This is a genomic window from Fibrobacter sp. UWCM, from assembly GCF_900129735.1.
Classification (GTDB): domain Bacteria; phylum Fibrobacterota; class Fibrobacteria; order Fibrobacterales; family Fibrobacteraceae; genus Fibrobacter.
Genome location: NZ_FQWR01000007.1, coordinates 1 through 57,671, shown reverse-complemented (window position 1 = coordinate 57,671; position 57,671 = coordinate 1). Strand labels below are relative to the sequence as shown.

The following is a 57,671-nucleotide window of genomic DNA, read 5'->3' as shown; positions in this document are numbered from 1 at the left end:
ATGATGATCGAGTACGACTGCCCGGCAGAACTCCTGCAGAAGGCATGCGAACTCACGCCCGGGCTCGACGCCCCGACCGTGACCAAGCTGCACGGCCGCGAGTGGTACTCCGTGAAGGCGATGGTCCCGCAAGAAGAGGCGAACTCCATCATGGACAAGCTCTGGGACGCTGGCGCCCGCAGCATTCTCCTGTTCGGTATCAAGAGCGCACGAATCTAGTATGCATTCTCTTGCCTACCTAGCACGCCAGCCCATCCTCGACCGGGACGGGAAGATTTTCGCCTACGAACTTCTGTTCCGCGACTCGCCCACGAGCGATACCGCCGTTATCGCGAGCGACATGCTTGCGACTGCGCAGGTCCTCGAGAACGTGCTCAACAACATCGGCCTCCCGAAGCTCATCGGCGACCACAAGGCTTTTGTGAACTGCAGCCGCGACATGCTGCTCGACAACCTGTTCGGGCTCTTGAACCCGCGCTGCTTTGTGCTCGAGGTTCTCGAAGACGTGGAAGTCGACGACGCCCTCGTGAAGGCCGTCGCGCACTACCACGCCCGCGGGTTCGAAATCGCGCTCGACGACTTCATCTTCAATGACGAGTTTCTCAAGCGCTGCGCCCCGCTCTACCCGTTCATCTCGTACGTGAAGATGGACCTGGTGGAAAACAGCGACGACGACATGGCGCGAGCCGCCGCGTTCTTCAAGGCGAAGAACATCAAGATTCTCGCCGAGAAGGTGGAGACGAAGGCGAGCTTCAAGAAGTGCCTCGCCGCAGGGTACGACTACTTCCAGGGGTTCTTCTTCGCGAAGCCCGAACTCGTGACCGGAAAGAAGATTGACGCGACCTCCGCGGCAATTCTCCGTATATTGCTCCTGCTGCGCACGCACCCGAGCCTCGACGAACTGTGCGAGTGCCTCTCGGAATACGGCGACGTGGCCGCAAACCTGCTCCGCTTCGTGAACTCCGACGCGCAGTTCAGGAGCCAGAACATCGCGAACGTGCGCGACGCCATCGTGTGGATCGGCATGCGAAACATCCAGGAATGGCTGATGCTCATGCTGTACGCCCGCCCCGAGATGGGCATGACGCCACAGAGTTCTCCGCTGTTCCAGAACGCAAGCCACCGCGCGAAGTTCCTCGAGATACTGGCCCGCGTGGTGAGCGGCACCGACAACGACCTGCCCGCAAAGGCATTCATGGTCGGGCTCATCAGCCGCATGGACGCACTCGTCGGAGCCCCGCTCGAAAGCATCCTTACCGAATCCGGCGCAGACGAGGACATCCGCGAGGCGCTGCTCCAGCGTTCCGGCCGCCTGGGTAAACTGCTCCAGCTTGCCGACGCCGTCGAGCAGGACGACCAGCAGAAGATTCTCGTACTCCTGAAGGACTTGAAAATTTCTTCCACCTTGTTGAACCGTTGTGTGAACGACGCGTATACGTGGGCCCATGAGCGTTGAACCGGAAAGCCTCGAGGCATTGATCGCAGAGTTTTCGAACCTGCCGGGTATCGGGCACAAGACCGCCCGCCGCCTCGCCTATCACGTGCTTTCCAAACCGAAGGCCGACGTGGAGCGCTTTGCCACGAGCCTCACCAACGCGGCCGACAGGGTGCACCCCTGCCCCAAGTGCCACGCGTTCACCGACCTTGACACGTGCTCCACCTGCACATCGCGCGCAGGAGCCAAGTCGCTCTGCGTGGTGGAAAAAAGTTCAGACATCATGCCGTTCGAACGTTCGGGCGTATTCAAGGGCCTGTACTTCGTGCTCGGCGGCGTGATTTCCCCGCTGGATGGAATCGGGCCCGAAAGCCTGCACCTGCCCCAGCTGGTAGCGCGCATCAAGGACGAGGGCATCGAGGAACTGGTACTTGCCCTCGGGTCTAGCCCGGAGGCCGACAGCACGTCGCTCATGATAGACCGCATGCTCGCCGGCACAAACGTCAAGCGTACGCGCCTTGCCCGCGGTATCCCGATGGGCAGCGACCTCGAGTTCGTGGACGAGGTAACCATGCTCCGCGCCTTCGAAGGGAGGGTAAGCCTGTGAACCCGGTAAAGTTCGGCGATTTCACCGTCACCTCCGCAGAATTCGTGAAGGCGGCAGTCAGCCTCAAGGGCCTCCCCGAAGAACGGCTCCCGATGGTAGCCTTCCTCGGGCGCTCCAACGTGGGCAAGTCATCGCTCATGAACGCCCTCATGGGGCAAAAAAAGCTGGTCAAGGTCAGTTCTACCCCCGGAAAGACCCGCGAAATCAATTTCTTCAAAGTCAACAACCAGTTTTTTCTTGTAGATTTACCTGGTGTAGGCTTTGCCAAGGTGAGCAACGCGAAGCGCGACCAGATGTCCGAATTTATCCGCGAATACGTGGAAAAGTGCAAGGACCTGCGCGGACTTGTATACCTGGTGGACATACGCCACGGAGGCACCCCCACCGACATCGAGACGGTGGAATGCATCCGTAATACGGGCTGCCCGGTGCTGGTGATTGCCAGCAAGCGGGACAAGGTAAACCAGTCGGAACTGGCTAAAGGGCTGAGGCAGATTCAGGAACGCCTTTCCCTACCCGAGAAGCCCCTCTGCGTAAGTGCCGTCAAGGGACACGGGATTGCAACGCTCTGGCAAGACATACTGAGTGCGATAAACGGGACGAACATTGTAGATGGAAGTACAGACGAACGATAAGAAGCTTACCCTCGTGGGACAAAAGTTCCACGCCTTGGGTTTGTTCCTGCTCCGCAGACCCGTGGGGCAAGAAATCGCGCTGTTTGTCCGTGCCATCATGTCGCTGTTCAACAAGAGCCGTAGTTTCAAGACCGACTCGCGCAACATCATATTGCAGACGTTCTTTACCGGTGTCGAAATTTTCCCGATTCTTTTTGTGGTGGCCACCCTCTTCGGCACGGTCGTCATCATCGAAGTCATTACCATGATGGGCAAGATGGGGTTCGACGACGTGGTCGGCGGGCTCATGGTGGTTGTCATCATCCGCGAGCTGGGACCAATCCTCACGGCATTCCTCATCGCAGGCCGCAGTGGTTCATCGCTCACCACCTACATCGGCGGCATGGTCATCAATTCCGAAGTGGACGCGCTTGCCACGATGGGCGTGGACCCCGTGCGCTACCTCGTGATGCCGGGGCTCATCGGAGGCGCCATCGCCACATTCATCATGAACATCGTGTTCAGCACGAGTGCCATCTGTGCGGGTTACCTCATGACGAAAATCGCCATAGCCCTTACCGGAAACGCGCTCAACCTCCAGCTCACCTGGGACTACCTTTCTACCGAAATCCTGAAAGCCCTGACATTCACGGACTTTATCTTCATCGTCGTCAAGCCAATCGTGTTCGGCTGCATCATTACCACGAACGCCTGCTACCAGGCCATGAATATCCCGCGCGACATTCGCCAGGTGCCGAAGGCTACCGGCAGGTCCGTCATCAAGTCCTTCTTCTACATTGTCTGTGCCGACGTGTTCCTGTCACTGTTCTACTTCATCGATTACTTTAACGAAATCTCGAAGATCATCTAATGTATAACGAAGCCCTCAGACTCGAAGACCTGCACCTTTCCTACCGGGGATTGGTCGGCACCTCGATCTCGAAACCGAGACCGCTGGGGTTCTTCGAATCGGGCATACAGCCGGGCGAGCAGGAACTTATCTCGGGCGCAAACCTTGTCGTGCAGAAGGGAGAAACCATCTGCATCGGCGGCGGTTCGGGCCAGGGCAAGAGCGCACTGCTCCGCGTGATTTCTGGGCTTGCACGCCCCAATGCCGGCAAGATGTATATCTTCGGCGAATACATTCCGCCCGAAAGGCTTACCGCACTGAACATCGCCAAGCGCCAGGTGGGGCTCGTGTTCCAGAACGGGGCACTCATCTCGAACCTGCGCGTGCGCGACAACATCGCGCTCCCGCTGCGCTACCACAAGGTCGGTACCGCCACCGAGATCGAGGACAAGGTCCGCATGGCAATGGACCTGATGCGCGTGCGCGACTATGCCGACTTTTTCCCGCACATGCTGAGCGTGGGCATGCAGAAACGTGTGGCGATTGCCCGCAGCTGGGCGATGGGCCCGCAGTTACTGCTGATGGACGAACCGACCGCAGGTCTCGACAACTACAACCGCCGCAACCTGCTCCCGCTTATCGACAACATGCGTACGCTGTTCAAGACGACCATCATCATCGTGACGCACGACCTCATGGTGGCCAAGGAACTGAACTGCAAGATAACCTTCCTCACGCACAAGCAGTTGACCGAACCGCGTTACTTTGACGAGTGGCTACACAGCGATACGGCTATTTCGAAGGAACTCTTCCGCGACTTGCGGACCAGCGGGTAAAGCCGCTACGCGGCAATGTGGAGTGTGGAATGACAAATGAATAATTAGCCATCACACATTACACACTACACATTACACATTTTACAAAAGGATTTCAAAATGTTTCTCCCCCTTCCCGACGATTTTCATGCACACCTGCGCCAGGGCGAACTCATGCCCGGATATGTGCGAGACTTAGCGAGCCAGTTTGGCCGTGCCATCATTATGCCGAACACCGTACCCGCGATGACCAGCGCGAAGGCGATAAGCGAGTACAAGAAACAAATTCTAGAAGCGGCAAAGGACGTGCGGCCCGATTTTGAACCGCTGATGACCTTCAAGCTGAACCCGAACTACACGGAGCAGGATTTGAAGGACATGATGGCGGTAGGCGTCGTCGCTGGAAAATACTACCCTGCAGGCGTCACCACGAACAGCGCAGACGGCATCAGCGACTTCGAGGCGGTATTCCCGGTAGTCGCGATGATGGAAAAACTCGGGCTCGTGCTATGCGTACACGGCGAGGAACCCGGTGAATTCTGCCTGGACCGCGAGCCCGCATTCATCAAGCGCGTAGAGACGCTTGCGACAAAGTTCCCGAAATTGAAAATCGTCTTTGAGCACCTGAGTTCCGCAAAGTCGGTCGAGGCGGTGAAGCGGCTGCCCGCAAACGTGGCGGCGACGTTCACAGTTCACCACCTGATGATGACTCTCGATGACATCGTAGGCGACGCCCTCAGGCCGCACCACTTCTGCAAGCCGCTCCCGAAGCGGCCTGAAGACCGTGCCGCCATCCGCGAGGCCGCCTTCAGCGGCAACCCGAAGTTTTTCCTCGGCACGGACTCCGCCCCGCACCAGCAGGGCAAAAAGGAATGCCCGTGCGGGGCGGCGGGCGTCTACAGCGCCCCGGTGGCCCTCCCCCTGCTGGTCCAAGAATTTGACCGGGCCGGCCACCTCGACAAACTGCCCGATTTTATCGCCGGTTTCGGAGCCGATTTCTACGGACTCCCACGGACCACCAAGCAAGTCGAAGTCGTGCAGGAAAAGTGGACCGTCCCGACCCTCGTGAACGGCGTCGTCCCCCTCGCCGCCGGCCAGACATTAGACTGGAAGATAAAGATTTAATTTAAGGTTTAATTTAATGTCAACGTGAACTTGACGCCCACGGCATACGCGGACATCTCGCCGATATCGTCCTTGTCGTCGGCACTGCCGTAGGTAAGCGTCCCCAAGGCGCCCATTCCCCATTCGTCGCCGGCCCACCATTCCTTGCCGACTCCGACCTGGAAACCGATACCCGCTTCGGAGGCTCCACCCGCTCTAGAGTTGCCCACCTCTTCGATGGTAAACACAGACAAGCCGAAACTTCCGGTAACGAACATGTTGTCCAAGAAGTAGTAGGTAGCACCGAAACCGAACAAGATGAGACTTTCGCTCTGGTTCGTAGTCGCAACGGTCCGTTCGTACTCATCCTTGAGTTCCAGATCAGAAAAGTTCTGTACTTGCGTAATAGTCAGGTGCAAGGCAAGGTTAGGAGCCACGCAGCCAACGCGAGAATGAACTTTTTCATATTTTCTCCTTATTAAAAAGAATGTAGGCGAAAATTAGCATTTTCCGTTCCCCTTCCGGTCTAAAAAATATACATTATGAGCAGAAATACAACACGGATTGGTTTATGCGCGCAATACTTGCAACCCTATACTACCTCGTCGTCTTTGTCGGCATGATTATCCTCGGCGTACCCTACATTATATACAAAGGATACATCTGCGGACACAAGGAAGAAATCACGAACGTCTGCCAGTTCTTCTTCAAGAACATCGCTTTTAAGTTGTTCCGAATCAAGATAAAGATAGAAGGCGAAGAGAATATCCCGAAAGGCCGCAAGGGTTTTGTCATCGTGGCGAACCACCAGAGTTTCCTCGACATCAACGTCATCTGGCCCGCGATAGGCAACGCGGCCTTCATGGCGAAGGCAAGCCTCTGGAAGGCACCCGTTTTCGGCTGGGTCATCAGCACCATCGGCTGCATTCCCGTGCACAAGAACCCGCGCATGAATGCCGGCATGGGAAAGCTTGTCTCGGAACGCATCGCGAAGGGCTACAACTTCGCCGTGTTCCCCGAAGGTCACCGCACCGAAGACGGCCACATGCTCAAGTTCCAGAACGGAATCTTCCGCATGGCGAAGGACCAGAACTTCGACATCTTGCCCATCACGCTCGTGAACACCGGGGAAATTCTCCCGAAGGTCAAGTGGTCCATCCGTGGTGGCGAGGTCAGGATGGTTGTACACCCGATGGTAAAGGCCAGCGACTATGCGGACAAGAGCATGGCAGAACTGCGCGACGAACTGCACGATTTGGTGGAGTCGGCGATGCCCTACAAGCAAGCGGAACTTGCACAAGCGAAATTAGATGCCGAAAGCGGCACAAAGGAGGCCTGATATGGCACAGCGTTTACCCAGTGAAGAACAGATTATTGCAATTTTGCGCGACGAGCCGATGGTCGGAAGCCAGCTGCGCGGAGCACTCGGGCTCCCCAAGAAGCAGAAGATGGCGTTCAAGCAGATGCTTGCCGACATGGTGGAACGCGGGCTGTTGAAGCGCACGAGCCACAAGGAATACCAGCTCGGCGACGGCGAGAGCCTCGAAGAAAAGCGCGAGAAGCGATTCAAGAAGATTGCGGAACAGGGCGCAGAAGACAACCGCAGGCCCGCCGCCCGCAGCCGCAGGCAAAACGACAAGGAAAACGAGACCCGCGTAAAGCGCGGCATACTGCACCAGATTGGTGACGAGCAGTGGGAAGTTCACGAACTCGAGACCGGCAAGGTGTACGAGATGTGCCACCGCAGGCAGGCGCCGGGCAAAGAAGGCGAGACCATCAGCTTTACGCTTTACCCGCACCCGAAACTCAAGCACAGCTACCTCGCGAAGGTGGACCGCAGCGCCGAAGCGTTGAACGTGAGCTGGGACGAGGTCAAGACGAAGTTCATGGAAGAGAACAACCTGCCCAAGGACTTCTCGCCCGCCATCAAGAAGTTCGTGGAAGGCATCAAGGAACCGGGTCCGAAGGATTTCAAGGGCCGCGTCGACTACCGCAAGCTCGACGTGCTCTGCATCGACCCCGAAGGCGCCATGGACCACGACGACGCCATCAGCGTGGAACGCACCGAGAACGGATACAGGCTCGGCGTGCATATCGCCGACGTGAGCTACTATGTACCCGAAGGGAGCGACCTCGACGAGGAAGCGCTTGAACGCAGCTACACGCAGTACCTGCCGTGGACGGCGGTGCCCATGCTCCCCGAAAAGCTTTCGAGTGGCGTGTGCAGCCTGCACCAGGGCGTAGACCGCTGCGCATTCACCTGCATGATGGAACTCGACAAGCAGGCGAACGTGCTCAGCTGGGATTTCCACAGGAGTATCGTGAACGTATCGAAGGGCATTACCTACCAGGAAGCGGTGAAGATGATGGAGGCGGGCGACGATTCCATCAAGGCGCTCGCCGAAGTGACCGCGTTGCTCAAGAAGAACCGCACCAAGGAAGGCCTGCTCGAATTCAAGAGCACCGAATACGGTTGCAAGTTCAACGAGGCAGGCGAACCCGTGCAGATCGTGCCGCGCGAGACCGACGAGAGTAACTCGTGGGTCGAGGAATGCATGCTCATCGCGAACAACTGCTGCGCGAAGGAACTTTCCAAGCGCAAGCTGCAGGGCATCTACCGTATCCACGAGGCGCCCGATACCAAGGACATCATGGAACTGTACTACATGTACCCCGACCTGTTCAAGGATGCACCCGTGATGCTGCGCGACCTGGGCAAGCCCCGCAGTGGCGATACCAACCTGAACCCGGTCGCCTTCAAGCTGTACCAGCACCTGGTGAAGCGCGCCGGCGACGACGAGACGCTCATGAACCGTATCCTCCGCAGTATGCAGAAGGCGCACTACGACAGCAACAGCTTCGGGCACTTTGCATTGAACTGGCAGGACTACAGCCACTTCACCAGCCCTATCCGCCGTTACGCCGACCTCTGGTGCCACCGCGAACTTGCACGCAAGGGCAAGGAAATCAACGCCGAGCGCGCGAACAACGTGATCGAGGTCTGCGACTTGATTTCTGCAAACGAAATCAAGAACATGAAGGTGGAACGCATCTCCATCAAGGTGTGCAGCTGCTGGATATTGAAGAACCGCATCGGCGACGACTTCGAGGCATCCGTCACGGGCATTGAGGAATGGGGAATCTACGTGAGCATCAAGGACCCCATCGCCGAGGGCCTGGTGCGGTTCCGCGACATCGCGGGTGACGACTTCTACGTGTTCAATCCGGACCAGGGCCTCGCTTTCGGCAAAAAAAGCGGGCGCACGTTCCGTCGTGGCGACATCGTGAAGGTGCGCCTCCTCCGCGTGGACCCGCTGCGCGGCCAGGCGGACTTCAGCATCCTCGAGAAGATTTCGAGCGAACCCAAGAAGCGCCGCCGCCAGGGCGAATCCCGCGACGTGCAGGAACGCGCGGACCGCGCTGCGGCCGCCGAAGCGCTCGGCTACGTGAGCCAGCCCGACGACTTCGAAGACGATTTTGACAACGGCTACATGCCGCCCCGTGCACGCAACCGCGAGCAGAGGCGCAAGGCGGCCTTTGCCGACAGGGGCGAGTTCGCCCGTGGAGGCAGGGGCGGTCGCGGAGCCGGCGGCGGCAAGCCGCGGGCACGCAAGACCGACGCACGCGGGGGCCGTGGCAAGCGCGGGAGAAGGTAAACTGGAATCGTTATGGCAGCATACAAGAAAGTCGCGCTCTATGCAAGTTACCAGACCGGGGAATGCCTCCCCGGTTACGTGAGGTTTGCACTCTCGCACCTTGCACAGACAGACTTTCACGTAGTACTGCTGACGAACAAGCGCCCCCTTTCGGAAGAATCGCTCAAGTTCATCGCCGACAACGACATCGAACTCTTCCTCACGCAAAACCACGGGTTCGATTTCGGGATGTGGCACCGCTACCTGCAACTCAAGGTACAAAGTCCCGCCTCGAACGGGTCACAGGGCGCCATAGGAAGCCTCGACCGCCTTCTGGTCCTGAACGACTCCATCGTGTACTTCCAGGACAACTTCGCGAAGTTCTTCGCCGAAGCGGAAAAGCGCGATGCCGACGTGGTATCGCTCACGCAGAGCGACGAGATTGCGCCGCACCTGCAGTCGTTCTTCCTGTATATGAAGCAGCCCGCACTCGGGGCATTCTTCATGCACCTCTTCGAGACGCCCGAGCAGGAGGACTTCGAGAGCACGGTAAGGCTCATGGAAGTGGGCCTCAGCGAAAAGTTCGCAGAAGCTGAAGTCAGCATCGACAGCATCTACCGCACCAAGGATAAACCGCTATTCGCCTCGCAAGAACTTATCGAGCAGGGGGCGGGATTCATCAAGCGGAAACTTTTGCAGCGCCGGTTCACCTTCAGCGAAAAGAAGCACTTTATCCGCATGGGGTACAAGAAACTGCTCAATGTGGACTATGCCGGTATCATCAAGAGCGCCGGCCTCGCACCCGATTTCAACGAAACGTGGATTCCTACCCCGATTGATTCAAGCCTGAAGTACGGGGCCGACCTCGTGTGGGAAGGGGCTTTCGACAAAGTCGGGTGGCCGCTGCTCCGCACCGCTATCAAGGCGAAGTACAAAATGCTCGGCAAAACCCTCGAAGGTGACGAGTACAGATAAGACAAGGGAGGGGGTCCACCCCCTCCCTAAGACTCTCCCGGCACTTAATAATCCGCATCATTCAAATCATATACCTATGGTATAGCGGATTATTTGCGTGGGCGCCTAGCGGCGCGGTTTATCGCCGGACTATTGCTTAATTACTTCTTCTTGACGATTTCGGCGTCTTTCACGTCCTTGCCCTTCAGCTTGTCGGAGGTCGCGCCTGCGGGGGCAAGGTTGCGGTTGATCAACTTGTACTGGACAATGCCCCAGATGTTCGAGACAATCATGTAGATTACAAGTCCCGAGGGCATCACTGCGCTGAACAGGAGCATCATCGCGGGCATCATCCAAATCATCATCTTCTGCTGGGCCGGGTCCATCGCGGCATTGCTGCCCATGGTAACCTTCGTCTGGAAGTACATCGTCGCCACCATTATCCACGGGAGAATCGCAAGGCCCGAGGGCATGATGATAGGAATGGAAATGCCACTCCACACCACGTCGCTACGGCTCAGGTCCGTCACCCACAGGAACGCATGCTGGCCACGCAGTTCAATCGCGCGCCCGAGCACAAAGAAGAGGCCCATGAATATCGGCATCTGAATGAGCATCGGGAGGCAGCCCGTGCAGCTCTGGAGCGGGTTTATGCCATTCTTCGCGTAGAGTTCCATCATGGCGGCCTGCTTCTTCTGCGGGTCGCTCCTGTACTTCACGTTAATCTCGTCCATCTGGGGCTTGAGCGCGGCCATGCCGCGGGTCGCCTTCATCTGCTTGAGGGTAAACGGCGTGGTCACCGCACGCACGATAATCGTAAGCAGGATAATCGCCACCGCATAGTTCGGGATAAGCCCGTAGAGGAAGTTCAGGAGCTTGAGGAGCATCTTGCAAATCCATACGAACCACACGTCGGCACCGCACCACTGCCAGCCCGTCACGATAACCTTTTCGTACTGCTGGTTCAGCGCGGCAAGTTCATCCCACTTGAGCGGGAGCACCATCACGTTGTAGGCAAGCGTATTGCTTCCGCGCAGATCATCCTTGAGAGAAATCTTGTAGGTACCCGGGTCGCCCTCGTTGTCCTTCACTTCCATGCGCGTCGCATCGATGACGACAGGCACAGCTTCGTCGAACTGCACCGTCATGGCTACGTACTTGCGGCGAAGACCCGCCCAGGCAATCTTGCTCTTTTCCCCGTTGAACCTCTTGAGGGAATCGCGGCTCATTTCGCGTTCCACAGAGTTGTCCGCATTGAAAATCACTTCGCTGTAGTAGTACGTTCCGCCGGAACCGATTCCCATGAAGCCCTTGCTCTTCGGGATGGACTCGGTTTCCTTCATGCCGCCGTTCCAGGCGAGTTCGTACTTCGAGGGGGTAAACCCGACAAACTTGTTTTCCTGGCGCACGGCCGGGCCGTCCTTCGTAAAGCCATAGCTGCGGACAACCTGGCTGCCGTGAACGTCGGTAAACGTGAACTGCACGCTGGTATCGCTATCCACCGTAATCCATTCGGGAGCGTCCGTCGCAAACACGGCGTCGCTCAGGTTCGCACCGTCAATCGAGAGGTCGAGCGCGCCTTCCGCCGTATCCAGGAAGAGTTCGGGGTAGTTGCCCGCGGTATCCTTCAGCGCCTTCACGATGAGGCTCTTGATCTTGCCGCCCTTGCCATCGAGGGTCATCACGAACCTGTCGGTCTCGACCGTCACCGTACGGCGTTCGGGCGCCTTCGGGGCAACCGCGGCAGCACTGTCGGCTACGGCAGAATCGGCAACCGCGGAATCCACGGCAGCGGGCTCGGCAGGCGCCACCGCAGAGAGCACCGGCGCGGCCTTCTCTTCGGGAGCCACATTGGACGGGAGTACCAGGTTACCGGCGGGCTTGGCGGCCGCTACGGAATCCTGGACGAGGGCCGCGGCCTTTTTCGCCTTTGCCTTCGCCATCGCCTCTTCGTTCGGCTTGTTCATGTACATCCAGCCGAAGACAATCAGGGCCATCAGGATGGAGCCAATAAGGGTATTCTTGTTCATTTCTTTTCCTTTCTGGGCGGGACCGGGTCGATACCGCCCTTGCAGAAGGGGTTACATCTCAGAATCCTAAAAACCGCAAGATAGAAACCTTTGAAGGGCCCGTGGACCCGGAAAGCCTCTATCGCATACTGGGAGCATGTCGGGTAGAACCTGCACACTCCCCGAAAAAAATAGGGATGTATCCGCTGGTAAAGCCTTATCGGGAACACCAGCGCCTCCACCACGAAATCCCTAGCCTTCGACATCCGGAGCTCCCGCGGCATCGGTCCGCCATTCCATCTTGCGGAAAATCTTGAATGCGGATTCCCGGAGGCGATCCGCCGTCATCACGTCCGAAGGGTCGGTCACGATGACCATCGCCCAGACGGGCTTCTTTATCGAAGGTACCATCCCGAAGAACAGCGGGCGCAAAATCCTGCGGCACTTGTTGCGGTAGACCGCGTTGCCGTTCTTCTTTTTCGCCAAAAAACAAAAACGACAAAAACCGTCCGGGCTTTCAATCCAACGCATCGAGAGTGATGGCGTGCGGACGAACTTTCCCTGGACGGCTACTTGCCGATAAGCCGGCTGACTGGGCAGCCGATAAGAACGCAGAGCGGCCATTAGGCCAACCCCGGCTTACTTCTTGTAGATGGAATCGCTGATGGTGAGGCGCTTGCGGCCCTTGGCACGACGACGGCTCAAAACGGCACGACCCCAGCGGTCTTCCATACGGGCCATAAAACCGTGCTTGTTGACGCGCTTACGATTGTGAGGCTGGAATGTTCTTTTCATGATAAAACCTTTTTAGTGCAAAATTTTGAGTCCCAAAAATAGTAAAATGCCCGCATAAATCAAGGGGTCAGGAGCCACGAAATGGCCTTTTTGCCCCGAAACGGGGATTACCACAGGGACAGCCCCAACTAATCAACAATTTATCAACATACAGGAGGTCTGAAGGCGCAGCCCGCGGCCCCGGCTAGCCGACATCCATGAAGATGCGCACCTGGTTCTTGCCGCGCGACTTGAACCCGTCCAGCAGGGCATCGACCTTCTTGAGCAGGCGTTCGCGGTCGAACTCGTTCTCGTCGCGGCAAGGCACTATCCCCCCGCTAATCGATATGCGCACATCGGGCGTGTTGTTCCAGATGAACCCGCTTATCTTCTCGCGGAAGGCATCCGCCCGCATGAAGGCTTCCACGTCGGAATCGGCAGCCATAATGAACAGGAAGGTTTCCTCGCCATATCGCGCACCGCATTCCCCAACGCCCTCGTTTACCGTTTCCCAGAGGGCATGCGCCACGTTGCACACGATACGGTCGGCCACGACATGCCCGAACGAATCGCCCAGGGCCTTGAGGTCGTCGATCGTGAACATGAACATGTAGTAGCGGTCGCGGCTGTGCCACACGATATTCTCGAGGTACTGGATTACAAAGCGGCGGTTGTAGAGTTCAGTCAGGTCGTCGTGCTTGGAGAGGTAATCGAGCTTGGCCACCAGACGCTCGCGCTGCACGCGTTCACGAACATAGGCATTGATGGCGAAGGAACAGATGAAGAAGATTGCTCCACCCACAAGCACGAAGTTGGCCGAGAAGTCCAGGTACACGATTCCCTTGCTCGGGGGCGGCATCAGCAGGTGCGGGAAGAACCACGCCAAGACATAGAGAGTCACGCCTACAAGCATGGTCAACACCGCAGATGTGAACCGTATCTTGCGGTTGCTGATAAAGCTGCTCAGGAACGGGCCCACCAGCATGTAATAGGGCATGGCGCTATCGACCCCCGAACAGAGGAAAAACAGGAGAGGTGTCGAAACGGCCGTGTAGAAGAATATCAGCAAGAAAAGGCCGACCGAATAAAGCGACGTGCGCATCACGAAAAGCGCAACCAGGATGCAGATCGCGAAGTCGATGAAGCACATCAGTTCGGCGAGGTTGCTCACATCCTCGACCACGGTGATGAGTGCGCCCGAAAAAGACACCAACGTAAAGATGACGTGGATAATCCAGAACAGCTTCTGTTCCAGGGTTTCGAGGTTATTCCACTTCTTTTTCAGAACCGCAATCATGGGCCGCTCCTTTCTAACCCCATAATATAACTTGAAAAACATGTAATTGCCATATAAAATCCTGAAAATTTTATATTTTTCCCTGTAGAAACGAAAAACGGAAGGCTTTCATGGAACTCACACCGCTCGATATCCGCAACCAGACATTCCACAAGAAATCCCTCGGTGGCATCGACGCCGAAGAAGTCAAGGCATTCCTGGATACGGCAGCCACCGCATTCGAACAGCTGTCGCGCACCCGTACCGACCTGACCGAACGCCTGAAGATAGCCGAAGAACGCGTGAACTACTACCGACAAATCGAGAAGACCATCCAGGACGCGGTCATCACGATGCAGCGCACCGTGGACGAGGTAAAGGCCAGCGCCGAGAAGGAAGCGGAACTCATCATCGCCGAAGCGAAGGCCAGGGCGGTCCGCGAAGTGGAGTCCACCAAGAAGCAGGCCGAAGACCTGCGCGCCGAAATCGAGCAGCTGAAGCAACTCCGCAGCAACTACTTTATCCGTTGCAGGGCCCTTATCCGCGGGCAGGAGGAACTCCTCGCCGCCATGGAAAACGACCAGCGCGAATTCCAGGCCCCCGCACCGCAGCGCAACCAGGGCAGCGAGCCTCCCCAGCCGATCGGTTCCATAGGCAACGTGCTCGCCTAACGGTCACACGCCACCCATGCGCATAAACATCAAGGTACATGCGAGAAGCAAACGGGAGAGCGTAACCGCCCTCCCCGACGGCAGCTACAAGGTCGAAGTGAAGGCGCCCCCGGTCGAAGGGGCGGCGAACGAGGCCATCTGCGAACTGCTGGCCGAACACTTCAAGGTGCACAAGCGCGACGTGAAGGTCGTGCTCGGTTCTACGAACAACAAGAAGGTCGTGGAAATTTCCGGACTCTAGCGGTTCTTCTTCAAGATGCCGACGACACTGCGGTCGCGGACGAAGGTCGCCTTCGCGACTTCCTGCACTTGCGCGGGAGTCACCTTCTCGAGGGCGTCAGCCCAGTTGAGGAATATGTGGTAGTCGCCGTACATCTCGTACCAGGCAAGCATCGTCGCCACGTTCTCCATGTCGGTAAAGCTGCGGATTAGCCCCGCGTAGGCGTGGTTCTTCACCTTCTGGAAATCACGTTCGCTCACGGGCTCGTTCTTGAGCCGTTCAAGTTCTTCCCACACAATCTTCTCGACCTTCGCGACATCCGCATCGAGCTTCATGCTCACCATCACGGAGAATTCGGAGACATACTTGTTCGGGCTGTTGCCCGCCTTTACGCTCACCGCGAGCTTTTCCTCTTCCACCAGGCGCTTGTACAGCCTGCCCGAGCGCCCGTTCAGCACGCCTTCCGCGATATCGAGCGCATAGAGACTCGGGTCGCCCACTTCGGCCGTCTTGAACACGAGCGAATACAGGTTCGGCGCATCGGGGCGCACCTGCGTAAAGCGCTTCTCGCCCACCTGTTCCGGGTCACGTACCGTAATCGGCGGGAACGCCTCGCCCGCAGGGATATTGCCGAAGTACTTCTTCACCATCTCCATCGTGGAGGCAGTATCCAGGTCGCCCGCCAGCACGAGAATCGCGTTGCGCGGCTTGTAGTACCTGCGGTAATGCTCGTCGGCCATCTCGCGAGTGAGGTTCATGATATCGGACGGCCACCCGATGGTCGGCACGCGGTAGGGGAACGCCTCGTAGATAAGCGAATTCATCGTCTCGAAGAAGCGGCCCGTGGGCTTGTCGTCGTAACGCATGCGGCGTTCTTCCCGCACCACGTCGCGTTCGGAATAGAACTCGCGCAATACCGCGTTCTGCATGCGGTCGGATTCCAGCCACATGAAAAGTTCGATCTTGTCCTTCGGGAGAGTCACGATGTAGGCCGTCATGAGGTCAGTCGTGAACGCGTTGAGGCCCGTTCCGCCCGCGGACTGGTAGGCGCCCCAGAGTTCATCCTTCACAAAGAGCTTGCGCTGTTCATTCAGGAGGGAATCGTGCTCGGCGGTAAGTTTTTTGACGGTCGCGGTATCGCCCGCGAGCCTTGCCGGACGGATAAGCGCCTGCAGGCTGTCCTCGCGCGCCATGAACGCCGCATCGGCAATACTGTCGGTAACGCCCACCTTCTTGGTGCCCTTGAAGAGTTCGTGCTCCAGGATATGCGCGAGGCCCGACTTGCCCGGAACCTCGTGAACCGAGCCCGTCACGTAGAACAGGCGGCAACTCACCGTGGGTGCCTGCCTGTTCGGGTGCAACAGCACCGTAAGCCCGTTGTCGAGAACCTCCTTGTGGACAGGGAGATTCACGCCCGCCTGCGCGGGCATTGCAAGCGAAACGACAAGCGCCGGAACCGAGGCGCATTTCAGTGCATATTTCAAGATGGCGTTCATGCCCTAAATTTACACATTTTTTGCAGGGAGCCGGGATTATTCCTCCATGAAAATCCCGATGGAAAGGTTTACCGAGGAATACGCCGAACTCTTGCCGGTAAGGGTCGCGTATATGGACTTGCCCGCATCCATCAGGTTCGCAAGGACAATGTTGTTCTTGCGCGGGATGTACCCGAGCTTGTTGCCCGCGCCGTCCTTCACCACGATTGCATACCTGTCGTAGCGGTTGTCCGGTTCCCGCAACAAGGTAAGGCGGTCGCCCTCGCGCAGTTTTTGTGCAAGGGATTCTATACCCTTCACAAAGAACGTGCCCGTCACGAATGAATCCAGAAGGCGTATCGACCTCGCGAAGGGAACCGGAATCGAGAGCCCTCCCTCGCCGTGCAACAAGGCAAGCATGCCGCCCGCCGTTCCCGCATTTACAAGTTCTGTCGTCATAATGCCTCCTATACGGCGCCGTTCAGTTGTTGCAGGTGAATTTCGCACGCAGCGATGCGGTCATCGAGCTTCGCGCATTCCGCCTTCAGGTCCTGAATGCGTTTCATCACGTTCTCCGGTTTCGAGAGCAACTCCGCCTGGTCAAACGGGAAGGAGGAACGCACCTTCTTCAACCGCAGGGCGAGTTTCAAGAGCGTGTCGCGGTACTGTTCGCAACGCTTGCGCAGGGATTCAATGCATGATGGTTCATCGTTCTTCTTCTCGCCGCATTCCACAAGCACGGCGATGGCCTCGAGGGTAGCGAGATCGCCCGAGTTGTAGGCCTCCACGGCCTGTTGCAGGCAGGCGATGTCATCGGGAGTCGCACCCGGGTGCAAATCAGGGTGCAGTGCGCGAACCACCTGCTGGTAGAGTTTCTTGGCGTGTACCGCCTCCTCGTCGCTGTACTCGCGGAATGTCATCTTGGAAGCCCGTTCCGCATCGGCGGCCTTCCTGCGCAAGACCTGGTTGTACTCTTCCGCCTCGGCATCGAGAATCGCGTCAATCGCCTCCATGTCGGGTTCTGCACCGCGGTTCAAGTAAGAACGCACCAGGTCAATGCGGCGCCGGAGCAGGCGGAACCTGTAGTACTTGCGCGTCAGTTCCAGTTCGAGCCTACCGAACCGCTTGCCATATTCTGCCTTCAAAAGTTCAGTTTCCACGCCGGTCGCACGGTCCAGCTGCGTACGCACCACGACAATCTCTTCACGGAGGCGGGCAACCTCCGCCCGTAGCGATTCATATTCAGGATGTAAAATCAAGTCGTTCATACCGGCCTCCTGTTGATTTCTTCATATTCAAATCTAAAATAATTTAGTGTCATAAAATGTCATTTTGATAATTTCCGCAAAATATTTTTCAGTTCCCGTTTTTTTGATGTATATTCTAGGCTTGGCTACAGTAATTCTCAAATGGAACCCCGCTATTTCGAGCTACACGCTCGGGCGTAGCGACCACGGCTTTGAACAGGCCCGCGAAGGAAAGAACTACATGCTCAACTGGAGCATCTGGGAACACGAGCAGGTCCATGCCGGCGACAGGTTCTTTATGCTCCGCGTCGGGGACGTCATGATAGACAGCTACGGAGAGATTTTCAAGGACGGGCTCGGCATGCACCACCTGTACCACATTTTCGAGGGTGACGGGAATATCGAAAACGACGGCCCGCGCGACCTAGCGCTCAAGCGTCTTGATTTCGCCGCGCCTTACGCGCTCTTCGCTGTACGGGTCTATGTGCACGAGCGCATCCACCACGTTCTCGCCCGCGTCGATGAGCCTGCGTTCCACATCCTCGGCCAAATCGTGCGCCGCAAGGAGGGTCATCTCGGCAGGCACCACCACGTGCAAATCCACATGCAGGTCAGAACCCACGTAACGCGTGCGGAAACCGTGTATGCTGATGACGTTCGGGCAGGCAAGCGCCACTTCCTTCAACTTCTGCGCGACCTCCTCGCTCGCCCCCACATCGGCGACGCGGTGAATCCCGGGCCAGGCAATCTCGTAGCCGGAATGCAGGATAAAGCAAGAAACGATAATCGCGCCGACGGAGTCCGCGAACCAGAGCGTCGGGAAAATTATCCCGAACAGGACCGCAATCAAAACAGGAATAGAACTGTACGCATCGCTCCGGTGGTGCCACGCATTCGCTTCCACGGCCTCGCTACGCATGGCACGCCCCTTCGCCCGCGTGTAGCGGAACAGGGCCTCCTTCACGACGATGGAGACCGCCGCCATCACGGCCGCAATCCACTCGGGGTGCGACTGTTCGCCGTTTACAAGGGCCATTATGGCATTGTAACCGAGCCCGATACCCACCGCGCATACGGCAAGCCCGATACCCACCGAGATGAGCGTCTCGAAACGCCGGTGCCCGTACGGGTGGTCCGCATCGGGGGGCGCGTTCCAAAACCTGGAACCCACGATTATCGCGATATCGGTAATGAAATCCGATGCACTGTGGATGGCGTCGGCAACAAGCGCCTGGGAGCCCCCAAAATAGCCCGCGAAGAACTTGCTCACGGAAAGAACCACGTTCCAGACAAGCCCTACCAGCGTTACGCTGCGGACCTCGGAGCCGTCGTCTTTCTTTCTGATGCGCGTCATGCGACCTAATATAAAATTTATTTTATAAGCAAATGAAGGCGTTTTTCGCTTCCCATGCAACCTTTTTGGCCCGCCGGGCATCAAAATACCCGGAAAAAGGGCAATACTTTCTATTTTTTGGCTGCATCTATGAAAATCTTGAAGAAATTGCTGAAAATCGCCATCGTGCTCGCGGTACTTGCGGGCATCGCCTACGGCGTGAAGTTCTTCTTCTTTACGGAGAAGGCAAGTGACGCCGCGGGCCCGCTCGTGAGCGCGAAGGTCACGCAGACTACGATTTCGACGACAATTTCGGCAACGGGAACGCTAGAGCCGGTCGACCAGGTGGAAGTGGGCACGCAGGTCTCGGGCGACATCGCGAAAATCTACGTGGATTTCAATTCCAAGGTCAAGAAGGGCCAGGTGATTGCCGAACTCGACAAGTCGAAGCTCAAGGCGACACTCACGCAGGCAGAAATCGCCTACCGGAGCGCAGAAAACGACTACAAGTACAAGGAATCGACCTACAACCGAGTGAAAAAACTTTCGGAGAGCAATTCCGCGAGCGCCGTGGAACTGGAAACCGCCGAATACAACATGAACGCGGCAAAGTTCGCCGTGGAACGCAGCAAGAACGAGGTGAACCAGGCAAGGCTCAACCTGAGCTACGCGACCATCAAGAGCCCGATTGACGGCGTAGTCCTGAAGCGCGCAGTAGAAGTGGGCCAGACGGTAGCCGCCTCCATGAGCACGCCCACCCTGTTCGTCATCGCGAAGGACCTAAGCCAGATGAAGGTGATGGCCGCCATCGACGAGGCGGATATCGGCCAGGTGAAGCAGGGCCAGAAAGCGACATTCACCGTCGACGCGTTCCAGGGAGAATCGTTCAACGGCGCGGTACAGGAAGTGCGCCTGAACCCGACAACAACGAGCAACGTGGTGACATACACGGTGGTGATTACCGCAGAGAACCCGGAACAGAAGCTCTTGCCCGGCATGACGGCGACCTGCACCATCGTGACGCAAGAGGTGAAGGATGCCATCGCGATTCCCGTGAAGGCTCTCAAGTTTACTCCCGCAGACGGAACCCCGATGGCCGACCCGAAGGACATGCCGCGCCCGCCGCGCATGGATCGCGACTCGCTCGCAGGCGGCGACAGCGCATTTGCGAAGGGAGACTTCCCGCCTCCGCCCCCAGGAGGTTTCGGCCCGCCGGGTAGCGGTACCGGCGGCTCCGGAAAGTTCGGGCCTCCGGGCAAGACGTTCAAGAAACGCGCCGGAGCGAAGAAACCCGCGGGCGACCACGTGTGGGTCAGCATCGACGGGAAGGCGGCCCCCCGCAGGGTCAAGACCGGCATCAGCGACGGCGTGAACATCCAGATTCTGAAGGGGCTCTCCGTCGGCGATTCCGTCGTGGTGAGCCAGGAAAGCATCAGCGCCGCCAGTACCGAGAAGGCAAAGGCCTCGAACCCGTTCATGCCCACCCCGCCGGGCAGGAAGAAGAAATAAGGCCGGCGCATCGCCAGTTTTGTCATCCAGATACAAACAAGTCCGCCCGAAGCGGACTGTTTTGTTTATACTGGAATTTTATTGCGGGTTACCCGCGCTCGTACCGCACGTAGGCGAAGCGCCTGCTGTCGGGGGCCCAGGAATTCACGTTAATCGTCCCCTGCCCGCCAAAGAGCTTGAGGATAGTGCGCGGCTCGCTCCAGCCAGTATCATCGCTGCCGGTCATCAGCCGGATTTCCACGTTCTTGTTGGGCACGTGTTCGCCGGGGCGCACGTCGCGCTCGTGGTAGGCAAGCATCACGACCTTCGTGCGGTCGGGCGAAATATGCGGGAACCAGGTATTCCAATGCGCATCGAACGTCATCTGCGTCTGCTCGCTGCCGTCCGCCTTCATGCGCCAAGCCTGCATGCGGCCCGTGCGTACGGAGTTGAACCAGATGTATTCGCCATCGCAGTCGTATTCCGGGCCGTCGTTCAACCCGAACGCAGTCGTGAGCTGCGTCTCGTTCCCGCCTGCAGCAGGAATCGTGTAGATATCGTATTCTCCGTTGCGTTCGGCGCAGTACGCGAGCATCTTGCCGTCGGCGGTAACGCCGTGCAGGTAGCTCGGGGCAAGTGGGGTCACGAGTACCGGCATGCGTCCGTCAAAGAAAATCTTGTAGATGCGCGAAAGCCCGTCTTCCTTGGTGTGGTGGCTCACGTAGAGCCCCTCGCCATCGGGAGAGAGCACGTGGTCGTTGTTGCAGTTGTTGACAAAGTAACTCGGGACTTCCGTCACCTTGCCGCTTTCGATTTCAATCTTGTAAATGCGGCCTTCGCTATTGTACGTGAGGAACTTCCCGTCGGCGCTCCAGTTGGGCGCCTCGATAACGCAGTCGAATTTCTTGAGCAGTTTGGATTCGCCGGTCTCGATGTCATAAACTTCAAGGAACGACTTGTCGCCACTGCGGTTCCAGACTTCGCCCGGGCTGAGTTCAAACGGGTAGCTTACTCCCCATGCGGCGCGGAGGCTATCCATCTGCGTCATCATCTGCATGGTCTTGCTGTGGGGCATCTCGGGGCATTCCCTGAGCCCCTTCTCGAGGGCCGCCTTGCAGCCCAGCACCTCATATTCGTAGCAGTTTTCGATGCGGGGCGGCTTCACCGATTCCACAAGCGTCCCGGCAACATCGAACAGCTGGATTTCCACCATGTCGTTGAGGTTCTGCACACGGATAAAGCCCGCGGTTCCGTAGATGACGCCCTCGTTCTTGAGCGGCGCCACCATCGACGTCTTGAGATGTGCGACCTGCCCGCCTGCATACACGAGGTCGATCCAATCCGTCGCATCCACGCCCGTATGGAACTTGACGCACTTCGTCTTCGTCTGCACGATATGATTCGCGACGCAGTCCTCACCCGACGTCATCCCCGCGCATTCCGCAACCGACGTCATCCCCGCGGAGGCGGGGATCTCCCTGCAAATTTCAGGATCAGTTAGGAAGATGTCCGCGAACGTGAGGCTGTAAATACCCAAATCCAGCAGCGCACCGCCCGCAAGTTCGGGCTTTTGCAGGCGCCCGATATGCGAAAGCGGCATCGAGAAGTCGGCCTCCACGCTTTCCACCTTGCCAATCTTCCCGGCCAGAATCCAGTCCTTCACCATCTGCACCGCAGGCAGGAATCGGGTCCACATCGCCTCGCTCATGAACACGCCCTTCTCTTCGGCAAGGGCAATCACTTCCGATGCCATCAGGGCATTCGCGGTAAAGGCCTTCTCCACGAGCAGGTTCCTGCCGTGTTCCAGACAAAGCAAAATATTGTTGTAGTGTTCGGAATGCGGTGTCGCGATGTAGATCAAGTCCACCGCAGAATCCTGCGCGAGTTCCTCGTAACTGCCGTATGCGCGACCGAACCCGTAATCGTCGGCAAACTTTTTCGCCTTGTCAAGCGTGCGCGAAGCCACTGCGTAGCATTCCACGCCCATACCGCGTTTTTCGAGAGTCTTGACCGCAGCGGCCATCTTCGTGGCGATATGGCCACACCCGAGAATTGCAAATTTCATAAAAACCTCAAAAGAGCCGCTAGCAATCTACCCGCGGCTCTACCAATATACACTTATTTGTGGACCAGCGCCACCCCTACAAAAATTTTGCTGGACTCATCTGTAAACAGGTTATTCAGACTGCGTCACTTAAACTTCGCGATAAATTCGTCGCCATCCTTCGGCGAGACCATGCGCGGATTCTCCGTACTCCCGTCCGTCCAGCCAGCAAACGAACTCCCTTCGGCAGGGATCGCCTCGAGCAGCATATCGTTACCTTCAAAGAACGTGCCCGTGTACTTTCTATCTGGAAGTTTCATGCCATCAAGAAGCACGCTACCGTTGCCGTTTACAGCAATCGTAACGGAAATATCGTCACCCAAACCGAACTCGATACGATATTCGTTACGGGTAGATTCTGTCCGGCCATATGCAAACGAAGTCACATATTCTCCGGTACGGTCGAACCCTTCGGGAAACGGCCCATACGGGCTATAGCGGCGCTCGAACACATCCTCGTTATTCAGGTCACGTTCCAGTTCTTCTTGCGGAATCTCGGAATTCACCTTGTTCACCGCGGCCACCACGCGCTCGTAAGTGAGGTAGGTGCTGAGCATCACCGCCCCGTGATTCGCGAACATGCGGCAAAAGTCGGGATTTTCCCTTAGTTTGATGTAGATATGCGCAAAGAATCCAGGGCCGGTACGGCCGGAACCCCTGTCATTGCGGATCCAATCAAACATGGTTCCCGTATTCATTTGGAAATCCTCACTCACCCAGTCCCAGCCGAATCCCTGATCCACATCGAACAAGATGAACTTGTAGGGCTGCCCGCTGGAGCGCCAAGCGCGCACATTGTTGCTCGGCCAGTCGGCGTTACGCAGGTATATCTCCGCGGCCATGTAGTCGGCGTACGAGCCCACATCAAGCATCGTCTGTACCTGCTTATAGGCGGCATTGTCCGCTCCCGAAAAATCGTTGGTCGCGACAAAGTCGAGCATGCTCAAGTAGGAATCGGCGGTGCCACCGTTGGCAATAACTTCCTTCTTCTTGTGCTTCACCATGTCCACGTCCTTGGAGTCGATTCCGTAGTTAGTCTCCACGAAGTGTTCGTTCAGGCGTTCGCGCAAATCGTGAATGCCCATGTACACGCCGTTGTAGTACACGAGCACCTGGCGGCTGCGCTGGTAATCCACCGAAGAGCCCTCGACGATGCTAGTCATGGCGGGGTCGGCCACGAAATCACCCACGTAGCGGTTGCCACCGTTACGCAGGTTGAACCCCTTAAACTTGCACGCTTCAGGGCGCGTCGAGAATAGTGGATAGTTCAAACGACCGTCCTCGTATTCCCTCTTCATCTTGATGGCCACGGGCTTCTTGGCGTATGTCCTGCTGTAGTTGCCCATCAGGGATATGCCCGCATCAATCTGCCAGGTCTTGCGCGCGCTCAGACTCCCCTTCTCGAAGAACTCCACGTGCACGGGGAACTCGGCATCGCTCATGATGTCTACCGCGCAGTCGTGCGGGTTTTGCCCGTAGCAATCACGCGTATCGCTGTACTTGGTCCAGAAGAACACGGAATCCACGGTAATGGCCACCACCGGCATGCGCGCGATCTCGTTTATAAAGAAGGTGTGGTTCGACTTGCGGGCAACGGAATCGCCCACGAATTCGGCACACCGCACGGGGGTGTTCCTGAGTACGCTGTAGGGCTCCGCAAACTCGGGCGTCTCGGGCGTGGGTTCCGAGCCATTGAAGGTGCAACGGATGGTTCCACCATACAGAGGGAGCGGCACGGGAATCGTGAGTTCGCTGTAAAAACCGGCAGGGGGCAGCAGGTGCTGTTTCAAATCACCATCTTCGTCTTCGCCGGGGTCATCGGTGCCGCTAGAAGAACTGCTGGCATCCCCGCCATGGCTAGAACTGCTCTTGAATCGGCCCTCCATATACCATGTATATAGGGAATCCGAAGCAAGAATGCTGTCTGGGACCTCTTCGCCGTCGGGGCCAAGCACAGGCTCGCTTGAACTGCCCGTAGAATCGTCATCACCGCAGGCGGCAATAAAGCCCGCACATGCAAAGGCCGCAAAGAAAATCGCTAATTTATCCAAAACAATGTTCTTCATGGCAATCAATCCTTTACACAGCGAACGGAGTGTGCGTTACCGACATATTCATCACGATAAGGAAATTCGCCACCATCAATAACCAGCACTATACCATAATCTGCACCGGCGGCCTGGTAATCAAACCACCACGACATTTCATCCGAAATATATTGCCCGAAATCATAGCTGTACATTCCTGCTGGCAAGGGTTCAAAACCATATGTTTCGAGTTTGTCCACCATATCGTAGATTTCCAGGAACTCGTCGATACCCGGCAGGTGCCAGCCATTCGGGCAAACGCGCACAGCATCTTCGTAGGTGTATAGCCTGCCGTACTTCGCGCAGTTTTCCTCGAGGTCGTCGAAACACATCGAGTAGTCCGTTTTGTAGTTCAGGTTCTCGGCCATCCAGGTCCGACCATTAATCTCGACCACACCGTAGGTCTGCCCACCGTAGGTGAGTTCCTGAGTGTCAGCCCCCTTTACGGTAGCAAGTTTGCATGTCAAGGATATCTGAGAACCATCCGCATTCGAAACGGATACTTCGGGCACATAGTAGCCACTCGCAGTGAACGTAGCTGTCGCCTGCGACGAATCCGTCTCGTCGGCGGTGAAACCATCCGCCCAGGTATAGGTGAGCGGAATATCGCTCCTGCAGCCGGTAACTTTCCAGCGGAAACTCACGGCATCGGTCTGCATGATGTCATCGGATTCAGAAAGAAGCTCGGGCTTACCGCAGGTGCAACTCGAAATGCTGTGTCGATTCACATAGGCATCCTTACACCGGATCGACATTTCCGTTTCCAGGTCGCGGTCCATAACGAGGTACGCAGCGTATGTACCAGACTCGGTGTACTTCATTTGCGGAGTGGCTTCAGTACTGACGGACTCCTCGACATAACCCTTGTAGAACGTCCACTCGTATGTACTAGGCTCATAGCCATTAAGCCCGTTCACAGCCCACTTCACGGTGTCGTTCACAAACACCCTTTCCTTGTTGGGCGAACAGGTTACAGGCATCCGTGCAGAGCAGACTTCCTCGCCCTCGAAGGTGAGCGTGTAGGTATGGACTCCGGGTTCAGTGGGAATGGGTACGGCAAAGCTGGCCGGAGCATTGTACATAATAGAACGCCCCCAACTGACGCACTTACCTTCATCCATATCGGACGACTTCTGCATTACAAAGCACTGCGCCTTGACTTTCTCCGAATACCCGTGATCGGAAGAAAGCTCCATCGGCAATTCACTCAGGTAATCTGCCCCACCAATAGACTGCACTACAAACGTATAGCCCGTATCCCCCGCAAATTCCATACTGCATTGGGCATACACGCGCTCCTTTTTAACCGCCCTGACCGCAGGGCATTCCACATCCATATATTCATCCGTCTCGTTAGTGACCGTGAGCCGCGGAGCCACCTTCTGCGCGGAATCCAGGACAAGCTTGACGGACATTCCGTCTTCGGAGAGAATCCACGCAGAATCAAGTTCTGGTTCCTGCACCGTCTCCAGTTCTACGTCCAGCGGCATATACGAACTGGGCAAGACCTTCTTCCAGCGGTAGCGAAGATTTTCACCGCCTTCACAGCCCGAGACAGTCCACACGGCACTGTCCGGCTCCGCGCTCGATACACGCGTCAACGACTTGTCTACGGTACATTCGCAGCCGGCAATCAGCTTGCCCGTAGCGTGAACCACAGGGCACAAGATGGAATCGCTTTCCGACGGCAAGCCCTTATTGACAACGAGGCCCGCCCGGAAGTTCCCGTTGCCGAGGAACGTTACCGTAGGGGTGCGCTCCGTGCTCGACTCGATATCCGCTACGCTCCCGAAATCCCAGGAAAAAGACTGCGGGATTCCTCCCATATTGTAGAAGAAATACTTCACGGAATCACCCCGCTCCACATTTTTAGCGGTCGTCATGCACACGCCACGAACCTTGACACTGTCAGCGGCACTCTCCGAATCCGACGAGTTATCTGTTGCCATATCAGACGAGGATTCAATAAAATACAATGCGGAATCATCCGATACATACTGCTTGTAGCACTTGATAAACTGTTCGTCGGTGAAAGTTTCTCCCGTAGAATCCACCCATATACCCGACTTACAGGAGTAATCGCGCTTTTCAGAAAAAACATAGTAAGAGCGCCCCTCAAGCGCGACATCACAGGGGCTAAGGTTACACACCCCCCGTACGACATCCCCCAGCGATTTCCAGTCGAAAGAATCTTCCGACCCTGTAGAAGAGTCATCTCCACAAGCGGAAAAAAGCATTACGATTGCAACCGCTATTCCACAGAACAACTTTCTGTACATACAAAGCCTCCTCGCCCTATACGTTCATCATTATAACAAACTAACAGGATTTTGGCAACAAGTCAAATTCCCCTAGGACTTGCAACCCTTTTTTACGCAAAAAAAAGCCTTTTTCGCTATTTTTCGCGTTGTCTATGGACAACTTGTAAATAAAAATAACGTTCCCCGCAGGCATTTTTGACATATATTATGTTAGATTAACGAAGTATCGTTATCAAGACGATGAGGATGTTATGGGAAAAATTTGGTTTGGAACTGTTGCGACACTCGCCCTGGTTTCCGGGACGTCTTTCTCTTTCGCGGCCGATTACGTACCGCCTTCTACGGCAGTATCGAAAATCAACAGCTACCGCGGCTACTCGGAACTCACGAAGGCAGCCGAGGGCATGGATATCGACCAGTACACCTACAACATGACCACGTGGCAGATCAGCAACGGCGGTTTTTACAAGGCGATGGCCGACAAGTACAAGAGCGCATACACGAGCGGCAACAAGTCAGAATGGCGTTCCAAGGACGGCGGTGACCTCGGCACCATCGACAACAACGCGACCATCCAGGAAATGCGCCTGCTGGCGGTGCGCTACAAGGAAACGACAAACAGCAATTACAAGAACGCGTTCAAGTCGAGTTTCAACAAGGCCCTGAACTTTATCCTCACCATGCAGCGCTCCAAGGGAGGGCTTCCGCAGGTGTGGCCCAAGCGCGGCAATTACAGCGACCAGATTACGTTAAACGACAACGCCATGATCCGCGCGATGGTCACCATGATGGACATCGCGAACAGGACTTCGCCCTTCGATAGCGACATCATCGACGACGCGACCCGAAATAAGATGAAGTCCGCCCTCGACAAGGCCATAGACTACCTGCTCAAGGCGCAGATTGTAAACAACGGAAACCTGACGGTGTGGTGCGCCCAGCACGACACGAACAGCCTCGCTCCGGTGGGTGCCCGCGCGTACGAACTCCCGAGCAAGTCCGGCAACGAATCGATGGGCGTGGTGTGGTTCCTGATGAACTGGCCAGAACAGACCGAAGCAATCCAGAAGGCGGTCAAGGGTGCCATCGCCTGGTACAAGAAGAACAAGCTGGCGGACAAGGCGTTCAGCAAGACGGCGGGCATCGTCGACAAGGCGGGATCCTCGCTGTGGTTCCGCTTCTACGAGGTGAACAGCGACGACTACTTCTTCTGCGACCGCGACGGCGCAAGCACCAAGACGCAGGACTTCATGAAAATCAGCGAGGAACGCCGCACGGGTTACCAGTGGGCGGGCGATTACGGTTCCGCAATCCTGAGCGCGGAATCGGCGTACCTTGCGGCGCTCGAGAAGGTGGCGGGCACCTACGTGGAGCCTCCCCCGCCAGCAGCCATGTGCGGGAGCGATTCCTGCAAGATGTTTATCGACGGCGTGAACTTTGTTGAAATTGACGGCGTGAAGGAAGCGACCAACAGCGGGTTCGTGGGCGAAGGCTACGCGAACGTTGCCAACGCGACGGGGAGTTTCGTGACCTACGGCGTGACGGCAAAAGCCGAGGGCAAGTACACGCTCTACATCAGCTTTGCGAACGGCGGGAACGCGGAACGCGGTTTCAGCGTTACTGCAGGCGACAGGACGCTCATTGAAAGCGGGAGCATGGAACCGACCGGCGGCTGGACCACCTGGAAGACGCAATCCGTCGAAGTGGAACTGCCCGCGGGCTACAGCGAACTCAAGTTCACTAGCCTCTCGAAAGACGGCATGGCGAACATCGATTACATCGGCTGGATGAGCGAGAACCTGCTCGTGGGCAAGGTCGATGTGGGCGATACCAGCACGACTCCGGGCAACTCGGGCACGACAGCTATCGGCGTGCGGGATGTCCGCGCGGCAAGTCCGGCGAGAACGGCAGACCGCTACTACGTGGACTTCGGCACCCGCGTCACCAGCGCAGGCGTGTACCTGATGCGCGGTGGCAAGACATTCCGCATAAACGGCAGCAGCCATTCCGGAGCACAGCGATAGAATTCAAGACGACAAGGAAAAAGAAATATGCAGAACAACTGGACATCCAAATTTCTTTTAGCGACGCTCGCTTTCACGGTGAGCGCATCCGCGGTCGAGAAAAAGAAAATCGATTTTGTCGTCGGCGTGGATGGTGACTTCAAGGCGGCCATGAATGCGGCCAAGTCCGCAGGCGCAAGCGAATCGAGCCACTACGTCATATTCTTCCCCGATGGCGAATACAACATCGGGAGCCTTACCGGCGACAGCAACCAGATGACGACCTTCACGGCATCCAACACTTCGCTCGTGGGCCAGAGCGCCGACAAGACAGTGCTCTACAACAAATCCATCAACGAGGGCATCAGCGTTACGGCGACACTCAAGGTAAGCGCGAACGGCGTCTACATGCAAGACATCACGCTCTACAACAAGGCAAATTACGGCAACGAGAACAATTGCGGTAGCGCCTGCAGGCACGATGCCTTGATGACCGTGGGCGACAAACTTGTCTACAAGAACGTAAAGCTTCTAAGCACCCAGGACACCTACTACACCAAGTTGAACGGAGGCAAGGGCCGTAGCTACTGGGAAGGCGGGCAAATCGAAGGCACGGTAGACTTTATCTGCGGTGACGGCGACGTGTTCTTTGAAGGCACAAACCTGGTGATGCGCCGTAGCGGTGGCTACATTACCGCTTCGCAGAACAATACCGAATGGGGTTACGTATTCAACAATGCGACAATTACCGTAACGAACAACAGTTTCAACGGGACATTCTATCTCGGGCGTTCGTGGGGAACCGCAAGGACAGTATTCCTGAACACTAGGATGATAGCGCAACCCACCGCCGAGGGCTGGCAGAAGAACATGAATTCGGCACCCAAGGTCTTTGGCGAATACAACAGCAAGGACGGCAACGGGAACCCCGTCAACACGAGCAAGCGCCGCACCTACTTTGACGGCAGCAAGGACGGTTCCACCGCAACGCTCAAGACGGTCTGGGACGCAAACGACGCCGCAAAATACACGCTTCAGAACGTGCTCAAGGGCAGCGACAACTGGGACCCGACCAAGTTGACCGCGCAAGTGAGCGCCCCGAAAATCTCACAAGAGGGCGCCGAAATTACCTGGGCCGACGACAACAACGCCCGCGCCTGGGTAATCTTCGTGAACGGCAAGTACAAGGCGAACGTGATTACGCCGAGTTTCTCGCTCGAAGGCGTCGCAGTGGGCTCAAAGATTAAGGTGCGCGCCGCCAACAGCATGGGCGGGCTAGGCGCCTACTCCAACGAAGTCACGACCATTGACGCGAACGCCACCTACTACAAGGTAACGCTTGGCGAAGCCATCGGCGGCATGGTCAGCACAAATCTCAGCGGCGACAAGGTCATGGAAGGCAAGACGGCGACATTCACCGCCACTCCAAACTCCGGCTGGAAATTCGCCGGCTGGAGCGGCAAGAGCGCCGCGGGTATCGACGCGAGCAAACCGCAGGCTAGCATTACTGCGGCAGGTGATATCGAACTCGCCCCCTCGTTCGCCGGCGATGGCTCGGGCAAGTTCCAGGCCGAAGAAGGCGCCATCGAGAACGGCATCAACGAGAGCAGCAACGCAGGTTTCGCAGGTGCGGGCTACGTGAACTTCAACGCAGGAACATCAAGCGTGCAGGTGCCCGTGTATGCCGATGCGGAAGGCGAATACAAGCTCACCCTGACATACGCGAACGGGAGCAAGAGCACGCGCAGTCTCTCCATCAAGGGTGAAGCCGGCGAAACGCAAGAAGTTGCATTCGAGGCGACGGAAAGCTGGACCACCTACGTGACGAAGGATGTTTCCATCACGCTACCGCAGGGCGCGAGCACCATCACGTTCGCGACCATCGGGGGCAACGACGGCCCGAACCTCGACCAGCTGGAACTGACCGCAGTGAAAGTGACGCAGCCCGAGCCCCCCGACTCTACGACTGCAATCGGCGGGCTCGCCAGCGGCCTCGCGGATCCCCATCTGGAATACTCGCCCGCAACCCGCGTGCAAGTTTTCAGTGCGACCGGCAAGCTAGTACGTGAAAACGTAGGCCGTGCAACAAGCATGGCTGGCCTCCCCCGCGGGATATACATCCTGAGGGTGCACGACGGCTCCCGCAACACGCAAAAAACGATCCGCGTGAAATAATATTCCCGAAAACAGAATTTCCCGAAATTGGGCACCAAAAGCCCCTAAAGTAAGGCATTTGGTACCCATCTTTTAGAACAAACTAATCGCTTTTCGCCTCAAGAAGCAAAAAAATTGCCTCTTCGGGGCGTTTTTCATCACGCGGACCTCTCGCCAACAGCACTTTTTGCATTTAATTAGTGAAAATTCAACATACAAGTTAACAAAATGGGTACCAAACACCCCAAAAGGAGGGATTTTGGTACCCAAAAATGGCAAAATCGCCTTATTCGCCGAAAACGAACTTTACGTACAAGTTAAATAACTGCTCGCCCCACAGGTACATGAGCGGCGCCGCCACCGCAAGGAACGGCCCGAAGGGAATCTGGCCCGAGGTCTCGGCGGCATCCTGACCAGCGGCATCCTGACCAGCGGCATTGCGACGAGCGGCAATCTTGCCATAGGGCACCATCACGACTATCCCGAGAATAGCGGCGACAATCAGCGTCTCGACCGCGCCCGTCACGCCCATCAAGGCACCATAACCCGCAAGGAGCTTCACGTCGCCGAACCCCATGGCATCCTTCTTCAGGAGCTTTGTCGCAATCCAGCCCACCAGGTAGAGCCCGCCACCCGCAACAACCACCCCGAGCAGGCTCTGGAACGGAGTGACACCGCCGGGAATAATCGAAATCAGGAGGCCCGCAACAATCCCGCCAACCGAGATGGAATCGGGAATCAACTTGTACTTGCAATCGATGGCGCATACCGGGTATGCCCCGAGCAAAAGCCAGAACATCGCGAGCGCCGACGCCCACACCGCGGGGTCAGTGACCGGCGCCGTAAAGAACGCTGCCGACACGGGCACGTCGCCTATCACCGCAACAGCCGCAAACAGCGCAACCGCCCCAAGCAAACCGCAGAGAGCCTCCCCAATCGGGTAAATCACGCTGATGGGTTGCTTGCAGCAGGCGCTCTTCCCGCGGAGCCATAGCCACCCCACGATAGGAAGATTGTAACGGATAGGGATATGCTTCTTGCACAGCGGGCAGTGGCTCGGCGGGTTTATGAGCGAAATCCCGCGAGGCATGCGGTAAACAATCACGTTGTAGAAGCTCCCGACGCACGCGCCGAGGGCAAAAAACACCAAAAGCCAGTACCAGAGGGGGATTTCCTGCATAAAAAACCTCAAAAACAGTACATACTAGAATATATAAACAAAGTCGGGTGTTTGTTTTTCCGAATTAAAAAGATAAATTTAAAAATGCAGGACGCTCCCCCGAGCGCCCCGTTGTTTCGTGTTTAAAAAAGGAATCCTATATGCGTTTGAGAATTTCTTGTCTGATTCTTGCCCTGGCAGCATGCATCGCCGTCCTCTACGGCTGTTCAAGAGAATCCTCCATCGTGGAAAATCCCCGCCTCAGGAACAATCATTCCATAGTATTCGCTTTCGACAAGCCCTTCGATAACGCCGAGGCTTTCGCGGATTCCATCAGGCACGCAGACATGCCCGCCGATTCCATCGCCGATACCATTACCGTCACCGTGAACGACTCCGTCTACTTCATGGGCTTCCTGCCGCTCTATGCCGAAAAGATCTACCGATTCGAATGGATTTTTGGTGACACCGTCATCACAAGCGAAAACACCCGCGTGCAAAGCTGGTCCTACGACAGCGCGGGCGTGTACTTCCCCATCTTCCGTGCCGTAGACGGTAACAACGCCATCGATACCGCCGGCATCCACCGCCGCCCGCTCTACATCCGCGTCATCGACACGCCTCCCCTGCTCGACGTCCCGCGCGATACCGTAAGGGCCCGCCACAAGAAGCCAGCCACGTTCACCGTACGCGCCATCGACACCTGCGGCACCATCGAGAAATTCAAGGTGGACCTCGACGCGAAGGGCAAGGACACCGCGAAGGTCTGGAAGGCCGAAAAGATTGAAGGCACGGACAGCCTCACGATTACCATTCCCTATGTCGAAGGCGACGTGGATTCCCTCGGGAACCAGACCATCTTTGTAATCGCCATCGACGACGACGGCAACGAGACCCTCGACACCGTGTACCTGCACTTCAACCAGCCCCCCACCATCGAGATGCTGCAGCCGGTCGACAACGCCTCGCTCAGCAACAAGAAGCGCCAGGCGCTCTACTACCGCGCCGAAGACAAGGACAACCCGGGTTCGCTGCGCTACTTCATCCGCATGGCAAAGAGCCCCGACGGCCGTAATCCGCCTATATTTACCGACCCCGAAGAAAGCCTCATCGCCGCAAACATCGTCGAGAAGAGTTTCGAGATTATCGAAATTACGCCGGATTCCCTCGTTCGCAACAAGGTCAACCTCGCGGGCATCATCTACTGGGATGTGTGGGTGACCGACGGCTACGACACCGTGTACGCAAAGCACGTCAAGGACGGCGACAAGGAACGCCCCTGGAAGTTCTACCTGGGCGAGACCAGCGGCAACGCGAACCTCGAGGATATCGACGGCAACATCTGGGGCTACGCCAAGTACCAGGGATGGACCGGACGCCACTCCACCATCCGCATCACTGCCGAAGACACCCTCGGTAACAAGTTCTACACGCACACGAACGAGAGGGGCGTGTACGACATCAACCTTAAGCCGGGCATATACAACGTCCTTGCGACCGACACCTCGGGCTACCGCTTCGCCGACACGCTGCTCAAAAAGCGCCAGGTGTTCCCCGACGACACGGTATTCCTCGACACCTTGGTCCTCCGCGACACATCAAAACCCATCATCACATTCGACCCGATAGACACGCTGAATGTCCGCGACTTCCAGTTCGCCTTCAAGCTCTATGACTTCGGTTCGCAGGTGGCTAGCGCAACGGCATGGCTCGACGGCAAAGAGGTCGAACCCTCGTACTTCACCACCAACAGCTGGAGCAGGAACCACACCGGGCTCCTTGACGGGAACCACGCATTCAAGCTGGTCGTGAAGGACAGCGCGGGCCTCGTTTCCGATACCGCAAGAATGAACTTCCGTGTAGACGCATCGCTGATTACACTTTCCATCGACGGCAAGACATCGAAGATGGTGAATTCCACCCAGGCAATCACGTTCACCGCAAAGGTCGAGAACGCCATCCCGATGCCGGATTCCCTGAACTGGATGAGCAACATCGAAAATGGCCCGACCTTCCGCAGCGAGGTGAACCCGACCGATAGCACCGCAACACTCGTGATAGACCTGTCGATGATGCCCTCAGGCTTCGAGCAGGGAACATTCTACGAGATGGTCGCGAAGACAGACGACAACATCCAGACAAACAAGGTTCGTTTCGGCTTCTTCGATAACGGCCCGATTGTCTACTTCGAATCGCCGACGAACGACACATCCGTTTCCATCAACGACGAAATCAACTACAGCATGTTCGCTTTCGGCAACAACAGCGATCCCGACGTCCAAACATTCACGCTTGCCTGGACATGTGACAGCGGGACTCCCTGCCCGACCGACAACTCGACGGAAGGGAAAATCTCCTGGAGCACTACGGGCCAGAAAAAACTGATTGTCGAAATAACCAACGCCGATTCCGAACACAAGAAGGACACGCTCCTCGTGAACGTAATCCCCGACCCGCCCACCATCCGCGTGAAGCAGGAAAGCAACGACGACCGCCACAAGATCAATTCCTACGCAGACGTTACCGTAAGCGCAAGCGACAAGTACGGCACCATCACAAAGATTGACTGGGGCTGCACCAACGGCACCATGTTCACCTTCGACGAGGAAAAGCAAATCGACCCGCCCGCAAAGAGCATCACCGACGTCCCGGTACAGTTCCTCATGTCGGGCACGGCGACAAACAACTTCCGCTGCATAGTCCGCGTGACCGACGATGACGGCGAAACCGCAAGCGACACGCTTACCTTCAGGGTGCTTCAGGACCTGCCGTTCATCTCGATAAACCAGAAGAACAAGACGCTCACCATCAAGGACCAGACGCAAATCAGTTTCGTTGCGGTCGATACCCTCGGGCAACTTGTAGGCTACGAGCTCGCCTGTGACAGCGTCAAGAGCAACCTGAAGAACAACTGGACCGATATCTCGGCGAGCGCGCCCACCGTCACCATGCCGCCCGAAGCCTGCACGTGGTACTGCGCCATCCAGGTAACCGACGACGACGGCAACAAGGCCCGCGACACGGCGACGTTCACCGTGCTGCAGGACCCGCCGACGGTCCAGGTGCTCGGGAACTACACCGTCACCATCAAGGATACCATCAGGCTCGACGCCATCGCGAACGACCGCTACGGCGAAATCGCGCTATACGAATGGGGCTGCGGTTCTGCCGGGGCTAGCAGCATCGGGTTCACCTACTCGAGCCCGAACTCTCCCAGCTTCTCTGCGGTAATGCCCGCAACGGCGCAGGATAACTACCGCTGCATTATCCGCGTGACCGACGATGACGGCAACACCGCCCGCGATACCACGCTTATCAACATCATCCAGGCGCCGCCCACGGTCATTGTCGCGAACGAGTCGGCAATCGTGCGCGAAGGCTACAACATCGTGCTGAACGCGACCGCCTACGACTACCCCGACTATCCGGGCGAAATCGTGAAGCGCGAATGGAGCTGCGGCGCACCCGCCGAAATCGCGAACCGCTGGAAAACCGTTTCGCAGTTCGATACCGTCTGGAAGGCACCCGCCGCCGTAGCCACATTCTACTGCATCGCCCGCGCGACCGACAACGACGGCAACACCGCGATGGACACCATGAACATCAACTTCTCCACCGAACTGCCCATCATCAACGTGAAGGACGAAGAAATCTTCATTACCGCGGGCGAACAGTTCGAGCTCAACGCATCCGTCAACAACGTGTGGCAGGGAATCAGCTGGTTCACCTGGGAATGCTTCGACAAGGCAACCAAGAAGACTCTCGAGTCGAAGGTCACCAAGTACGACTACTACGCGAACGGTTCAAGTTTCTACGACTACCGCGAAGGCAGCTTCACGATAGACGGCAAGGACATATACTGCGTGGTCACCGCCGAAGAATCGAGCACCAAGGCTGAATTCAGCGACACGACCTTCATCAACATCATCAAGGTATCGCCCGTGGGCGTGATTACCGCGGCCGATACCGTTTACCTGTGGAGCGGTGACGAATCGTTCGACAAGGGCGAGCCCTACTACTTCTACACCTCCGAATGGGGCGGACAGAACTCCACGCTCGGGACCATCGGCAACGCAAGCATGCAGGATTTCTGGTGGAATTTCAGCAACGTAGACGGCAACTACTACCAGGGTAACCGCGACGGTTCTCTCGACACCAGCACGCTCGAGTTCAACTCCGCGTTTATCCGCAGCACCCGCGAGAACTCCATGACCATCTGCCTCGACTACCGAGACAGTTCCGCGGAATACGTGACGCAGGCGTTCTACGCAAGGCACCGCGCCGAAGAAGTCTGCCGCAAGGTATACTTCCGCAAGGCATGGCGCAACCTCGCCACCAGCGACACCGTGCTCGAGACAACCAAGATGACGACGCCACCGGTTCTCGAAACCATAGGGAACAAGCCCGTCATCGCCTACCTCAAGAACAGCACGACCGTCGTGACCAAGTACCTGGATGGTTCCACCTGGAATGCGCTCAGCACAAGCGGGATTACCGCAGCCGATTCCATTTCCGCAATCAAGATGGCAAGCGATGGTTCGAACCTCTACCTCGCCGTACTCACCAGCGCCGGCAAGCTCAACGTGTACAAGTCCGCCAGCGGCACATCCGCATGGGCTAGCGTTGGTAGCACAGTTACCGAAAATGCGGTGAGCGTGAGCCTTGTATGCAAGCCCGGTGTAACGGACCGTCCGGTCGTAAGCTACATCCTGAAGAACAAGCAACCCAAATTCGGCCACTGGAACGGGACCACATGGACCGAGGTGAGCATCCCGACCAGGAACTCCATCAAGGTCCGCGAACTGCAAGCGGCCTTCACGGAAAACGGTGCGCTTACAGCAATCTATGTCGACACCACCTCCAGTTACAAGGCTTACTACGTGATGTTCGGCAGTGACTACAGCGTGAAGAAAAAGGATTCCGAAATTTCGAGCAACGTAAATGGCGTGAACCTCGCCGTTTCGGGCAACACGCTCTACATGGGATTCCTGAACCGCGATACTGAACACTACGGCCCGTATGTGTACAAGGGAAGCGTAGGCACCAATTCCATCACGTGGGACAAGTCGGGCGTATTCGGGGCATCCATCCACGAAGGCCTGCTCGCCTACCACATCAGCATCACCACCTTCGACGGCAAGCTATACGCCATCGTCGACGACAAGGGCAAGCCCTCGCTCGCGCAGAGCCACGTGTTCAAACTCGAAGGGAACACCTGGAAACTCATGGGCGAAAACGAGCTCCCGTACTTCAAGGCCGTGTTCTACAACAACAATAACTACTACCTGAGAGGCTCTGTCCCGAGTATCGCAGTCGCAGGCAACGGAGGCGTGTACATCTCGATGCTCGCCTGGGAAAATGCGGGCGGCAGCGGTAAGAACTTCGGGCCCATCGTCATGAAGTACGTGGCAGATTCCTGGACGGTTCACTAGAAACATTTAAATATCGGAGATTTTAATGAATATCGAAATTGCAGCGATTTGTGATGCGGCCACCGCGAACGGCATTGGCGGAAGGCTCAATATACTGGGCGCATTCGACAGGGTGTTCCCCGCAAAGTTCCCCTTCGTGATTCCGCAGTGCGCGGCAGCCTTCCGCATCCGCTACCAGCGTGCCGAAACGGGCACGCACAAGCTGGCACTTTCCATCGAAGATGTTTGCGGGCACCCCATCGTGCCGGTAATGGAATCGAACATTCCCTTCGAGCCGGTCGCCACCGGGCTCGATACCGCGGCAATCAACCTGGTGCTCAACATGCAGCGCCTGCAGATTACCCGCCCCGACAAGTACATCGTGCGGCTCATCGTCGACGACGAGGAACTCATATTCCTGCCGCTCTACATTCTCGAGGACCCGCGCGCAAAGCAGGCCAACCCGCCCGCCGATGGCGAGGTAAGGAACTAGGCAGGCGATGCACCCGCAAATCCGTTCACGGCTAGCGGCATTTTCCCTGATGGCGGGGGCGTTCACGCTCCTTGCCTGCAGCGGTATAAACGACAGCTGGGAGGTGAAGGGCGGCGGCTACATTAAGTACAAAGTAAATGACGGCGAGAGCCACACCATCGAGCTCGGTCCGGACGATGTGGAAATACCCTTTATCAGAAACAGCCACCATTACCTGTACGTAAAGACGCAACTCGAGGAAAGCAGTCGCGGGGACCAGATTGCCTTCATGGTGAACAACCCCAAGTTGGGCAACAACGCTCCCGTGCAGGAATATTCGTGGTTTAGCATGGAATTTTCCGAGCAGGGGCGCATTTTCGCCGAAAACAGCACCGTGCACATTGACCAGAAGGACGATTCCACCTGGACCGCCGACCTGGAACTCTACACAGCGGACTGCCGGAACGGTCACTGCATCGACACGCTCCCCAAGTTGAAAATCACCGGCCGATTCCGCTACTGGATACCCGAAGAATACCGCTAGACCCCCGAAAAAGGGGTAAAATCGCCCCTTGACAAAACGGGTACAAGTTTCTACTATTGGGCTACCTTAATGGTCGATTAGCTCAGTTGGTTAGAGCGCCACCTTGACATGGTGGAGGTCACAGATTCGAGTTCTGTATCGACCACTGCAAAAGACCCTGCAAAGCAGGGTCTTTTTTTGTGATGAGGTTAAAGATCTGCGCGGATTATTTGCGTGAGCACCTGCGGTACATTTACAACTAGGGAGGGCTTCGCCCTCCCTAATCTCAAAAAAAAAGAAACCGCTCGGAGAGCGGTCCCTTGAATTGCTTTTAAGGCAAACTAAGATTACTTCTTAGCCTTGCTCTTGGCAGCGTCAGCCTTGAGAGCAGCACCGGCCTTGAAGCCGACGGTCTTGGAGGCCTTGATCTTGATGGTGGCGCCAGTCTGCGGGTTGCGGCCGGTACGGGCAGCGCGAGCCTTGACAGCGAAAGTGCCGAAGCCGATCAGCTGGACGTTGCCGTCCTTCTTGATGCCAGCGGCGATGCCGTCGAGCACAGCGTCGAGAGCGCGAGCAGCAGCAGCCTTGGATTCAATACCAGCTTCCTTGTTGGCGAGGATGGCGTCGATGAGTTCTTGTTTGTTCATTTTTTAACTCCTTGAGTTGTTGAGATTAATTGTATGGTGATATTATACCTTTTTTTTAAGCATGTGGAATACTTTTTTTAAAAAAAGTGTCTTTTTCTGAGCCCTTTAAAATCAAGCCTCGGGCGGTGGTCCGACCTCCGTAGACTCCGCTTCGGCAGTATGTTCATGGAACCTCTTGAGGTACACCAGGCATATGCAGGTGAAGGGTATGGCAACAAGTAAACCTAAGAAGCCCAACAACTTACCCCATATAGAAAGCGACAGGAGAATGCCCACCGGAGGCAGGTCCATGGAGCCTCCGACAATGCGCGGCACAAGGAAAAAATCCTGGATAACCTGCACCACCAGGTAAATGGAGCAGATGATGAGCGCGACTTCCCAGAACGGCAGTCCGGTGTTGAGAGCGTGGACGACCGCCAGTAGTAGTGCGAGCGGGATGGTCGTGAGCTGCATGTACGGTATCATGTTGAGCGCTCCGGAAAAAAGCCCGAATGCGCCCCCCATAGGCAGTCCCATCACGCCAAAGCCAATGGCGTAAAGGATTCCGACGATAAGTGCGACCAGCGCCTGAGCTCGGAAGTAGTTACCCATGAATTTGTCTGTATCCATCGCAAACAAACTAGCATTACGGCGGAAACGCACCGGGAACGCATTCAGGATGCCGTTACGAATCTTGTGCATATCGAGCATGATGAACACGAGATACATGAATATAACCGCAGCGCTCGAGAACCACACGGCAACCGTACCCGTGTACGAGAGCACGCCCCACGCGCCGGGCAACACCTTTGAGGCGATATTCTGCACTTCGCTCCAGAAATCCATGTGCTGCATGGCGGCTGCTAGTTTGTCCCAAGAAACCATCTCGCGGACCGTTTCCCACAGGTTGGCGGGCAGGAACTCGTTCAGTCGCGAAGACCATTCGGAGTCGGTAAACATCCTTGCAATCAAAACGCCAAGCGTCTGGACTTCGTGCACGATTTGTGGAATAAACAACTTGCCTACGCCGAAAAGTATCAGAGCAAACGCAAGCAGCACGATAATAACGGCAATCACGCGCTTTTTTACTAGCGTTTGCAGCTTGTTCACAATCGGGTCGACAATGTAGGCGATAAGGAACGCGGCAAAGAACGGGAACAGCACTCCGCGTAGGTAGTACACGAGCGCAAGCGAAATCCCGAGGCCGACCGTCCACAATATAAACCGCATAACGCGATCGAGCGTCCAGTGCTTAGACATCTTTCCTCCCGTTTTTCGCGGGGCGTCCAATCACCCCGAAAAATTTCAGTTCAAGAACCACGAATACGGCAACCATCAGGGCAAGCACAATAAACATGGCACGTTCAAAATTCCGGTCGATTCCCCACGCACGAACCGACTTCACCTCGATTTCGTCGGGAATCCCGCGCATTACCCCGTCGCCGTTCACCACCTCGAGCGAAAGCGCGCGGTGCAGGTACGTGCGACCGTCATCCTCTTCCATGCCCATGGCCGAAATCCACCACACGGCGGTCCTGAACTTGTTTATTGCAAAGCGCTCGCTGGTAAATGACCGCGAAGCCGGAACGCTCATGACCACAGGGCGCAGAGTTTCGCGGAAGCCTTCCTTAGTATATACCGGGTCGTCCGTCAGGATACGCACCGTAACGGAACGCATATACTTTGTAGCGAACACGACTTCCATGGAATCGAACCGCGAAAAGTCGAAATGCCCTACGGGACGGCTGTTCACCGAATTGAGGTTGAACCCGACACCCACCGCCGGGTACGCTACACCCGAACGCACGTTGATGCTTACATTAAGCAGCGTATCGCCCGCCTGCACATCGCAGGTGGAGGTGCCGCCGAAGGCGGAATCGTCGAGCGGATAGAGCGGATACGCTCCATAGGGGAAGAACGTGCACCCCATCTGCCGGAATGCGCCGAACGCCCACGCCCACACGCCGAGCGCTACCAGAAAAACAGCAAGTAAGACAACCTTACTTCTTAGATTCATCGTTCCCCGTCTTGTGGCGAAGCCCCACGGCAGCAATAGTCAGCAAGATAAACGAGACAAGCACTATGCCGAAATACAGGTTGCTTATCCCCCAGAAAGAAACTTCATACAACTTAAGGGTAAATTTTTTCCCGCGGGGCTGATTCCAGCCCGGCACAATCTCGACGCGCGCGACCTTTTCCTGGTGGCGCTTGTTGTATTCCTTCGACACCTGGGCGGTCTCGTACCAGAAATCGGGCGTATAGAATTCTTCCATCGGGACGGCCACGCGCTGCCTGCCCTCCTTCACGGGAACTTCCTTCAGCAAAAGCTTGAACGTCGCGGGCTTCTCGATGTCGGTCACGTCCGGGTCGAACGTCCACACCTTCACGATGACTTCGCTTATGCCCCGGGCCTCCACGTCCACGAAAACGGTATCCACGAAGGTCCAGTTCCGGTAATCCTTTTTACCCTGCGGGTCAAGGTTCCACAGGAGCCCGCACCACGCGAACTTCACGGAGTCGGCCCCGAGCATGCACGAGAATTCGGCTTCACCGCCATTCACACTGAGGCTCGCTTCCGACGCCCCTCCATCGGAGCGGTCGTCATAACCATCGAGCGTTACGCCTTCGGGCACGGGCAACAGGTCTTCCTTGAACGAACGATCAGGGAGCAATGCGTAGGCGACAAGTATCGCAATAGCGATAAGCGCTAGAACCGCGTATGTCTTTTTCATCTTATTCGAATATCTTCTTCAGGTGGAGGTTGTACTGTATCTCGTCCAAGGGGTCGACCTCGGGCATTTTTTCTCCAAACCACTTGTTTACCAGCGCATCGATTGCACGGATAAAGAAGAAATGATGCTTCCCGCTGCTCGGTTTCTGGAACGGCGAATCCAGCGTACGCTTCAGAATCGCAAGCATCTGCGAGGGCGGCAGGTGGAACATCTTGCAACAGGTCGTCACCTTGCCGGGAATCCCGTAGTCGGGAATATTGCCGTCCACAAGAGGCTCGCCGTGGTCTATGCAGCAGGCCCCAGCCATGTCGGGATCGGGCGCGTTTTTTGCCTTGAGGGCATTATACCACATCTCGCGGGAACGGTCGGGAATGTCGCCACGCAGCGCCATCGTCTGGTCGCACGGGAAAAACGTCGAGAAGCACTTGGGGCAAATGCGCAGGTCCAGATGGCCTATCTTCGACGCCACCACCTCTGTTTTGCAAAACGGACAATTACTCATGTAAGGGAATATAGCAAATATGTAGCATAACCGCCCGCAACTAATATTTATATTTATCGCATGCGTTACGGTGACATTTCTACATTCCAGAGTGGCGTTGCCATCCCCCTGTTTAGCCTTCGCAGCAAGTCCGGGGTCGGCATCGGCGAATATCTAGACCTTATCCCGTTTGCCAAGTGGTGCAAACTGTGCGATTTCAACATTATCCAGCTTTTGCCGGTAAACGATACCGGAGCGGAGGCGAGCCCCTACAGCGCACGCAGCGCGTTCGCCCTGAACCCCGTGTTCATCAACATACAGGCGGTGAGCGGCTCCAGCGAGTTCGAAGACGAAATCGAGCAGGCGAAAGACGAATTTGACAACCAGGAACGGATAGACTACTACAAGATTTCTACCTGGAAGCGCAACATCCTCAAGAAGATTTTCAACAACCGCTACGACCAGCTGAAAAAGGACAAGGAACTCCAGAAGTGGATTGACGCGAACGCCTGGGCAAAGGGCTACTGCGCGTATGCCATGCTCAAGGCGCAGAACGGAGAATCGAGCTGGAAGGACTGGAAAAAATACCAGAACCCGACCGCCGAAGACATCGAGAAACTCTGGAGCAAGAACCAGAAAGAGATGCTCTACCAGGCATGGATGCAGTTTATCGCCGAAATGCAGTTTACCGCCGCGGTAAACGAAATCTCGAAGCTCGGCATCCACGTGAAGGGCGACATTCCTATCCTCATCAACGAGGACAGCGCCGACGTGTGGGCCAACCGCAACTACTTCTCGCTCGACGACCGCGCGGGCGCACCTCCCGACATGTTCAGCTACAGCGGGCAGAACTGGGGATTCCCCACCTACCGCTGGGACGTGCTCGAGAAGGACGGATTCCGCTGGTGGAAGGACCGCCTCGCGCAGGCAAGCAAGTTCTACCACGCCTACCGCATTGACCACGTGCTCGGATTCTTCCGCATCTGGTCGATTCCGCAGCGCGAAGTCACCGGAATCCTCGGGCGTTTCAACCCGTGCATCCCGCTTACCTGGGATCTGCTCCACAGCGCGGGCTTCAGCCGCGAGACCCTCGAGTACCTGCGCCGCCCGAACTACTCCGTAGACCAGCTGCGCGAATTCCTGGGCGACGAGACCGAGAACCTCATTTCCGTGTACTTCGAGAACCTCCCGAACGAGGCGACCCGCTTCGTGTTCAAGCCCGAGTTCTACAGCGAGCGCGAGATTACCAGCCTCGACGAACCACAGAGCGTGAAGGATGCGCTCCTGAAGGTCTACTGGAACCGCATATTTATCCCGGCGGGCGACGAGAACACGTTCTACCCGTTCTGGTACTGGTACAACCAGCCCGTGCTCGCCACGCTCCCGCAGAACGAGCAGGAAACCCTCAAGCGGCTCATACACGAGAACGAATCCGCGCAGGAAGGCCTGTGGGAACAGAACGCCACCAAACTGCTCTCCGTACTCGCAAACGAGACCGACATGCTCGTATGCGCCGAAGACCTCGGTGCCGTACCGCACTGCGTTCCGGTGGTGCTCAAGAAACTCAATATCCTTTCGCTGCGTATTGAACGCTGGGCCCGCAACTGGGATGCACCGTACAGCCCGTACTACGACATGGCGGAATACCCGCGACTCTCCGTGTGCACCACGAGCTGCCACGATACCTCGAGCCTGCGCGGGCTCTGGACGGAGCCCGATTTTGACCGTGACCTCTACTGGTCGCACGCACAGCTTTCCGGCACCGCGCCCGAAAAACTCACGCCCCCGGTGGTCCGCGACATCCTCGCGCACGTGTTCTCCACGAACAGCCTGTTCTGCATTTTGCCCGTACAGGACTACTTCGCGCTCTCTTCCACACTTTCCGAAGTGCCCGCCGAAGAGGAACGCGTGAACATCCCGGGTACCGTCGGCGGCAAGAACTGGACGTACAGGATTCCCGTAACCGTCGAGGAACTCGAGTCGAACAACTCGCTCAATTCCGAAATCCGCAAGCTGGTCGACACCCGCAGGCGCCGCCCCATGTGGAAGATCTAAACCCATTCGGAATTCGGATTTCGGAATTATGAATTATTTTTTATGGGAAAATTCAACTCCGAAATCAGAAATCTGAAATCCGAACTATGTATTCTCCTGCCTGGGTCAAAGACGCTATCTTCTATCAGATTTTCCCTGATAGGTTCTGTCGTAGCCCCAAATACAGTGCCGTAGGCAAGTTCGTGCAATGGGAAAGCAAGCCCACACGCACGAACATGTTCGGCGGGAACCTTGCGGGCATTACCGACAAACTAAAGTACATCGCAGATCTCGGCGCGACGGCGATTTACCTGTGCCCGATTTTCAAGAGCAATTCCAACCACCGCTACCATACGGTGGACTACTTTGAGATAGACCCGGTCCTCGGCACCCTCGAGGACTTCGACCGGCTCGTGAAAAAGGTGCACAAGCTCGGGATGCGCATTATCCTGGACGGCGTCTTTAACCACTGCTCCCGCGGGTTCTTCCAGTTCAACAGCCTCATGGAACTCGGGGAAGACTCCCCCTACGTCGACTGGTTCCACGTGCACAGCTGGCCCATACACGCCTACTCGGGCAAGCCGAATTACGAATGCTGGTGGAACTATCCCGCGCTCCCGAAATTCAACACGGACTGCGCCGACGTGCGCGAATACCTGTTCAGCGTCGCCGAATACTGGGCAAGGCGCGGCATAGACGGCTGGCGGCTCGACGTGCCGAACGAAATCGACGACGATAGTTTTTGGCAGGAATTCCGCAGGCGCGTGAAGGCGATAAACCCCGAAGCCTACATCGTGGGCGAAATCTGGGACAATCCCGAGCGCTGGCTCAAAGGCGACCAGTTCGACGGCGTCATGAACTACCCGTTCCGCAAGGCGGTAATGCAGTACCTCTTCGACGAGAATCCCATTTCCACAGGGGAATTCTGCGAGAAGGTGCGCAGCGCGTTCCCCGAGAACCGCTTCGGTACCCCGATGAACCTGCTCGGGAGCCACGACACCACCCGCATCGCATCGCAACCCCGCACGAGCCCCGAACGCATTAGGCTCGCGCTCGCCCTGCTGTTCTTTATGCCCGGAGCCCCCTGCATCTACTACGGCGACGAAATCGGCATGGAAGGCGGCAAGGACCCCGACTGCAGGCGAGCATTCCCGTGGGACCAGCTGAAGGCCCGCAAGGCACTGCCCATCTACAAGTTTATCCGCGAGCTCACCCGCATACGCCACGAAAACCCCGTACTCTGCGACGGGAAGGTGCAAATCGAGAGCGACAAGGCGGGCTTTACCGTCACGCGCACCCTCGGCAAAAAGAAGATGGCGCTAGCCGTCTCATTCGCGGGCGCCGAACCGGCTTTTAAAATCCAGTAAAAAAGCCCAAACCTGGCACCAAACCGCCAACCGCCAACCATAAAAATTCTACATTTGCACCCGCAACTAAATGCGTATTAATGCCTTATTAAGGGATTACAGATGAACAAACATAAATTCGGCATGCGAGAATTCTTCATTCTCCTCGTCATTGCACTCTCGGCCTACACGGTTTGGCCCTCTATTCAGGTTCACTCCAAGAAGGGTGACGAAAAGAAGGCCTTCCTCAAGGAAAATCCGAAACTTTCTTCCAGGTCCATCAATTTCGGCCTCGACCTCGCCGGCGGTACGAGCATTACGCTCCAGATCGACAAGTCCGGTCTCAAGGAAGACGACGATATCCAGGACATCCAGAAGCAGTCCCTCGAAATCATCCGTAACCGCGTTGACCAGTACGGTCTTTCCGAACCGCAGATTTCGCCCTCCGGCGACGACCGTATTTTGGTCGAACTTGCCGGCGTAGACGATTCTACCGCAAAGGCCCTCGTGGGTTCCACCGCAAAGCTTGAATTCAAGATTCTCGCCGAGGCGGAAAAGTTCAACACGGTAACGACGCTCCTGAACCAGTATCTGACCCGCCAGACCACCGACGTGGCCAGCGATTCTACGGTTGCCGACTCCGCCGCCGCGGATTCTACGGTCGCCAAGGTCGATTCTGCCAAGGATACCGCCAAGGCCCTCTCCGACGAAGAACTGCTCGGCGGTTCCGTCCAGACGGCAAAGGCTGAAGATTCCACCGTTTCTGACTCCGCTGCCGAAACCGTACCGGCATCCGAGGTCGGCAAGGCTTTCAGCGATTACTACCTCCAGTTCGGCAACGGTGGGTTCATCGCCGAAGAGAACATCGAGAAGGTCAAGAAGATTCTCGAACTCGAAGGCGTCAAGAAGCTCATCCCGCGTGACGTCGCCTTTGCCTTCGGTAGCGGCCTCGAAAAGATTAACCGCGATTCCCCGGTCAAGGCCAAGCGCCTCTACCTCCTCAAGCGCCGTGCAGAAATGGGTGGCGACGACATCGTCGATGCCCGCCCGGAACGTGTTGCTGACGGTGTGAGCGCCGGTGAAGTTGCCGTCAAGCTCCGCTTCGGTGGCATCGGCCCCAAGAAGTTCTCCGCCGTTACGGCCGCGAACATCAACAAGCAGATGGCCATCGTGCTCGACAACCAGGTCATTAGCGCCCCGGTCATCAGGGACCGCATCCCGAACGGCGACGCCCAGATTACCGGCCTCGACGACATGGCCGAAGCCAACCGCCTCGCCGTCGTGCTCCGCGCGGGTGCCCTCAAAGCCCCGATGAAGATTATCGAAAGCCGCAGCGTGGGTGCCACCCTCGGTGAAGAGAACATCTCCCAGGGCTTCGGTTCCGGCGCTATCGGTCTCATCATCTGCTTGCTCTTCATGGTGGCCTACTACCGCCTGGGCGGCCTTATCGCGAGCCTCGGTATGATTATCAACACGCTCGTGACCGCCGCCGTGATGTCGCTCTTCAACGCGACCCTCACGCTCCCCGGTATCGCAGGCTTCATCCTCGTCGTGGGTATGTCTCTCGACGCGAACGTGATTATCTACGAACGTATCCGTGAAGAACTCAAGAACGGCCTTACCGCCCGCGCTGCCGTGGCGAAGGGTTACGAACGTGCATTTACCGCGATTCTCGACTCCAACCTCACCACCGTGCTTACCGGCCTTATCCTCTACAAGATTGGTACCGGCTCCGTGAAGGGTTTCGGTCTTACGCTTACCATCGGTATCCTCACCTCGCTCTTCTGCGCCATCACCGTGACCCGTGCAGTGCTCGACTGGAAGCTCGCCAAGCGCGACGCCACCACGCTCTCCATCGGTAACGGCATCAAGGCCATCAACGAGGCGAACCTCCAGATTATCCCGCACCGCAAGCGTTTCGGCCTCATTTCGACCATTCTCATCATCGCTTCCATCGCATGCATCGCCATCAAGGGATTCGACTTCAGCATCGACTTCACCGGCGGCCAGGTCTACACCATCCAGTACCAGGACAACGCCAAGCACGAGACCGACCTGAACAAGGCCCTCTCCGCGGCAGGCATCTCTGGCACGAAGGTCCGCTCTCTGGGCGGTACTTCCGCGAACTCCTACCAGGTGAGCCTCCGTACCGACGACGCTAACTTCGAAACCACCATGGCCAAGGCCTTCGAGGCCGCCGGCCAGAAGTGCGAAATCGTTGCCAAGGACACCGTGGGTCCGACCATCGGTGCAGAACTCCGCTTCAACGCTATCTTGTCCGTAATCCTCGCCTGGCTCGGAATCCTGCTCTACGTGTGGTTCCGTTTCGGCAAGTTCGGTCTTGGCTTCGGCGTGGCCGCAGTGCTCGGCCTCGTGCACGATACCATCATCACGCTCGGCTTCATCTCGGCATTCAGCCTCTCCTTCGACGGCGCCCTCATCGCATCGCTCCTGACAATGATTGGTTACTCCGTGAACGATACCATCGTGAACTTCGACCGTATCCGTGAAAACACGAGCGTCTACGGTTCCGCGAACTTCGGCGAAACCATCAACCGCTCCTTGAACCAGTGCTTCAGCCGTACCATGGTGACCTCCCTCACGACTTTGTTCGTGTGCGTGATCCTCGCCGTGATGGGCGGTTCCTCCATCCGCGACTTCGGCCTCGTGCAGTGTTTCGGTATCCTTGTCGGTACCTACTCCTCTGTGTGCATCTGCTCTCCGATCGTTCTGTGGTGGTCCAACCGCTTCAAGAAGGGCGTGTAATACCCGATTGTCATCCTCGCGAAGGCGAGGATCTAAAAAACCTCGGCACCATGCCGGGGCTTTTTTCTTTATTACAAAACTTGCGGCTTCCGTGAGTTTTTTCTATATTGGCGTGCGTTCGATCAAAGGGGGCGGTATGCTCAAGTATTACAAAATCGAATCGGGCCGCATTGTTGGCGCCCCGAACGAAGATGCGGCTGACATCGTCATCATGGGCTCCCTCAGCCAGGAACAGCGCAGCGTCCTGGTCAAGGAATACGAGATTACCGAGCATACCATCGCCTCCGCATTCGACTCCGACGAGCTTTCCCGTATCGAGTACGATGACGACTTCACGACCATCGTGTTCAAGAAGCCGAAGAACTATTCCGCCGAGGACAATTTCCAGTTCCGCGTGGAATCCTTCGGCATATTCATCTTCAAGGACTGGGTGCTGCTCCTTACCGACAGCGACATCCCCGTGATGGACGAACGCCGCTTCTCGAAAATTGACAGCCTCAACACGTTCGTGCTCCGCGTACTGAGTTTCGCGATATCTCACTTTAACGAACACCTGCGCATTATCAACCGCATCAACGACGATTTGGAACTGCGCCTCAACACCTCGATGGAAAACAAGTACCTGCTCAGCATGTTCAGCCTGAACAAGGGCTTGATTTACTACGTGAGCGCACTCAACAGCAACGACACGCTTCTGAAGAAACTCCAGATGGGCAGGAGCCTCAACTGGACCGAAGCCGAACGCGAGCTGCTCGAAGATATCCAGATTGAGAACGGCCAGAGCCTGCAACAGGCAAACATCTACGCGAACATCTTGACATCCATGATGGATGCGCGCGCAAGCGTCATCAACAACAACGTGAACCAGCTGATGAAGAACTTGACCATCGTGACGATCTCGATATCGCTCCCGACGTTCTTTGCTAGTTTGTTCGGAATGAACGTGAAGTTGCCCTTCGGCATGAACGGCGACGCGCTCACCGGCTCGGGCATAGCCTTCTGGGGCATCATCGCCGTCTGTATCCTTTCTGTGATTGTGTTCCTCGCCTTCTGGATGCGCAGAAAATAACTACGCCGTAGGCGCTTAGTTGCCGCGGTCGCTCATGCTCGAAAACATGGCGACAATCTCGTCGGTAAAGTTGTTCTTCGGGAACTTGTCCGCAATCTGCAACGCCTGCTCCAGGTGTTCCTGGGCTTCGGCCTTCGCCTTCTCGAAACTCTTCTTCGCGTTCAGGCGCGCAATTATCTCGCCCGCGACATCGTCTGTCGCGACACGCTTGATAAGCGATTCCATCTCGGAACGTTCTTCCGCACTGCAGTCCTCGAAGTAGTACAGCAGCGGGAGCGTTATGAGCCCGTTGGAAAGGTCGGTGAACTTCGCCTTGTCCAGGTTCTTCGAGCCGAACCCGTAATCGAGCAGGTCGTCGATAATCTGGAACGCAAGCCCGAAGTGTGCGCCCATCCTGGCACAGTCATCCACAAGTGGCTTGTCGAAACCCGCCATGATGCCACCGATGCGTGCGGCAGCCTCGATGAGCGCTGCAGTCTTGCGGTCAATAATCTCGTTGTACATCTCGCGCGAAAGCGTCATCTCGCCGCAGTGGTCGAGTTCCATGATTTCGCCCACAATAAGCTTGTCGGCGGCATCGGAGATGATTACCGGAATGTTCCTCGCCTCTTCGTCAATCACGCAGCGCATGGACTGCGAAAGCACGTAGTCGCCCACCAGCACCGCAACCTGCGTACCCCATTCCTTGTGGGCGGTAATCTGCCCGCGGCGGAGTTCCGTACCGTCGATGATGTCGTCGTGCACGAGGCTTGCAAGGTGCAGGAGTTCCACGCTCGCGCAGGCATGGGCCACGCGGGCCTTGTCGGGCGCATTTGCCCCGCAGTTCGCGATAAGGCACAGGAGCGTCGAGCGTATGCGCTTGCCCTTGCGGCCAAACAGCGAAACCAGCCTGTCAGATATACCCGCGGGGGCGTTCTCGGCCACCTGCATAATCACCCGCTCGGTCATGGCGAGCTGGTCCTTCACCAGTTCGCGGGCCTGGCCCAGCACTACCTGAAAATCGGCTTTCGACGGGCTCATCTCGCTAGACATCCAGGTCGTTCAACACCTTGTAGGCGTTGCTTTCGATGAACTTGCGGCGCGGTTCCACGTCTTCGCCCATGAGCATGCTGAAAATCTGGTCGGCGAGCACGGCATCTTCCACGTAGCACTGCTTGAGGAAGCGGCTCTTCGGGTCCATGGTCGTGTCGTTCAGCTGCTCGGCAGACATTTCGCCAAGGCCCTTGAATCGCGTGATGGTCACGTTCTTCTTGTCCTCGACTTCGGCCATCGCCTTGTCCTTCTCGTTCTCGTCGAACAGGTAGCGGTCCTTCGTGCCCACCTTCAGCTTGAACAGCGGGGGCATTGCAAGGAATATGTGGCCTGCATCGATAAGCGGGCGCATGTAGCGGAAGAAGAACGTGAGGAGGAGCGTCTGGATGTGAGAGCCGTCCACATCGGCATCGGTCATGATGATAATCTTGTCGTAGCGGAGCTTTTCAATCTTGAACTCCGTACCGATACCCGTACCGATGGCGTTCACCAGGTTCTGGATTTCCTCGGTATCGAGCACGCGGTGGAGGCTTGCCTTTTCCACGTTCAGAATCTTACCGCGCAGCGGGAGAATAGCCTGGAATTCGCGGTTGCGTCCGCTCTTCGCGGAACCGCCTGCAGAGTCACCCTCGACAATAAACAGTTCGCATTCCTTCGGGTCGCGGCTACTGCAGTCCGCGAGCTTGCCGGGAAGGCCGCCGCTTTCAAGAACGTTCTTGCGGCGTGCGAGATTGCGTGCACGGTGCGCCGCCTCGCGGGCGAGAGCCGCGTTGTACACCTTGTCGAGAATCACCTTGATGGCGGCCGGGTTTTCCTGGAAGAATTCCTCGAGCTTTGCGCCGAACGCGCTGTTCACGTAGCTTGCGATTTCGGAGTTGCCGAGCTTGCGCTTGGTCTGGCCTTCGAACTGCGGCTGCGAAACCTTGATGGCGATAACCGCGGTAAGGCCTTCGCGAATGTCGTCGCTCGTAATCTGCGCATCCTTCTTGCCCTTGGGCATCTCCGCCGCGAACTTGTTGATGACGCGGGTAAGTGCCGTCTTGAAGCCCGTAACGTGCGTACCGCCGTCGTAGGTGTTCACGTTGTTCACGAAGCTGAAGAAGTTTTCCTGGTAGCCGTCGTTGTACCACATGGCGACTTCGAGCGGGTACTGGCCATCAGGGAGCACCAGGTGGATGGGCTCGTTAAAGAGCGGAGTGCGGTGTTCGTCCACGTAGCGCACGAACTCGGAAACGCCACCCGGGTAGCAGAACGTCTCGGAGCGTTGGTTCTCGGAGTCGCGCTCGTCGGTAAGCGTGAGCCTGAGCCCGCTCATGAGGAACGCAAGTTCGCGGAAGCGCGTAGCCAGCGTGTCGTACACGTAGACGGTCTCGGTAAAAATCGTATCGTCAGGGTAGAACTCGACACTCGTGCCGGTCGTGCCGTCGCTCTCGCCGATATCCACCTGCGGGCCGCAGGGAATGCCCTTCGAGAATTCCTGGCGCACCACGCGGCCGTTGCGGCGCACCGTCACGATAAGCTTGTTCGAAAGCGCGTTCACACAGCTCACGCCCACGCCGTGCAGACCGGCAGAAACCTTGTACGAATTGCTGTCGAACTTGCCGCCCGCATGGAGCTTGGTCATCACCACCTCGATGGTGCCCACGTGTTCCTTCGGGTGAATGTCGGTCGGGATGCCGCGCCCGTTATCGGTCACGCGGATGCCGTTGCCCGGCAGGATGGAAATTTCGATGTGGTTGCAGAATCCGGCCAGAGCCTCGTCCACGGAGTTATCGACGACTTCCCATACCAGATGGTGAAGCCCGCGGATGTCGGTCGAGCCGATGTACATGGCGGGGCGGACACGTACCGCCTCCAAGCCCTCAAGAACGGTAATGCTCGAACCGCTGTAATCTGCCTCGGCCTTCTTCAATTCTTCAGATTCTTCTGCCATATTTCCTCTAAAAACATTTCACAGGAGCGAGCCTCGGGAGCCGGTTCAAACGAAGCGAATCGCCTTAACCACAGGCTTTCCGAGCAGCGCATTGCACCTGTCAATAATAGCATTTTTTTGCATGAAAAGTTCGCTTTTCCAGGCCGCAGAAGCCGCTTTCAGCACAAGCGTATGCTTGTCCAATTTCACGGGTTGCACGTGCGCGCAAACAGCCTTCCCGACCACTTCCTCGAAGCGGTCCGAAAGGGTCTTGAAGTCCATACTTTCGGAGACATGCGCCTTGTCGAGAACCTTCGCAATGAGCACGCTGATATCGACAGCGCCCTCTCCCGTCACACCCTTTTTTCTACGGACAAACATATTTTTACTCCACATCAAACATCTTCATCGGCAGCACATGCCTCTGTTTCGCCTTCAGCACTTCTAAAACAACCGTACTTTCGCCGCCCTGAGGCGCGGAAGTCTTTATCGTTACTTTCTTGAGAGTTCCCGGCAGCGGGCAGGAGTTGTCGCAATATTCGAACTCGCTTACAGCATTCGCCCCGTTCACGACTACGTTCATCTTCATCACGCGCTTGTTTTTCTGCGAATAGTAAAGCGTTGGCTTGGACGGGTCCTTGGGAGTAATCTTCCATAAATTTCCCTCCGCAACAGGATTGTTATAATCTTCGGGAGAGCCCATCTGCTTGTTCACATCGGCTGGGTTCTGTGCGGGCATGTTCTGCGCCGGGAGTTTTTTCCCGGTTTTCAAGTCCGTGACCTTCATGCGTCCGTTGTTCTGTACCATTTCCATCTGCATCATGCTGGACTTGATGGTTGTAATGGACTTGCTTTCTCCCGCTGTAAGCAGGGCCATGTTCACCACCTGAGGAGCCATATTGGGAAGCGTCACCGTAGTTCGCATCTGCATTTCGCAGGTGTCCGGGAAGGCAGATTTCTTCTGGTTGTCAAATACGGTCTGAAGGCTCAGCGCATGCGCCTGAAACGCCACAAACGAGACGATAGCAAATATTCTAATTACTTTATTCATGTTTCAAATCCTTATAGTAGCGAAAGTTTTTTCGTTGACTTAATAGTCCCGTTCACCTTGAGCATCAAGTAAGTTCTATTCATGTCGATGCCGGTCCAGTCCACATGCACCAGCTGGTCACCCGGAGCAAGCGTCCCGCTAAAGATAGATTTTACAGGCGTACCCAAAGCCGTCACCAGACTCAGTTCCACGTATGACCAGTTATCCATCGTGATAACGAGTCCTTCAGGCGTACGGATCACAGGAACGGATCCAGGCGCATGGTAGCCGAAATCAACATTATAGACAGAATCCGGATTGACTTCGTCCGGGGTGGGCAATGTCCATACAGGCATATTGCCGTATATCATGTACCCCGTAGAGTCAAACACACAGATACCGCGGGCCTCGCGCATCGCCGTCCCGAGACTGTCGTGGCTCGGGTCGTCATTCGCATTCCACATCGCAGCCCAACCCGGCAGATGCAAGGCGACCTTCACCGGATTCTGCCACGTATTGCCAGCGGCAAGTGACGAGTCGCAATGGACAGTCACTTGCCAGCGACCGGAACCGAGGCTCTCCATCGAGGCAGAAGAACATTTGGACTTGTCGTTGATTTCATAATCCGGCGCTAGACCCTCCTCCACGAAGAAGTAGTAGCGTACATCAAAGTTCTTCAACGCGACATTACCCGTATTTTCCACATTGAAATGAATTTCGCTCGCCTGGTTGTCGCCGCGCATATCGGAGGCTAGCACACGCACCTTGGTCTCAAGCGATACGGGATCTTCCATCTCGGCACAGGAACCGCCTATCAAGTTATTATCTCTATCAAGAACGATGACGCCAGCATTCTCATAGAATCCGTCGATATTCGCAGCCAATCCGGAATTCGGGTCCACGAAGGACGGGTCGTCCGATGCATCCCATGGAGTAAAATCGGAATTATAGAGACCGAAATGCGGTCCGCTGCCACCGAACACAGTTCCAGCAACCGGTATCGTCTCGGCAAACGACCATTCCACATAACCCGTATTGGCACTCTCGGAATGCACTGCAGGGAATGTTGGTCCGTAGTTCGGCCAATAACGGTCAACTCCAGCCTGCGAGGCATCCTCGCCACGGAAGTAGTAGCGGACAGAGAACCCATTCACGGGCTCATTGGACACGTTGCGCAGACGGATTCTCGGGCGGAGCGTGGATGTTTCCGGATACCCCTCGTAGCGCAGGTACGATTTTACCTTGCGAGCCGTATCGGCAGGTACAATTCCAGCCACCTTGTCAGAGGAGCTTACACCCCAGGCAATCATCGAGGCCGGGATATTGGCGGTCGTGAGAGCCGCTCCGCCAATCTGGACACCGGCAGGGACCTTCAGCATAAGCGTATGCGTACCCGCCGCAAGATGGATGGATACGCCAGAAACTGTCACCGCACGCCAGGTATTGGAAACGGAGGCTGTCCCCGTCAGCAGATTTGATTCACCGACATAAATCGATTTATCGCCAACGGTCGCGGACCTTGCGTACAGCACGACATTATAGTCCGCGGAATTTTCGACGATTACGGACATCGTGAGTGTTGCCGAGTCGCCCGATACAAGATACTTGTTACCAGCCACGGAGCAGGAGAACTCATTCGAGAATCCGCTCACTGCCTCCATATCCTTCACGGCGATGACGATGACATCGGAAACCTCCCCCGCATCGGTGACGGGCTTCGAAAGTTCCTCGACCTCCGCAGCAGTCAACGCACGAGAATACATGCGGATGTCAGCGATATTCCCGATATAGGAATGCGCCGCAGGAGATTCGCCCATCGAGAATATGCCTTCTAGTTCACGTTCCTGATTAATTCCCGATTCCCTGACAGCTTTTAGTTCACCATCGACATAGAACTTGACATGGGCAGAATCAACGGTCACGACGACATGCGCCCAAGACTTTTGTTGTGAGGGGAGTATTGAACCAGAATTCCAGATAAACGGACCTTCAACAAGTCGCAAGGATTGCTCATTTTGCATAAGGCGAATATCGAGTCCACCAGGTCCCCCAAACCCAAGAATATTATGCCATTCGTGATTGCCGTAGCCCAATTTGATTCGTGCCTCGAAAGAGTACGAGGGAGTGCTCCCGAAATCAACAAGGCCATTTTTTCCAACTGCATAATCGGTATTTCGATTAAAATACAAGCCGACATCACTGCCCCAAGGGTTATTCACTTTTCTCAAGTCCAAGTCATGCCCCGTACCGAGCAGTTCGTGAGCAATCTTGCCGCTGCTTTCTCGGGCTGGGTACCACAGGGCAAGTTCCGTTGGGTACGGGTACAACTTTTCATCCGAAACATACCCCTGTTCCGCGTGGTTATGACCGTAATCTTCCACACGCATTTCCATGGAGAGGTAACAGCCGGTACATTCGGCAAGTTGCTTTCGGGAAATACGGATACTTGCAGACACATGACCGGCAGAATCAGGCACCACATTCATGACACGCAATGTATCGCCACCGAACACCGGCGTCACGACCACGCGGGCAATACCCGACTCGGAATCATACACATCCGCAGTCGCCGTAAAGATGCGGTCAAGGACCTCGGAAGAATCCTGCACGGAGAAGTTCCTGATGGCAGGACGTGCAGAATCCGTATAGACTCGTGGCCCCGCCATCTGCATATCCATACCGAGAGCAGAAACGCCCACGTAGCGCGATTCATAGACACCGGTAGAAATCTTGCCCAAGCCGGATGCACCGGAAGTCTTGGAACCGTCATAGATTACCGTATCGGGAATCTCGCCGCGGATTTCGGCTATGACTTTTCCATCACGATAGAGCGATACCAGCCCGTAACCCGGATGCGTACAGCTTGCGCCGTATGCCATGTAGCCGTTGTCGAGGCCTAGCCACAACGAATCGGATGGAACGGAGCAAGCAAACTGCGCATTCACAGTCAAAGCACGAGCCACTGCCGGAGCTGCAGGGAGTTCTTCCATATTTCCTTCCGCATCGGGTTCGCCAAGGGCAACCACGAACACGTAGCTGGTATCAATGGCCTTACCGCGAGAAGGCAAGGCAATTCGGGCAAAACCGTTGGAATCCGCAGTAAAAGCGAGAGTGTCTGGCGGAGTAACATCACCGCGGTTAGCCCACAGCGAATCATCATCTACGTACAGCCTAAATCTCGATATGCCGTCCACACGGACCGTGCGGTTTGCAGTCGAGGCGATTTCAGGCAAAACAGTCACGCTGAAGTTAGGAGTTTCCGCAATACCGGAAGCCATCGCCGTAAACACGGAGAAGGTCCTTGTCTCGGCAGAAATCAGCAAGTAGGCCCACTGTTCCTTATCCGTATAGCATCTTATATCCGTTGCTGTCGAACATGTCGCAACAGTATCGGAAGCACCTTCAACAAGAGCCTTGCCATACTTATCAAGATAGCCATAAAGAACATCTGTAAGCGGAACAAACTGTTTATTTACAAAATCAACCTTATACAGCCTTACCGTCTGCGGAGTCGCATGCATAGCCTCCATCTCTTCATAACTTATTTTCATCTGAATTCGTGGCCGCGCAGTATCAGCGAAAGTCATTCTCGGAAGGACTTCCACAATCGGGCCCTTGAGAGCCAGGTTGTTGAAAACCTCGAAAGAGTAATCCGACGCCTCAACTGTTCTGACCGTGACATTTTTGACGGTATCGACCGAATTCTTCGGGAATGTGACACTGGCTTCTTCAAACAGGGACTTGACCGTATTGCCACTTGTCGGCTCCACAGCGCGCCCCACAATCATCTTGAACTCTGCAAAATTATACGCAGGGCTATCCCCCCACAGCAACATAAACTGGGTATTTCCCTGCAACTTGTTGACATTGGATTTGTAGGTTTTTTAATAGTGGGTTCATGAACAACCATATTCATTACCGGTTAAGTTAAAATATATCCTTTTTTCTTGTTAAGTGGTATA

At 56.3% G+C, this 57,671-nt stretch carries 46 protein-coding genes, 1 tRNA gene and 1 pseudogene (1 of these 48 running past the window's edge); 23 read left to right on the top strand and 25 right to left on the bottom strand.

All coding sequences use genetic code 11. From position 1 onward, the window contains the following. From hisG to pyrC, 7 genes are all read left to right on the top strand, one after another. Nucleotides 1-219: the 3' portion of an ATP phosphoribosyltransferase gene (hisG, locus tag BUB22_RS06375; RefSeq protein ID WP_072812960.1), read on the top strand. 621 nt of this gene lie to the left of the window's left edge; the window shows 219 of its 840 coding nt (coding positions 622-840); its start codon lies off the left edge, out of view; the stop codon is at nt 217-219. Between the two features lies 1 nt (nt 220). Beyond that, entirely contained in the window at nt 221-1,456 is a 1,236-nt protein-coding gene (locus tag BUB22_RS06370) for an EAL and HDOD domain-containing protein (protein ID WP_072812957.1), read from the top strand. Further along, nucleotides 1,446-2,042: a recombination mediator RecR gene (gene recR, locus BUB22_RS06365; protein WP_072812954.1), complete on the top strand. Its 597-nt coding sequence runs from the start codon at nt 1,446-1,448 to the stop codon at nt 2,040-2,042. Before BUB22_RS06370 ends, recR begins: the two co-directional genes overlap by 11 nt. Then, on the top strand, nt 2,039-2,677 hold the full coding sequence (gene yihA / locus BUB22_RS06360) for a ribosome biogenesis GTP-binding protein YihA/YsxC (RefSeq protein ID WP_073114402.1): 639 nt from the start codon (nt 2,039-2,041) through the stop codon (nt 2,675-2,677). The genes recR and yihA overlap by 4 nt, the downstream gene beginning before the upstream one ends. Next, entirely contained in the window at nt 2,655-3,527 is an 873-nt protein-coding gene (locus BUB22_RS06355; protein WP_083535424.1) for an MlaE family ABC transporter permease, read from the top strand. The genes yihA and BUB22_RS06355 overlap by 23 nt, the downstream gene beginning before the upstream one ends. Beyond that, complete coding sequence (locus BUB22_RS06350) at nt 3,527-4,342, top strand: ABC transporter ATP-binding protein (RefSeq protein WP_073114401.1); 816 nt, start codon at nt 3,527-3,529, stop codon at nt 4,340-4,342. The genes BUB22_RS06355 and BUB22_RS06350 overlap by 1 nt, the downstream gene beginning before the upstream one ends. 99 nt (nt 4,343-4,441) lie before the next feature. After that, nucleotides 4,442-5,446, top strand: a complete 1,005-nt coding sequence (gene pyrC / locus BUB22_RS06345; RefSeq protein ID WP_073114400.1) for a dihydroorotase — start codon at nt 4,442-4,444, stop codon at nt 5,444-5,446. 8 nt (nt 5,447-5,454) lie between these two features. Here the strand turns inward: pyrC and BUB22_RS06340 are convergent, their stop codons facing one another. Then, nucleotides 5,455-5,862: a hypothetical protein gene (locus BUB22_RS06340; RefSeq protein ID WP_073114399.1), complete on the bottom strand. Its 408-nt coding sequence runs from the start codon at nt 5,860-5,862 to the stop codon at nt 5,455-5,457. A gap of 134 nt (nt 5,863-5,996) precedes the next feature. On the opposite strand from BUB22_RS06340, the gene BUB22_RS06335 reads away from it, so the two are divergent. Genes BUB22_RS06335 through BUB22_RS06325 form a run of 3 tightly spaced genes read left to right on the top strand, consistent with a single transcriptional unit; the run spans nt 5,997 to nt 10,035 of the window. Then, the gene (locus BUB22_RS06335) at nt 5,997-6,764 is read left to right on the top strand and encodes a lysophospholipid acyltransferase family protein (RefSeq protein WP_073114398.1); all 768 of its coding nucleotides are present in this window, start codon (nt 5,997-5,999) and stop codon (nt 6,762-6,764) included. Nucleotide 6,765: 1 nt separating this feature from the next. After that, nucleotides 6,766-9,081, top strand: a complete 2,316-nt coding sequence (locus BUB22_RS06330) for a ribonuclease R family protein (protein WP_073114397.1) — start codon at nt 6,766-6,768, stop codon at nt 9,079-9,081. 12 nt (nt 9,082-9,093) lie between these two features. After that, complete coding sequence (locus BUB22_RS06325; RefSeq protein WP_073114396.1) at nt 9,094-10,035, top strand: rhamnan synthesis F family protein; 942 nt, start codon at nt 9,094-9,096, stop codon at nt 10,033-10,035. 140 nt (nt 10,036-10,175) lie between these two features. On the opposite strand, the gene yidC is transcribed toward BUB22_RS06325, so the two are convergent. From yidC to BUB22_RS06300, 5 genes are all read right to left on the bottom strand, one after another. Beyond that, nucleotides 10,176-12,044, bottom strand: coding sequence for a membrane protein insertase YidC (gene yidC / locus BUB22_RS06320; RefSeq protein ID WP_073114395.1), 1,869 nt, complete (start codon nt 12,042-12,044; stop codon nt 10,176-10,178). Then, nucleotides 12,041-12,289 (bottom strand): membrane protein insertion efficiency factor YidD, encoded by a 249-nt coding sequence (yidD, locus tag BUB22_RS06315; RefSeq protein ID WP_072813221.1) that lies wholly within the window; start codon nt 12,287-12,289, stop codon nt 12,041-12,043. Before yidD ends, yidC begins: the two co-directional genes overlap by 4 nt. Beyond that, on the bottom strand, nt 12,276-12,647 hold the full coding sequence (locus BUB22_RS06310) for a ribonuclease P protein component (RefSeq protein ID WP_073114394.1): 372 nt from the start codon (nt 12,645-12,647) through the stop codon (nt 12,276-12,278). Before BUB22_RS06310 ends, yidD begins: the two co-directional genes overlap by 14 nt. A 15-nt stretch (nt 12,648-12,662) precedes the next feature. Next, nucleotides 12,663-12,818, bottom strand: coding sequence for a 50S ribosomal protein L34 (gene rpmH / locus BUB22_RS06305; protein WP_072813226.1), 156 nt, complete (start codon nt 12,816-12,818; stop codon nt 12,663-12,665). Nucleotides 12,819-13,002: 184 nt separating this feature from the next. After that, nucleotides 13,003-14,094 carry a GGDEF domain-containing protein gene (locus tag BUB22_RS06300; protein WP_073114393.1) on the bottom strand — a complete coding sequence of 364 codons (1,092 nt, stop codon included), beginning with the start codon at nt 14,092-14,094 and terminating at the stop codon, nt 13,003-13,005. 110 nt (nt 14,095-14,204) lie between these two features. Here BUB22_RS06300 and BUB22_RS06295 point away from each other — a divergent pair, with 110 nt between their 5' ends. Together BUB22_RS06295 and BUB22_RS06290 are read left to right on the top strand one after the other, a co-directional pair. Continuing rightward, the gene (locus BUB22_RS06295) at nt 14,205-14,744 is read left to right on the top strand and encodes a DivIVA domain-containing protein (RefSeq protein ID WP_072813232.1); all 540 of its coding nucleotides are present in this window, start codon (nt 14,205-14,207) and stop codon (nt 14,742-14,744) included. Between the two features lie 16 nt (nt 14,745-14,760). Beyond that, nucleotides 14,761-14,985, top strand: a complete 225-nt coding sequence (locus BUB22_RS06290) for a DUF167 domain-containing protein (RefSeq protein ID WP_072813235.1) — start codon at nt 14,761-14,763, stop codon at nt 14,983-14,985. On the opposite strand, the gene BUB22_RS06285 is transcribed toward BUB22_RS06290, so the two are convergent. From BUB22_RS06285 to BUB22_RS06265, 4 genes are all read right to left on the bottom strand, one after another. Next, nucleotides 14,982-16,460 carry a M16 family metallopeptidase gene (locus tag BUB22_RS06285; protein WP_083535421.1) on the bottom strand — a complete coding sequence of 493 codons (1,479 nt, stop codon included), beginning with the start codon at nt 16,458-16,460 and terminating at the stop codon, nt 14,982-14,984. The genes BUB22_RS06290 and BUB22_RS06285 overlap by 4 nt on opposite strands. A 36-nt stretch (nt 16,461-16,496) precedes the next feature. Further along, nucleotides 16,497-16,898, bottom strand: coding sequence for an HIRAN domain-containing protein (locus tag BUB22_RS06280; protein ID WP_083535420.1), 402 nt, complete (start codon nt 16,896-16,898; stop codon nt 16,497-16,499). 8 nt (nt 16,899-16,906) lie between these two features. After that, a complete protein-coding gene (locus BUB22_RS06275; protein ID WP_073114392.1) occupies nt 16,907-17,707 on the bottom strand; it encodes a hypothetical protein in 801 nt (266 codons plus the stop codon). A 403-nt stretch (nt 17,708-18,110) separates the two neighbouring features. Beyond that, nucleotides 18,111-19,040: a cation diffusion facilitator family transporter gene (locus BUB22_RS06265; protein WP_073114390.1), complete on the bottom strand. Its 930-nt coding sequence runs from the start codon at nt 19,038-19,040 to the stop codon at nt 18,111-18,113. A gap of 129 nt (nt 19,041-19,169) precedes the next feature. Between BUB22_RS06265 and BUB22_RS06260 the strand changes: the two genes are divergently transcribed. Continuing rightward, the gene (locus BUB22_RS06260) at nt 19,170-20,528 is read left to right on the top strand and encodes an efflux RND transporter periplasmic adaptor subunit (protein ID WP_073114389.1); all 1,359 of its coding nucleotides are present in this window, start codon (nt 19,170-19,172) and stop codon (nt 20,526-20,528) included. Nucleotides 20,529-20,616: 88 nt separating this feature from the next. Here BUB22_RS06260 and BUB22_RS17305 read toward each other — a convergent pair whose 3' ends face one another. The 4 genes and pseudogenes from BUB22_RS17305 to BUB22_RS06245 form a co-directional block, all read right to left on the bottom strand. Continuing rightward, a complete protein-coding gene (locus BUB22_RS17305; RefSeq protein WP_371586848.1) occupies nt 20,617-21,441 on the bottom strand; it encodes a TolB family protein in 825 nt (274 codons plus the stop codon). Nucleotides 21,442-21,753: 312 nt separating this feature from the next. Continuing rightward, a pseudogene (locus BUB22_RS17300) lies at nt 21,754-22,572 on the bottom strand (Gfo/Idh/MocA family protein); the annotation flags it as partial. A 125-nt stretch (nt 22,573-22,697) separates the two neighbouring features. Next, nucleotides 22,698-24,677: a CotH kinase family protein gene (locus BUB22_RS06250; protein ID WP_139258793.1), complete on the bottom strand. Its 1,980-nt coding sequence runs from the start codon at nt 24,675-24,677 to the stop codon at nt 22,698-22,700. A gap of 5 nt (nt 24,678-24,682) precedes the next feature. Further along, on the bottom strand, nt 24,683-26,977 hold the full coding sequence (locus tag BUB22_RS06245; RefSeq protein WP_083535419.1) for an FISUMP domain-containing protein: 2,295 nt from the start codon (nt 26,975-26,977) through the stop codon (nt 24,683-24,685). Between the two features lie 233 nt (nt 26,978-27,210). On the opposite strand from BUB22_RS06245, the gene pelA reads away from it, so the two are divergent. Both pelA and BUB22_RS06235 read left to right on the top strand, forming a co-directional pair. Then, complete coding sequence (gene pelA, locus BUB22_RS06240; RefSeq protein ID WP_073114385.1) at nt 27,211-28,983, top strand: pectate lyase; 1,773 nt, start codon at nt 27,211-27,213, stop codon at nt 28,981-28,983. A gap of 27 nt (nt 28,984-29,010) precedes the next feature. Continuing rightward, nucleotides 29,011-31,137 (top strand): pectinesterase family protein, encoded by a 2,127-nt coding sequence (locus BUB22_RS06235; protein ID WP_073114384.1) that lies wholly within the window; start codon nt 29,011-29,013, stop codon nt 31,135-31,137. Between the two features lie 265 nt (nt 31,138-31,402). Here the strand turns inward: BUB22_RS06235 and BUB22_RS06230 are convergent, their stop codons facing one another. Beyond that, nucleotides 31,403-32,296: a prepilin peptidase gene (locus BUB22_RS06230; protein WP_073114383.1), complete on the bottom strand. Its 894-nt coding sequence runs from the start codon at nt 32,294-32,296 to the stop codon at nt 31,403-31,405. A 140-nt stretch (nt 32,297-32,436) separates the two neighbouring features. Here BUB22_RS06230 and BUB22_RS06225 point away from each other — a divergent pair, with 140 nt between their 5' ends. From BUB22_RS06225 to BUB22_RS06210, 4 genes are all read left to right on the top strand, one after another. Further along, nucleotides 32,437-37,707, top strand: coding sequence for a hypothetical protein (locus BUB22_RS06225; RefSeq protein WP_073114382.1), 5,271 nt, complete (start codon nt 32,437-32,439; stop codon nt 37,705-37,707). Nucleotides 37,708-37,732: 25 nt separating this feature from the next. Continuing rightward, complete coding sequence (locus tag BUB22_RS06220) at nt 37,733-38,179, top strand: DUF6941 family protein (RefSeq protein WP_072813255.1); 447 nt, start codon at nt 37,733-37,735, stop codon at nt 38,177-38,179. A gap of 49 nt (nt 38,180-38,228) precedes the next feature. Further along, entirely contained in the window at nt 38,229-38,702 is a 474-nt protein-coding gene (locus tag BUB22_RS06215; RefSeq protein ID WP_073114381.1) for a hypothetical protein, read from the top strand. Nucleotides 38,703-38,773: 71 nt separating this feature from the next. Then, nucleotides 38,774-38,847: transfer RNA gene (locus BUB22_RS06210), tRNA-Val, on the top strand. 181 nt (nt 38,848-39,028) lie between these two features. Here BUB22_RS06210 and BUB22_RS06205 read toward each other — a convergent pair. From BUB22_RS06205 to BUB22_RS06185, 5 genes are all read right to left on the bottom strand, one after another. Continuing rightward, nucleotides 39,029-39,328, bottom strand: a complete 300-nt coding sequence (locus BUB22_RS06205) for an HU family DNA-binding protein (protein ID WP_072813260.1) — start codon at nt 39,326-39,328, stop codon at nt 39,029-39,031. A gap of 111 nt (nt 39,329-39,439) precedes the next feature. After that, on the bottom strand, nt 39,440-40,567 hold the full coding sequence (locus tag BUB22_RS06200) for an AI-2E family transporter (protein WP_073114380.1): 1,128 nt from the start codon (nt 40,565-40,567) through the stop codon (nt 39,440-39,442). Continuing rightward, nucleotides 40,560-41,324 carry a hypothetical protein gene (locus tag BUB22_RS06195; protein WP_139258789.1) on the bottom strand — a complete coding sequence of 255 codons (765 nt, stop codon included), beginning with the start codon at nt 41,322-41,324 and terminating at the stop codon, nt 40,560-40,562. The genes BUB22_RS06200 and BUB22_RS06195 overlap by 8 nt, the downstream gene beginning before the upstream one ends. Further along, nucleotides 41,308-42,039 (bottom strand): hypothetical protein, encoded by a 732-nt coding sequence (locus tag BUB22_RS06190; protein WP_073114378.1) that lies wholly within the window; start codon nt 42,037-42,039, stop codon nt 41,308-41,310. Before BUB22_RS06190 ends, BUB22_RS06195 begins: the two co-directional genes overlap by 17 nt. Nucleotide 42,040: 1 nt before the next feature. Next, the gene (locus BUB22_RS06185; RefSeq protein WP_097034781.1) at nt 42,041-42,541 is read right to left on the bottom strand and encodes a hypothetical protein; all 501 of its coding nucleotides are present in this window, start codon (nt 42,539-42,541) and stop codon (nt 42,041-42,043) included. Between the two features lie 60 nt (nt 42,542-42,601). Here BUB22_RS06185 and BUB22_RS06180 point away from each other — a divergent pair, with 60 nt between their 5' ends. The 4 genes from BUB22_RS06180 (at nt 42,602) to BUB22_RS06165 (ending at nt 49,735) form a co-directional block, all read left to right on the top strand. Continuing rightward, nucleotides 42,602-44,575, top strand: coding sequence for a 4-alpha-glucanotransferase (locus tag BUB22_RS06180; RefSeq protein ID WP_073114377.1), 1,974 nt, complete (start codon nt 42,602-42,604; stop codon nt 44,573-44,575). 86 nt (nt 44,576-44,661) lie between these two features. Next, on the top strand, nt 44,662-45,921 hold the full coding sequence (locus tag BUB22_RS06175; RefSeq protein ID WP_073114376.1) for a glycoside hydrolase family 13 protein: 1,260 nt from the start codon (nt 44,662-44,664) through the stop codon (nt 45,919-45,921). Nucleotides 45,922-46,023: 102 nt separating this feature from the next. Beyond that, a complete protein-coding gene (secD, locus tag BUB22_RS06170) occupies nt 46,024-48,666 on the top strand; it encodes a protein translocase subunit SecD (RefSeq protein WP_073114375.1) in 2,643 nt (880 codons plus the stop codon). A gap of 136 nt (nt 48,667-48,802) precedes the next feature. Continuing rightward, a complete protein-coding gene (locus BUB22_RS06165; protein WP_072813311.1) occupies nt 48,803-49,735 on the top strand; it encodes a magnesium transporter CorA family protein in 933 nt (310 codons plus the stop codon). Between the two features lie 15 nt (nt 49,736-49,750). Here BUB22_RS06165 and BUB22_RS06160 read toward each other — a convergent pair whose 3' ends face one another. Genes BUB22_RS06160 through BUB22_RS06140 form a run of 5 tightly spaced genes read right to left on the bottom strand, consistent with a single transcriptional unit; the run spans nt 49,751 to nt 57,545 of the window. Beyond that, the gene (locus BUB22_RS06160; protein ID WP_073114488.1) at nt 49,751-50,755 is read right to left on the bottom strand and encodes a polyprenyl synthetase family protein; all 1,005 of its coding nucleotides are present in this window, start codon (nt 50,753-50,755) and stop codon (nt 49,751-49,753) included. A gap of 4 nt (nt 50,756-50,759) precedes the next feature. Then, nucleotides 50,760-52,700, bottom strand: coding sequence for a DNA topoisomerase (ATP-hydrolyzing) subunit B (gyrB, locus tag BUB22_RS06155; protein WP_139258785.1), 1,941 nt, complete (start codon nt 52,698-52,700; stop codon nt 50,760-50,762). 45 nt (nt 52,701-52,745) lie between these two features. Then, on the bottom strand, nt 52,746-53,060 hold the full coding sequence (locus BUB22_RS06150; RefSeq protein WP_073114486.1) for a DciA family protein: 315 nt from the start codon (nt 53,058-53,060) through the stop codon (nt 52,746-52,748). 4 nt (nt 53,061-53,064) lie between these two features. Next, a complete protein-coding gene (locus BUB22_RS06145; protein ID WP_073114374.1) occupies nt 53,065-53,730 on the bottom strand; it encodes a hypothetical protein in 666 nt (221 codons plus the stop codon). 11 nt (nt 53,731-53,741) lie between these two features. Continuing rightward, entirely contained in the window at nt 53,742-57,545 is a 3,804-nt protein-coding gene (locus BUB22_RS06140; RefSeq protein ID WP_139258783.1) for a LamG domain-containing protein, read from the bottom strand. Between the last annotated feature and the right edge of the window lie 126 nt (nt 57,546-57,671).

Coding starts and splice junctions, on each gene's coding strand:
- BUB22_RS06370 (WP_072812957.1), top strand. CDS start 221: ATGCATTCTCTTGCCTACCTAGCACGCCAGCCCATCCTCGACCGGGAC.
- recR (WP_072812954.1), top strand. CDS start 1,446: ATGAGCGTTGAACCGGAAAGCCTCGAGGCATTGATCGCAGAGTTTTCG.
- BUB22_RS06355 (WP_083535424.1), top strand. CDS start 2,655: ATGGAAGTACAGACGAACGATAAGAAGCTTACCCTCGTGGGACAAAAG.
- BUB22_RS06350 (WP_073114401.1), top strand. CDS start 3,527: ATGTATAACGAAGCCCTCAGACTCGAAGACCTGCACCTTTCCTACCGG.
- pyrC (WP_073114400.1), top strand. CDS start 4,442: ATGTTTCTCCCCCTTCCCGACGATTTTCATGCACACCTGCGCCAGGGC.
- BUB22_RS06335 (WP_073114398.1), top strand. CDS start 5,997: ATGCGCGCAATACTTGCAACCCTATACTACCTCGTCGTCTTTGTCGGC.
- BUB22_RS06330 (WP_073114397.1), top strand. CDS start 6,766: ATGGCACAGCGTTTACCCAGTGAAGAACAGATTATTGCAATTTTGCGC.
- BUB22_RS06325 (WP_073114396.1), top strand. CDS start 9,094: ATGGCAGCATACAAGAAAGTCGCGCTCTATGCAAGTTACCAGACCGGG.
- yidC (WP_073114395.1), bottom strand. CDS start 12,044: ATGAACAAGAATACCCTTATTGGCTCCATCCTGATGGCCCTGATTGTC.
- yidD (WP_072813221.1), bottom strand. CDS start 12,289: ATGTCGAAGGCTAGGGATTTCGTGGTGGAGGCGCTGGTGTTCCCGATA.
- BUB22_RS06310 (WP_073114394.1), bottom strand. CDS start 12,647: ATGGCCGCTCTGCGTTCTTATCGGCTGCCCAGTCAGCCGGCTTATCGG.
- rpmH (WP_072813226.1), bottom strand. CDS start 12,818: ATGAAAAGAACATTCCAGCCTCACAATCGTAAGCGCGTCAACAAGCAC.
- BUB22_RS06300 (WP_073114393.1), bottom strand. CDS start 14,094: ATGATTGCGGTTCTGAAAAAGAAGTGGAATAACCTCGAAACCCTGGAA.
- BUB22_RS06295 (WP_072813232.1), top strand. CDS start 14,205: ATGGAACTCACACCGCTCGATATCCGCAACCAGACATTCCACAAGAAA.
- BUB22_RS06290 (WP_072813235.1), top strand. CDS start 14,761: ATGCGCATAAACATCAAGGTACATGCGAGAAGCAAACGGGAGAGCGTA.
- BUB22_RS06285 (WP_083535421.1), bottom strand. CDS start 16,460: ATGAACGCCATCTTGAAATATGCACTGAAATGCGCCTCGGTTCCGGCG.
- BUB22_RS06280 (WP_083535420.1), bottom strand. CDS start 16,898: ATGACGACAGAACTTGTAAATGCGGGAACGGCGGGCGGCATGCTTGCC.
- BUB22_RS06275 (WP_073114392.1), bottom strand. CDS start 17,707: ATGAACGACTTGATTTTACATCCTGAATATGAATCGCTACGGGCGGAG.
- BUB22_RS06265 (WP_073114390.1), bottom strand. CDS start 19,040: ATGACGCGCATCAGAAAGAAAGACGACGGCTCCGAGGTCCGCAGCGTA.
- BUB22_RS06260 (WP_073114389.1), top strand. CDS start 19,170: ATGAAAATCTTGAAGAAATTGCTGAAAATCGCCATCGTGCTCGCGGTA.
- BUB22_RS06250 (WP_139258793.1), bottom strand. CDS start 24,677: ATGAAGAACATTGTTTTGGATAAATTAGCGATTTTCTTTGCGGCCTTT.
- BUB22_RS06245 (WP_083535419.1), bottom strand. CDS start 26,977: ATGTACAGAAAGTTGTTCTGTGGAATAGCGGTTGCAATCGTAATGCTT.
- pelA (WP_073114385.1), top strand. CDS start 27,211: ATGGGAAAAATTTGGTTTGGAACTGTTGCGACACTCGCCCTGGTTTCC.
- BUB22_RS06235 (WP_073114384.1), top strand. CDS start 29,011: ATGCAGAACAACTGGACATCCAAATTTCTTTTAGCGACGCTCGCTTTC.
- BUB22_RS06230 (WP_073114383.1), bottom strand. CDS start 32,296: ATGCAGGAAATCCCCCTCTGGTACTGGCTTTTGGTGTTTTTTGCCCTC.
- BUB22_RS06225 (WP_073114382.1), top strand. CDS start 32,437: ATGCGTTTGAGAATTTCTTGTCTGATTCTTGCCCTGGCAGCATGCATC.
- BUB22_RS06220 (WP_072813255.1), top strand. CDS start 37,733: ATGAATATCGAAATTGCAGCGATTTGTGATGCGGCCACCGCGAACGGC.
- BUB22_RS06215 (WP_073114381.1), top strand. CDS start 38,229: ATGGCGGGGGCGTTCACGCTCCTTGCCTGCAGCGGTATAAACGACAGC.
- BUB22_RS06205 (WP_072813260.1), bottom strand. CDS start 39,328: ATGAACAAACAAGAACTCATCGACGCCATCCTCGCCAACAAGGAAGCT.
- BUB22_RS06200 (WP_073114380.1), bottom strand. CDS start 40,567: ATGTCTAAGCACTGGACGCTCGATCGCGTTATGCGGTTTATATTGTGG.
- BUB22_RS06195 (WP_139258789.1), bottom strand. CDS start 41,324: ATGAATCTAAGAAGTAAGGTTGTCTTACTTGCTGTTTTTCTGGTAGCG.
- BUB22_RS06190 (WP_073114378.1), bottom strand. CDS start 42,039: ATGAAAAAGACATACGCGGTTCTAGCGCTTATCGCTATTGCGATACTT.
- BUB22_RS06185 (WP_097034781.1), bottom strand. CDS start 42,541: ATGAGTAATTGTCCGTTTTGCAAAACAGAGGTGGTGGCGTCGAAGATA.
- BUB22_RS06180 (WP_073114377.1), top strand. CDS start 42,602: ATGCGTTACGGTGACATTTCTACATTCCAGAGTGGCGTTGCCATCCCC.
- BUB22_RS06175 (WP_073114376.1), top strand. CDS start 44,662: ATGTATTCTCCTGCCTGGGTCAAAGACGCTATCTTCTATCAGATTTTC.
- secD (WP_073114375.1), top strand. CDS start 46,024: ATGAACAAACATAAATTCGGCATGCGAGAATTCTTCATTCTCCTCGTC.
- BUB22_RS06165 (WP_072813311.1), top strand. CDS start 48,803: ATGCTCAAGTATTACAAAATCGAATCGGGCCGCATTGTTGGCGCCCCG.
- BUB22_RS06160 (WP_073114488.1), bottom strand. CDS start 50,755: ATGAGCCCGTCGAAAGCCGATTTTCAGGTAGTGCTGGGCCAGGCCCGC.
- gyrB (WP_139258785.1), bottom strand. CDS start 52,700: ATGGCAGAAGAATCTGAAGAATTGAAGAAGGCCGAGGCAGATTACAGC.
- BUB22_RS06150 (WP_073114486.1), bottom strand. CDS start 53,060: ATGTTTGTCCGTAGAAAAAAGGGTGTGACGGGAGAGGGCGCTGTCGAT.
- BUB22_RS06145 (WP_073114374.1), bottom strand. CDS start 53,730: ATGAATAAAGTAATTAGAATATTTGCTATCGTCTCGTTTGTGGCGTTT.
- BUB22_RS06140 (WP_139258783.1), bottom strand. CDS start 57,545: ATGTTGCTGTGGGGGGATAGCCCTGCGTATAATTTTGCAGAGTTCAAG.